General features: G+C 68.9%; 53 protein-coding genes and 1 riboswitch (1 of these 54 cut by a window edge). Of the genes, 27 read left to right on the top strand and 26 right to left on the bottom strand.

Annotated elements, in window-relative coordinates; translation table 11 throughout:
* The first annotated feature begins 122 nt into the window (after positions 1-122).
* From ACFVVM_RS06150 to ACFVVM_RS06140, 3 genes are all read left to right on the top strand, one after another.
* Positions 123-1,004 carry a sigma-70 family RNA polymerase sigma factor gene (locus ACFVVM_RS06150; RefSeq protein WP_387613533.1) on the top strand — a complete coding sequence of 294 codons (882 nt, stop codon included), beginning with the start codon at positions 123-125 and terminating at the stop codon, positions 1,002-1,004.
* Between the two features lie 60 nt (positions 1,005-1,064).
* The gene (locus ACFVVM_RS06145) at positions 1,065-2,021 is read left to right on the top strand and encodes a phosphotransferase family protein (protein ID WP_387613530.1); all 957 of its coding nucleotides are present in this window, start codon (positions 1,065-1,067) and stop codon (positions 2,019-2,021) included.
* 63 nt (positions 2,022-2,084) lie between these two features.
* Positions 2,085-5,222: a carboxyl transferase domain-containing protein gene (locus ACFVVM_RS06140; protein ID WP_387613528.1), complete on the top strand. Its 3,138-nt coding sequence runs from the start codon at positions 2,085-2,087 to the stop codon at positions 5,220-5,222.
* A gap of 8 nt (positions 5,223-5,230) precedes the next feature.
* Here ACFVVM_RS06140 and ACFVVM_RS06135 read toward each other — a convergent pair whose 3' ends face one another.
* The gene (locus tag ACFVVM_RS06135; RefSeq protein ID WP_387616765.1) at positions 5,231-5,821 is read right to left on the bottom strand and encodes a class I SAM-dependent methyltransferase; all 591 of its coding nucleotides are present in this window, start codon (positions 5,819-5,821) and stop codon (positions 5,231-5,233) included.
* Positions 5,822-5,860: 39 nt separating this feature from the next.
* A complete protein-coding gene (locus ACFVVM_RS06130) occupies positions 5,861-6,370 on the bottom strand; it encodes a GNAT family N-acetyltransferase (RefSeq protein ID WP_387613526.1) in 510 nt (169 codons plus the stop codon).
* A 299-nt stretch (positions 6,371-6,669) separates the two neighbouring features.
* Here ACFVVM_RS06130 and ACFVVM_RS06125 point away from each other — a divergent pair, with 299 nt between their 5' ends.
* Positions 6,670-7,335: a helix-turn-helix domain-containing protein gene (locus ACFVVM_RS06125; protein WP_387613524.1), complete on the top strand. Its 666-nt coding sequence runs from the start codon at positions 6,670-6,672 to the stop codon at positions 7,333-7,335.
* A 60-nt stretch (positions 7,336-7,395) separates the two neighbouring features.
* On the opposite strand, the gene ACFVVM_RS06120 is transcribed toward ACFVVM_RS06125, so the two are convergent.
* Positions 7,396-8,748 carry an ammonium transporter gene (locus tag ACFVVM_RS06120; RefSeq protein WP_387613522.1) on the bottom strand — a complete coding sequence of 451 codons (1,353 nt, stop codon included), beginning with the start codon at positions 8,746-8,748 and terminating at the stop codon, positions 7,396-7,398.
* A 270-nt stretch (positions 8,749-9,018) separates the two neighbouring features.
* On the opposite strand from ACFVVM_RS06120, the gene ACFVVM_RS06115 reads away from it, so the two are divergent.
* Genes ACFVVM_RS06115 through ACFVVM_RS06090 form a run of 6 tightly spaced genes read left to right on the top strand, consistent with a single transcriptional unit; the run spans position 9,019 to position 15,737 of the window.
* Positions 9,019-10,209: an NAD(P)/FAD-dependent oxidoreductase gene (locus ACFVVM_RS06115; protein ID WP_387613520.1), complete on the top strand. Its 1,191-nt coding sequence runs from the start codon at positions 9,019-9,021 to the stop codon at positions 10,207-10,209.
* An 18-nt stretch (positions 10,210-10,227) separates the two neighbouring features.
* Positions 10,228-11,562, top strand: a complete 1,335-nt coding sequence (glnT, locus tag ACFVVM_RS06110) for a type III glutamate--ammonia ligase (protein ID WP_387613517.1) — start codon at positions 10,228-10,230, stop codon at positions 11,560-11,562.
* A 16-nt stretch (positions 11,563-11,578) separates the two neighbouring features.
* Positions 11,579-12,478 carry a glutamine amidotransferase family protein gene (locus ACFVVM_RS06105; RefSeq protein WP_387613515.1) on the top strand — a complete coding sequence of 300 codons (900 nt, stop codon included), beginning with the start codon at positions 11,579-11,581 and terminating at the stop codon, positions 12,476-12,478.
* Positions 12,463-13,170: a protein glxC gene (locus ACFVVM_RS06100; protein WP_387613512.1), complete on the top strand. Its 708-nt coding sequence runs from the start codon at positions 12,463-12,465 to the stop codon at positions 13,168-13,170. The genes ACFVVM_RS06105 and ACFVVM_RS06100 overlap by 16 nt, the downstream gene beginning before the upstream one ends.
* A gap of 12 nt (positions 13,171-13,182) precedes the next feature.
* Positions 13,183-14,502 carry an FMN-binding glutamate synthase family protein gene (locus ACFVVM_RS06095; protein WP_387613510.1) on the top strand — a complete coding sequence of 440 codons (1,320 nt, stop codon included), beginning with the start codon at positions 13,183-13,185 and terminating at the stop codon, positions 14,500-14,502.
* Complete coding sequence (locus tag ACFVVM_RS06090) at positions 14,499-15,737, top strand: allantoate amidohydrolase (protein ID WP_387613507.1); 1,239 nt, start codon at positions 14,499-14,501, stop codon at positions 15,735-15,737. Before ACFVVM_RS06095 ends, ACFVVM_RS06090 begins: the two co-directional genes overlap by 4 nt.
* On the opposite strand, the gene ACFVVM_RS06085 is transcribed toward ACFVVM_RS06090, so the two are convergent.
* A complete protein-coding gene (locus ACFVVM_RS06085) occupies positions 15,730-16,353 on the bottom strand; it encodes a methyltransferase domain-containing protein (RefSeq protein ID WP_387616764.1) in 624 nt (207 codons plus the stop codon). The two genes, ACFVVM_RS06090 and ACFVVM_RS06085, sit on opposite strands and share 8 nt — an antisense overlap.
* Before the next feature lie 323 nt (positions 16,354-16,676).
* A complete protein-coding gene (locus ACFVVM_RS06080; RefSeq protein ID WP_387613504.1) occupies positions 16,677-17,276 on the bottom strand; it encodes a hypothetical protein in 600 nt (199 codons plus the stop codon).
* Between the two features lie 128 nt (positions 17,277-17,404).
* Here ACFVVM_RS06080 and ACFVVM_RS06075 point away from each other — a divergent pair, with 128 nt between their 5' ends.
* On the top strand, positions 17,405-17,644 hold the full coding sequence (locus ACFVVM_RS06075) for a hypothetical protein (RefSeq protein ID WP_387613501.1): 240 nt from the start codon (positions 17,405-17,407) through the stop codon (positions 17,642-17,644).
* On the opposite strand, the gene ACFVVM_RS06070 is transcribed toward ACFVVM_RS06075, so the two are convergent.
* Positions 17,614-18,000, bottom strand: a complete 387-nt coding sequence (locus ACFVVM_RS06070) for a hypothetical protein (RefSeq protein WP_387613498.1) — start codon at positions 17,998-18,000, stop codon at positions 17,614-17,616. The genes ACFVVM_RS06075 and ACFVVM_RS06070 overlap by 31 nt on opposite strands.
* Positions 18,001-18,091: 91 nt before the next feature.
* On the opposite strand from ACFVVM_RS06070, the gene ACFVVM_RS06065 reads away from it, so the two are divergent.
* Positions 18,092-19,297 carry a site-specific integrase gene (locus ACFVVM_RS06065; RefSeq protein WP_387613495.1) on the top strand — a complete coding sequence of 402 codons (1,206 nt, stop codon included), beginning with the start codon at positions 18,092-18,094 and terminating at the stop codon, positions 19,295-19,297.
* A gap of 9 nt (positions 19,298-19,306) precedes the next feature.
* Here ACFVVM_RS06065 and ACFVVM_RS06060 read toward each other — a convergent pair whose 3' ends face one another.
* Positions 19,307-19,888, bottom strand: coding sequence for a DUF6624 domain-containing protein (locus ACFVVM_RS06060; RefSeq protein ID WP_387613492.1), 582 nt, complete (start codon positions 19,886-19,888; stop codon positions 19,307-19,309).
* A 132-nt stretch (positions 19,889-20,020) separates the two neighbouring features.
* On the opposite strand from ACFVVM_RS06060, the gene ACFVVM_RS06055 reads away from it, so the two are divergent.
* The gene (locus ACFVVM_RS06055) at positions 20,021-20,947 is read left to right on the top strand and encodes an LLM class flavin-dependent oxidoreductase (RefSeq protein WP_387613489.1); all 927 of its coding nucleotides are present in this window, start codon (positions 20,021-20,023) and stop codon (positions 20,945-20,947) included.
* Here the strand turns inward: ACFVVM_RS06055 and ACFVVM_RS06050 are convergent.
* Positions 20,932-21,483, bottom strand: a complete 552-nt coding sequence (locus tag ACFVVM_RS06050; protein WP_387613487.1) for a dihydrofolate reductase family protein — start codon at positions 21,481-21,483, stop codon at positions 20,932-20,934. The genes ACFVVM_RS06055 and ACFVVM_RS06050 overlap by 16 nt on opposite strands.
* Positions 21,484-21,757: 274 nt before the next feature.
* Between ACFVVM_RS06050 and ACFVVM_RS06045 the strand changes: the two genes are divergently transcribed.
* Complete coding sequence (locus ACFVVM_RS06045) at positions 21,758-22,087, top strand: ArsR/SmtB family transcription factor (RefSeq protein ID WP_387613484.1); 330 nt, start codon at positions 21,758-21,760, stop codon at positions 22,085-22,087.
* On the top strand, positions 22,087-22,797 hold the full coding sequence (locus tag ACFVVM_RS06040) for a cation diffusion facilitator family transporter (RefSeq protein ID WP_387613481.1): 711 nt from the start codon (positions 22,087-22,089) through the stop codon (positions 22,795-22,797). Before ACFVVM_RS06045 ends, ACFVVM_RS06040 begins: the two co-directional genes overlap by 1 nt.
* A gap of 75 nt (positions 22,798-22,872) precedes the next feature.
* On the opposite strand, the gene ACFVVM_RS06035 is transcribed toward ACFVVM_RS06040, so the two are convergent.
* Positions 22,873-23,133, bottom strand: coding sequence for a hypothetical protein (locus ACFVVM_RS06035; RefSeq protein WP_387613479.1), 261 nt, complete (start codon positions 23,131-23,133; stop codon positions 22,873-22,875).
* A gap of 115 nt (positions 23,134-23,248) precedes the next feature.
* Between ACFVVM_RS06035 and ACFVVM_RS06030 the strand changes: the two genes are divergently transcribed.
* Entirely contained in the window at positions 23,249-24,220 is a 972-nt protein-coding gene (locus tag ACFVVM_RS06030) for an LLM class flavin-dependent oxidoreductase (RefSeq protein WP_387613477.1), read from the top strand.
* On the opposite strand, the gene ACFVVM_RS06025 is transcribed toward ACFVVM_RS06030, so the two are convergent.
* The 5 genes from ACFVVM_RS06025 to ACFVVM_RS06005 all read right to left on the bottom strand — a co-directional run bounded on the left by ACFVVM_RS06025 (position 24,180) and on the right by ACFVVM_RS06005 (position 29,686).
* Positions 24,180-25,565: an ABC transporter ATP-binding protein gene (locus ACFVVM_RS06025; protein WP_387613474.1), complete on the bottom strand. Its 1,386-nt coding sequence runs from the start codon at positions 25,563-25,565 to the stop codon at positions 24,180-24,182. The genes ACFVVM_RS06030 and ACFVVM_RS06025 overlap by 41 nt on opposite strands.
* Positions 25,562-26,392: an ABC transporter permease gene (locus ACFVVM_RS06020; protein ID WP_387613471.1), complete on the bottom strand. Its 831-nt coding sequence runs from the start codon at positions 26,390-26,392 to the stop codon at positions 25,562-25,564. Before ACFVVM_RS06020 ends, ACFVVM_RS06025 begins: the two co-directional genes overlap by 4 nt.
* Positions 26,389-27,330, bottom strand: coding sequence for an ABC transporter permease (locus ACFVVM_RS06015; protein ID WP_387613468.1), 942 nt, complete (start codon positions 27,328-27,330; stop codon positions 26,389-26,391). The genes ACFVVM_RS06020 and ACFVVM_RS06015 overlap by 4 nt, the downstream gene beginning before the upstream one ends.
* Before the next feature lie 13 nt (positions 27,331-27,343).
* Complete coding sequence (locus ACFVVM_RS06010) at positions 27,344-28,999, bottom strand: ABC transporter substrate-binding protein (protein WP_387613465.1); 1,656 nt, start codon at positions 28,997-28,999, stop codon at positions 27,344-27,346.
* Positions 29,000-29,034: 35 nt separating this feature from the next.
* A riboswitch (cobalamin riboswitch) is annotated at positions 29,035-29,162 on the bottom strand.
* Between the two features lie 38 nt (positions 29,163-29,200).
* Complete coding sequence (locus tag ACFVVM_RS06005) at positions 29,201-29,686, bottom strand: nitroreductase family deazaflavin-dependent oxidoreductase (protein ID WP_387613462.1); 486 nt, start codon at positions 29,684-29,686, stop codon at positions 29,201-29,203.
* Between the two features lie 133 nt (positions 29,687-29,819).
* Between ACFVVM_RS06005 and ACFVVM_RS06000 the strand changes: the two genes are divergently transcribed.
* The 3 genes from ACFVVM_RS06000 to ACFVVM_RS05990 all read left to right on the top strand — a co-directional run bounded on the left by ACFVVM_RS06000 (position 29,820) and on the right by ACFVVM_RS05990 (position 32,696).
* Positions 29,820-30,356 (top strand): nitroreductase/quinone reductase family protein, encoded by a 537-nt coding sequence (locus ACFVVM_RS06000; protein WP_387613459.1) that lies wholly within the window; start codon positions 29,820-29,822, stop codon positions 30,354-30,356.
* A gap of 253 nt (positions 30,357-30,609) precedes the next feature.
* On the top strand, positions 30,610-31,932 hold the full coding sequence (locus ACFVVM_RS05995; protein ID WP_387613457.1) for a family 1 glycosylhydrolase: 1,323 nt from the start codon (positions 30,610-30,612) through the stop codon (positions 31,930-31,932).
* Positions 31,933-31,970: 38 nt separating this feature from the next.
* The gene (locus ACFVVM_RS05990) at positions 31,971-32,696 is read left to right on the top strand and encodes a TetR/AcrR family transcriptional regulator (RefSeq protein ID WP_387613455.1); all 726 of its coding nucleotides are present in this window, start codon (positions 31,971-31,973) and stop codon (positions 32,694-32,696) included.
* 21 nt (positions 32,697-32,717) lie between these two features.
* Here ACFVVM_RS05990 and ACFVVM_RS05985 read toward each other — a convergent pair whose 3' ends face one another.
* The 5 genes from ACFVVM_RS05985 to ACFVVM_RS05965 all read right to left on the bottom strand — a co-directional run bounded on the left by ACFVVM_RS05985 (position 32,718) and on the right by ACFVVM_RS05965 (position 36,708).
* Positions 32,718-33,716 (bottom strand): diiron oxygenase, encoded by a 999-nt coding sequence (locus tag ACFVVM_RS05985; RefSeq protein WP_387613452.1) that lies wholly within the window; start codon positions 33,714-33,716, stop codon positions 32,718-32,720.
* Between the two features lie 136 nt (positions 33,717-33,852).
* Positions 33,853-34,497 (bottom strand): LysE family translocator, encoded by a 645-nt coding sequence (locus ACFVVM_RS05980; RefSeq protein WP_387613449.1) that lies wholly within the window; start codon positions 34,495-34,497, stop codon positions 33,853-33,855.
* Between the two features lie 65 nt (positions 34,498-34,562).
* On the bottom strand, positions 34,563-35,135 hold the full coding sequence (locus ACFVVM_RS05975; RefSeq protein ID WP_387613446.1) for a hypothetical protein: 573 nt from the start codon (positions 35,133-35,135) through the stop codon (positions 34,563-34,565).
* Positions 35,136-35,243: 108 nt separating this feature from the next.
* Positions 35,244-35,984: a TetR/AcrR family transcriptional regulator gene (locus ACFVVM_RS05970; protein WP_387613444.1), complete on the bottom strand. Its 741-nt coding sequence runs from the start codon at positions 35,982-35,984 to the stop codon at positions 35,244-35,246.
* 7 nt (positions 35,985-35,991) lie between these two features.
* Entirely contained in the window at positions 35,992-36,708 is a 717-nt protein-coding gene (locus ACFVVM_RS05965; protein WP_387613441.1) for a MerR family transcriptional regulator, read from the bottom strand.
* A gap of 99 nt (positions 36,709-36,807) precedes the next feature.
* Between ACFVVM_RS05965 and ACFVVM_RS05960 the strand changes: the two genes are divergently transcribed.
* Positions 36,808-38,535, top strand: coding sequence for a GMC oxidoreductase (locus ACFVVM_RS05960; protein WP_387613439.1), 1,728 nt, complete (start codon positions 36,808-36,810; stop codon positions 38,533-38,535).
* 58 nt (positions 38,536-38,593) lie between these two features.
* On the opposite strand, the gene ACFVVM_RS05955 is transcribed toward ACFVVM_RS05960, so the two are convergent.
* Together ACFVVM_RS05955 and ACFVVM_RS05950 are read right to left on the bottom strand one after the other, a co-directional pair.
* The gene (locus tag ACFVVM_RS05955; RefSeq protein WP_387613436.1) at positions 38,594-39,439 is read right to left on the bottom strand and encodes a DUF5995 family protein; all 846 of its coding nucleotides are present in this window, start codon (positions 39,437-39,439) and stop codon (positions 38,594-38,596) included.
* Between the two features lie 105 nt (positions 39,440-39,544).
* Positions 39,545-41,632 (bottom strand): MMPL family transporter, encoded by a 2,088-nt coding sequence (locus ACFVVM_RS05950; RefSeq protein ID WP_387616763.1) that lies wholly within the window; start codon positions 41,630-41,632, stop codon positions 39,545-39,547.
* A 96-nt stretch (positions 41,633-41,728) separates the two neighbouring features.
* Between ACFVVM_RS05950 and ACFVVM_RS05945 the strand changes: the two genes are divergently transcribed.
* Positions 41,729-42,244 carry a MarR family winged helix-turn-helix transcriptional regulator gene (locus ACFVVM_RS05945; RefSeq protein ID WP_387613434.1) on the top strand — a complete coding sequence of 172 codons (516 nt, stop codon included), beginning with the start codon at positions 41,729-41,731 and terminating at the stop codon, positions 42,242-42,244.
* Positions 42,245-42,351: 107 nt separating this feature from the next.
* Here ACFVVM_RS05945 and ACFVVM_RS05940 read toward each other — a convergent pair whose 3' ends face one another.
* Positions 42,352-43,353, bottom strand: coding sequence for a hypothetical protein (locus ACFVVM_RS05940; RefSeq protein WP_387613431.1), 1,002 nt, complete (start codon positions 43,351-43,353; stop codon positions 42,352-42,354).
* Positions 43,354-44,097: 744 nt separating this feature from the next.
* Positions 44,098-45,030, bottom strand: coding sequence for an IclR family transcriptional regulator (locus ACFVVM_RS05935; protein ID WP_387613428.1), 933 nt, complete (start codon positions 45,028-45,030; stop codon positions 44,098-44,100).
* Positions 45,031-45,119: 89 nt separating this feature from the next.
* Here ACFVVM_RS05935 and cysD point away from each other — a divergent pair, with 89 nt between their 5' ends.
* Genes cysD through ACFVVM_RS05910 form a run of 5 tightly spaced genes read left to right on the top strand, consistent with a single transcriptional unit; the run spans position 45,120 to position 51,049 of the window.
* Positions 45,120-46,025 carry a sulfate adenylyltransferase subunit CysD gene (gene cysD, locus ACFVVM_RS05930; protein WP_387613425.1) on the top strand — a complete coding sequence of 302 codons (906 nt, stop codon included), beginning with the start codon at positions 45,120-45,122 and terminating at the stop codon, positions 46,023-46,025.
* Entirely contained in the window at positions 46,025-47,902 is a 1,878-nt protein-coding gene (cysC, locus tag ACFVVM_RS05925; protein WP_387613422.1) for an adenylyl-sulfate kinase, read from the top strand. Before cysD ends, cysC begins: the two co-directional genes overlap by 1 nt.
* Positions 47,899-49,116 (top strand): hypothetical protein, encoded by a 1,218-nt coding sequence (locus tag ACFVVM_RS05920; RefSeq protein WP_387613419.1) that lies wholly within the window; start codon positions 47,899-47,901, stop codon positions 49,114-49,116. The genes cysC and ACFVVM_RS05920 overlap by 4 nt, the downstream gene beginning before the upstream one ends.
* Complete coding sequence (locus tag ACFVVM_RS05915; RefSeq protein WP_387613416.1) at positions 49,113-49,898, top strand: SDR family oxidoreductase; 786 nt, start codon at positions 49,113-49,115, stop codon at positions 49,896-49,898. The genes ACFVVM_RS05920 and ACFVVM_RS05915 overlap by 4 nt, the downstream gene beginning before the upstream one ends.
* Before the next feature lie 17 nt (positions 49,899-49,915).
* The gene (locus ACFVVM_RS05910; RefSeq protein WP_387613414.1) at positions 49,916-51,049 is read left to right on the top strand and encodes a sulfotransferase family protein; all 1,134 of its coding nucleotides are present in this window, start codon (positions 49,916-49,918) and stop codon (positions 51,047-51,049) included.
* Between the two features lie 103 nt (positions 51,050-51,152).
* Here ACFVVM_RS05910 and ACFVVM_RS05905 read toward each other — a convergent pair whose 3' ends face one another.
* Positions 51,153-52,337 carry a cytochrome P450 gene (locus tag ACFVVM_RS05905; RefSeq protein WP_387613411.1) on the bottom strand — a complete coding sequence of 395 codons (1,185 nt, stop codon included), beginning with the start codon at positions 52,335-52,337 and terminating at the stop codon, positions 51,153-51,155.
* Between the two features lie 222 nt (positions 52,338-52,559).
* Between ACFVVM_RS05905 and ACFVVM_RS05900 the strand changes: the two genes are divergently transcribed.
* Entirely contained in the window at positions 52,560-53,240 is a 681-nt protein-coding gene (locus tag ACFVVM_RS05900; RefSeq protein WP_387613408.1) for a helix-turn-helix domain-containing protein, read from the top strand.
* A gap of 100 nt (positions 53,241-53,340) precedes the next feature.
* On the opposite strand, the gene ACFVVM_RS05895 is transcribed toward ACFVVM_RS05900, so the two are convergent.
* Both ACFVVM_RS05895 and ACFVVM_RS05890 read right to left on the bottom strand, forming a co-directional pair.
* On the bottom strand, positions 53,341-55,287 hold the full coding sequence (locus ACFVVM_RS05895) for an acetoacetate--CoA ligase (RefSeq protein WP_387613405.1): 1,947 nt from the start codon (positions 55,285-55,287) through the stop codon (positions 53,341-53,343).
* Positions 55,284-55,546, bottom strand: partial view of a 3-hydroxybutyrate dehydrogenase gene (locus tag ACFVVM_RS05890; protein ID WP_387613403.1) — the 3' portion only. 484 nt of this gene lie beyond the right edge of the window; the window shows 263 of its 747 coding nt (coding positions 485-747); the start codon falls outside the window, past its right edge; it ends in the stop codon at positions 55,284-55,286. The genes ACFVVM_RS05895 and ACFVVM_RS05890 overlap by 4 nt, the downstream gene beginning before the upstream one ends.

Raw genomic sequence — 55,546 nt, 5'->3', positions numbered from 1 at the left:
TGCACTGACGAACGGCGGTGCGCGGACGTGACCGCGGCACGAAAAACTGCAGGTAGGGGCTTCGGGGTCACAATTCGCATCGGCGCTTCGTCATCAGTACGGGACGAGCAGAGGAGGATCCCGTGCACGATGCGCAGTTCCTGGCCGAGGAGTTCGAGGACCACCGCACCCACCTGCGCTCGGTCGCCTACCGGATGCTCGGTTCATCCACCGAGGCCGACGACGCGGTGCAGGAGGCGTGGCTACGCCTGGCCCGCACCGACACCACCGGCGTCGGCAATCTCGGCGGCTGGCTGACCACGGTCGTCGGACGGGTCTGCCTGGACATGCTGCGCACTCGCCAACGCCGCGACGAGCAGTCGCTCGACATCGCACACCTGCCCGACCCGGTGATCGTCAGCGCGACCACCCCCGACCCGGAACACGAAGCGCTGCTCGCCGATTCGGTGGGATTGGCACTGCTGGTGGTGCTGGAATCGCTGAGCCCGGCGCAGCGGCTCGCGTTCGTCCTGCACGACATCTTCGCCATGCCCTACGAGCAGATCGCGCCCATCGTGGACCGCACCCCGCAAACCACCAAGAAACTGGCCAGCCAAGCGCGCCGCCGGGTCCAGGGCGCGACTCCTGGACCCGATCCGGATCTGCCGCGGCAACGTCGCGTCGTGGACGCCTTCCTTCTCGCCGCACGCGGCGGCGACTTCGACGAACTGGTTCGCATGCTCGATCCCGAGGTGGTGTTGCGGGCCGACGCCGGCGCGGCGATGCGGGTGATCCGCGGCGCGGCCGCCGTCGCCGGACAGGCCGAGACGTTCCAGCGCATGGCCACCCGCTGCACCGTGCACCCCGCGGTGGTCAACGGCAGGGCGGGACTGGTCAACACCGTCGACGGCACCCCGTTCTCGGTCATCGGGTTCACCGTGGTCGAGGACCGCATCACCGCGATCGACATCCTCTCCGACCACGACCGACTCGCCGGGCTGGACCTGACCGCGGTCCTCGGGTGAGCGCCTGTACGCCCGCAAACCTGTTCGCGATCGGTGTTCGGGCATGGCACGATCGCCGTCATGTCCGCCCCGATGACCACTGAGCACTTGGCCGCCAGAACCGCTCGCGCCGTCGCGGCCGCGGTGGCCGCCGGACGGGAGCGGGGGCTCACGGTGGACGAACCGGTCGTCCTGCACGACGTGTTCTCCGTCGTCGTGCATCTCGCGCCGGCGCCGGTGGTGGTGCGGGTGCCGACGGTGCTCGCGCCGGGCATGGATCTCGACGGGCTCGCCGAACGGCAGCGCACCGAGCTCGCGGTGGTGGCGTGGCTGGCCGGACAGGGCGCCCCGGTGATCGCACCGAGTCCGCTCGTCGTTGCCGAACCGGTGCGTCACGACGGTTTCTCGATGACGTTCTGGCAGTACGTCGACCGCGATACCGGTGCCGAGCCGGACTATGTGCGCAATGCCGCCCTGGTCGCCGACCTGCACATGGCCCTGCGCGACTATCCCGGTGAGCTGCCGTTCCTCTCGGCGGCCGAACCGCCGACCCTCACCGCGAGCTTCGCGGTGCTGGCCGAGCGCCCCGATCTCATCACCCCCGCCGACCTCGCTCGCGCGCGTCGCGAATGGGAACTGCTCGAACCGCTGGTGTCCTCGCGTGCCGCCTTCGACGCCGCGTTCCCCGGTGCGAACGTGCAGCCGATCCACGGCGACGCCCCGGCCTACAACATCGTGCCCACCGCGAACGGCGCACTGTATGCCGACTTCGAGCTGACCACGCTGGGTCCGGTCGAGTGGGACCTCGCCGCGTTCGGACCCGAGGCCGCCGACGTCTACGACGCCGCCGCGGTCGAGCTCGGCTTGCGTCCCCTGGACCGGCGGGTGCTCCGGTTCGTCGAAGCGGTCGGGATGGCACGGACCATCGCCTGCCTGGCCCTGGTCGACGAGTTGCCGATCCTGCGGGAGGGGATCGCGCCCGCGATCGAGCAGTGGCGCTCGCAGCCGGCTTCCTGGGATGTTCCCGTCGACCGGTAGCGCGGCGAACGATCTTGGCCGATTCAGGGTGACCGGTGAGTGGCTCGTTGCAGACTGGGTTCCGTGAAACTGGTTGTCGCCAACAGGGGTGAGATCGCGGTGCGGATCCTGCGCACCGCACGCGAGCGCGGGTATACGACGTTCGCGTTGTGCACCGACGAGGAGCGCGGCGGCTTGCCTGCCCGGCTCGCCGATGAGGTCGTCGTACTGCCGGGAACCGGCGCGGCCGCCTATCTGGCAGTCGATGCGGTCGTGCAGGCCGTGCGGCAGGCGGGCGACGGTGCGCTGGTGCATCCCGGGTACGGGTTCCTCAGCGAGAACGCCGAGTTCGCGGCCGCGTGTGCGGCGGCGGGCGCGGTGTTCGTCGGTCCGAGCCCGCAGACCCTGCGAGTCCTCGGCGACAAGCTCGCGGCACGCCGCGCCGCACAGGAGGCCGGGCTGACGGTGCTGCCCGCCACCACCGGCGGCCCCACCGAGATCGCCGCCTTGCTCGCCGAACATCCGGCCGGGGTGATGATCAAAGCCGTCCACGGTGGTGGCGGGCGTGGGCAGCGGATCGTGCGCGACCCTGCATCGCTCGTCGACGCCTATGACCGCTGTCGTTCCGAGGCGCTGGCCGGTTTCGGCGACGATGCCGTCTATGCCGAGGTCCTCGCGCCCGAGGCCAGGCACATCGAGGTCCAGGTGATCGGGGACGGTGCTCGCGCGGTCGCGGTGGGCGATCGTGATTGCAGCGTGCAGCGGCGGCGCCAGAAGCTGATCGAGATCGCACCGGCGCCCGAGCTGCCCGACGCGCTGCGGAGTCGGCTGCATCGGGAGGCGGTGCGGATCGCGGAGTCAGTGTCGTGCCGTGGTTTGGCGACCGTCGAGTTTCTCGTCGCGGGCGCGGACGCCTGGTTCCTCGAGGTGAATCCGCGCCTGCAGGTCGAGCACACGGTGACCGAGATGACCACCGGGCTGGATCTGGTCGCCGTGCAGATCGACCTGGCCCACGGCCGCACGCTCGACGACCTCGACCTACCGAGTGGCGGTCCGCGCGGGTTCGCCGTGCAGGCGCGGATCAATGCCGAGCTGGTCACGCCGGGTGGTGAGATCCTGCCCAGCAGTGGTGTGCTGGCGCATTTCGCCGGGCCGACCGGGGTGGGCGTGCGCGTCGATACGGCCGCGCGGCCGGGTACGCGGATCGGTCCGCATTTCGATTCGTTGCTGGCGAAGGTGATCGCGGGCGGCCCGTCCTATCCCGCCGCGCTGCGGCGGTGCGCGGATGCGCTGGCGGAGACGGTGATCGGTGGTGTCGAGACGAATGTGGCGCTGCTGGGCGCGGTCGTCGAGGAACTCGTGGCGACGGGGCCGGTGACCACCGTCTGGTTCGAGAATCAGGTCGACAAGCTCTCGGCCTCGATCGCCACCGAGCATGCGACGGCGGACGATTTCACGTCGGCGACCACGATCCGCGACGGCGAGCAGCTGGTGCGATCGCCGATGGGCGGGACCGTGGTCAGCATCGCCGCGGCGGACACCATCGTCGCGCCGGGCGGCGAAGTCGCGGTGCTCGAGGCCATGAAGATGGAGCACGTGATCCGCGCGGAATCCGCCTTGCGCGTGACCGGCACCTTCGTCGAGCGCGGAACCGTCGTCGACCCACAGGCACCACTGCTGACCTGGACCGACACCGACCATGACGAAACCACCGGCGAGACAACCGAGATCGACCTCGACGCGATCCGCCCCGACCTGGCCGACGCCCGCGAGCGTCACCGCGTCGGACAGGATGCCGCCCGCCCCGAAGCCGTCGCCAAACGCCACCGCCTGCACCGCAGAACCGCCCGCGAGAACATCGCCGATCTGGTCGACGAGGGCAGCTTCCGCGAGTACGGGGCACTCGCGGTCGCCGCGCAACGACGTCACCGCAACGACGAGGACCTGATCGCGAACACCCCCGCCGACGGCCTGATCACCGGCATCGCGACCGTCGACGCGGTCCGCACAGCGGTGCTGTCCTACGACTACACCGTCCTCGCGGGCACCCAGGGTTTCCGCAACCACACCAAAACCGATCGTCTGCTCGCGATCGCGCACGAGCAACGCCTGCCGGTCGTGTTCTTCACCGAGGGCGGGGGCGGTCGGCCCGGCGACACCGACTACACCGGCGTCTCGGGACTCGAGGTCACCACCTTCCGCGCCATGGGCGCCCTGTCGGGTCGCGTTCCGCTGATCGGCATCGTCTCCGGCCGCTGCTTCGCGGGGAACGCCGCACTGCTCGGCATGTGTGACGTGGTGATCGCGACGCCGGACGCCAACATCGGGATGGGCGGCCCGGCGATGATCGAGGGCGGCGGGCTCGGCGTGTACGCGCCCGAGGACATCGGGCCGGTCGAGATCCAGCGCCGCAACGGCGTGGTGCACCTGGTCGCCGACGACGAAGCGCACGCCGTCGCCCTGGCCCGGCGTTGCCTGTCCTACTTCCGTGGAACCGTCACCGACTGGACCGCACCCGATCCGCGCCTGGCCCGACATGTGGTGCCCGAGAACCGGTTACGCGCCTACGACATCCGAGCTGCGATCGCCGCTGTGGTCGATGTCGACTCGATGCTGGAGTTGCGTGCCGACTGGGGTGCCGGGATCGTCACCGCACTGGTTCGCGTCGAGGGCCGCCCGCTCGGGCTCGTCGCGAACAACGGTCACCACCTCGGCGGCGCGATCGACGCTCCCGCCGCCGACAAGTACAGCGCCTTCCTGCGCCTGTGCGACACCCATGGCCTCCCCGTCCTCGCCCTCTGCGACACCCCGGGGTTCATGGTCGGTCCCGAGGTGGAGCGCGACGCGGTGGTCACCAAATTCGCGCGCCTGTTCATCGACGCCGCCGCCCTGTCGGTCCCGTTCGGCACCGTCGTCCTGCGCAAGGGCTACGGTCTGGGCGCCCAGGCGATGGCCGCCGGTTCCTTCCGCAGCCCCCGCTTCGTCGTCGCCTGGCCGACCGGCGAGATCGGCGGCATGGGCCTGGAAGGCGCGGTCCGCCTCGGTTTCCGCAAACAACTCGAAGCGATCACCGACCCGGCCGAACGCCAGTCCACCTTCGACGCCATGGTGCAATTCGCCTACGCCAACAGCAAGGCCCTCAACGCCGCCGCCGTCTTCGAACTCGACGACGTCATCGACCCCGCCGACACCAGACACTGGATCACGACCTTGACGACCTGAGCAGGCGCTCAGTGCGGCGGGCCGGGGACGGCGACGTGGTCGTCGGGACGCAGGATGTAGGCGGCGTAGTTGTAGTCGCCGCCGTGTTCAGTGCGCAGCGAGATCTCCTCTCGCACTGCGCCGAGTGCCTGGGACATGCCGGGGCGGTCGGCATCGACCTGGGTCATTCGCTCGGTGAGTGGGGTGTAGTACTCCTGCCACCAGTCGCTTTCCGGTAGAGGCCAGTGCGCGTGCAGGCGGTATCCCGCCGACCGCGCCGCGTCGATGTTGGCGCGGTGGGTGCGCAGCGGATATGCCGCATCCCAGTAGGCGCGTACCGCGGGGTCGGGATGGTCGGTGGTCCATTCGATTTCGGTGATGGCGAGTGCGCCGCCCGGAGCCAGCAGGCGCCGCCACGCGCGCAGGGCCGGATCGAAGCCGATGGTGTAGATCGAGCCTTCGGCCCAGATCAGGTCGAAGCTCTGATCGGGGAACGGCAGCTGGTCCATCGAGCGATTGAGCACCGACACCTGGGCGCTCGAGCCTCGGCGTGCGGCAGATTCCTTCGATGGGAGACCCTGGTGGTCCCATGGGGAGGTGCCCCGGGACTCGACGCGAATGTGCGAACGAGTCCCGGGACAACTGGAAGTGACCGAAGGTCAGATGTCGCCGAAGGCGGCCGCGTACCGGATGGTGCCGGTGGGCAGCGGTTCATCGGTCAGACTCAGCACCATCAGTGCGTCGTCGGGGACGTCGACCTTCATGGTGACGCCGTGCAGACCGGCACGGGTGAAGCCGAACCGCGGGTAGTACTCGGGGTGCCCGAGGACGGTCACGAAGTGCTCGCCCGCCTGTGCGGCGGCGTCGAGCGCGGAGCGGATCGCGGCCGATCCCGCGCCGGACTTCTGGTACCGCGGCAGAACCGCGCACGGTGCCAGGCACAGTGCGGGGGTGTCGCCGATGTGGGCGCGGGTCAGCAGTGCGTGGCCGACCAGGGCGCCGGTGTCGTCGAGCGTGACGATCGACAGGCCCGCGATCCAGGCGGGGTCCCGGCGAAGCGCGTCGACGAGATCGGCTTCCTCGGCGGTCTCGAAGGCCGCGAGGTTGATCTCGCGGATCGCGGAGATGTCGGTGGTGGTCTCGGCGCGAGTGGTCCACTCGGTGGTCATATCGGTCTACTTTCGTTGTGAAAGCCCCGTCCGAACACAGAAGTACACCGAAGACAGCGCGTCGGGAAGCCGACGCGCGCGTACAGGGGGTGTCGTTCAGACCGGGGCAAGGGACGTGCGGATGGTCCGGGCGCTGCGCAGGGCAGCGGTCATCACCGCAATCATCAACTCCACCTCCCTTTCTCTCCAGGTCGAACACGGACGAGCGAAGCTAACACGGGCCCAACCGACGGCGCCAGTGAATATCCGGCGCATTGTCCACCGTCTACTGACAGTAAACGGCGCGATACCATGCAGCCATGAGTGAGCAGGCGCGATCAGTGCACCGTGACTCCGGCGATCCGGCACCGGTGCAGCGTGAGATCGCGCCGGATGCCCCGACCGGGGTCGATCTGGAGCGGGTGATCGGGCAGCAGGTGCGCAGTCTGCGGCTGGCCAGCAGGCTGTCGGTGGGCGAGATGGCGACGAAGGTCGGGATCTCCAAGGCGATGCTGTCCAAGATCGAGAACGCGCAGACCTCGTGCAGTCTGTCGACGCTGGCACGGCTGGCCGCTGGGCTCGACGTGCCGGTGACCTCGCTGTTCCGCGGCGCCGACACCGCGCGCGAGGCGGTGTATGTGGCGGCCGGCCACGGTGCGGTGATCGTCGGGCGCGGTACGCGGGTCGGGCATCAGTACGAGATGCTCGGCGCGCTGCGGGGCCAGCACAAGCGGCTGGAGCCGGTGCTGGTGACGCTGACCGAGGGCAGCGAGACGTTCCCGCTGTTCCAGCACGCGGGCACCGAGCTGCTCTACATGCTCGAAGGGGTCATGGTCTACGGCCACGGCGACTCCGAATACACACTGCGGCCGGGCGATTCGCTCCTGCTCGACGGCGAGGGCCCGCACGGTCCGCACGAACTGGTGCGGCTGCCGATCCGGTTCCTCGCGGTCACCGCCTATCCGGACAATCACGTGGAGAATTGAGAACGCGCCGGGCGCAACCACGTGTGGTCGCACCCGGCGCGCGGGGTAGAGCGCCGCGAATTACGTGGTCGCAGGCGCCTTTTCGGGTTCGGGGACCGTCTCGGGTTCGGGTTCGGCCTTGCCGTTGGTGGCGGAGCCATTGGTGACCGGGCCGATGATGTCGATCAGGTACGCGGTCTCGCCGTGCACGGTGCTGTCGAGGCCCTCGGCTTCACTGTCGGGCGCCACCCGCAGGCCGCGCACGAGGTGGATCGCCTTGGCGATGAGCCAGGTGACGGCGAAGGTGTAGGCCACCACCGCGAGTACCGCGACCGCCTGGCGCCAGAGGGTGTCGAGGCCACCGCCGTAGAACAGCCCGGTCGCACCGTTGGGGGCGGCGGGATCGGCGATCAGGCCGATGAGCAGGGTACCGATGACGCCGCCGACGAGGTGGATGCCGACCACATCGAGCGAATCGTCGAGCCCGACCCGGTATTTCACCGAAACGGCCAGGCAGCACAGCGCACCGCAGGCCGCGCCGACGATCAGCGCGCCCAGCGGCGAGACCGCGCCACAGGCCGGGGTGATACCGACGAGCGCGGCGATCAGGCCCGAGCTGGCGCCCAGCGAGGTCGCGCGACCCTCACGCCACTTCTCGACCAGCAACCACGCGCTGATGCCGGCGCACGCGGCGGCGACGGTGTTGAGGATGACCACCGCGGCGGTGTTGTCCGCGGCCAGGGCCGAGCCGCCGTTGAAGCCGAACCAGCCGAAGAACAGGATGCCCGCGCCGAGCATGGTCAGTGGCAGGTTGTGCGGGCGCGGCGGGTTCGGGAACGAGCTGCGCTTGCCCAGGACCAGGGCAAGGGCCAGCGCGGCGACACCGGCGTTGATGTGGACCGCGGTGCCGCCGGCGAAGTCGACCGCGCCGAGGGTGTTGGCGATCCAGCCGCCGGTGACCGTGCCGTCCTCGCTGTCGAAGGCGAAGACCCAGTGGGCGACGGGGAAGTAGACCAGCAGCGCCCAGATGCCGGCGAAGGCCATCCACGCGCCGAATTTCATCCGGTCGGCGATGGCGCCGGCGATGAGGGCGACGGTGATGGCAGCGAACAAGAGCTGGAAGGCGGAGAAGACCGCGGGTGGGAGCGCGTCGGTGGGGGCGGTGAGCAGCTTCGAGGAGCCGAAGTACTCGAAGGGGTTGCCCAGCAGGCCGAGCCCGCCCACGGAGTCACCGAAGGCGGCGGAGTAGCCGACGATGACCCAGAGCACGCCGACAACGGCCAGCGCCCCGAAGATCATCATGGCCATGTTCAAGGTATTGCGCACGCTGACCATGCCGCCATAGAACAACGCGAGCCCGGGCACCATGAGTGCCACGAGCGCGAAAGCGGCGAGCACCCATGCGGTGTCGGCTGCAGCCTGATTCATCGACATCACCTGTAATTCGAGAAGGAATTCGATCCCGGCGCCCTGTAGTCAGGAATCACCGTTCACTCATAGTGAACCTCGCCGTTCGTTGCCGCTGAGCGCTCGCGCGTGAACGAATGGTTACAGAGCCGCACAGCCTCTACTGGATCCACGGTTGACGACACGTCGAAGTGACGTCGACGTAATCGCGCCGTCACGCCCGGATGGTTTCTTGTCAATCAACAGTGATTCATGACAGAAGACACTCCCGTTTCGGCACGACCTCGAGGACGCACGATGATCGAAACCACCGAATACCTGATCGTCGGCGGCGGCCTGGAAGGGCTTGCCGTCGCCTGGTCGCTGGCCGATCGCGGCGCCACCGATGTGCTGGTGCTGGAACGGAATTCGCTGTGCTCGGGGATGACCGGCAAGTCCAGCGGTGTCGTGCGCTGCCACTACGGCACCCCGTCCCTGGCCGCCATGTCCTGGTACGGCGTCGGCGTCTTCCAGCGGGCCACCGAGATCTTCGGTGACGACATGGGTTTCCGGCCGTGCGGATACGTCGTCGGGGTCGGCGAGGACAACATCGCCCCGTTGAAGGCCAATGTGGCGATGCAGCAGCAGCTCGGGATCGATGTCGACTTCATCGACCACGACGAGATGGCCGCGCTGTGGCCAGGGCTGGGCCTGCAGGACTTCGCGGCGTTCGCCTACGAACCGCAGGGCGGGCGCGGCGAGGCCTACATGACCGGGATGGCGTTCGGTGCCTCGGCGCGGGCGCTCGGGGTGCGGATTCGGCAGGGCGCCACCGTCACCGGCCTGCTGCAGCATCCCGACGGCACCGTGTTCGGCGCGGTACTGGCCGATGGCACCGAGGTGCACGCCGCGACGGTGATCCTGGCGGCCGGACCGTGGACTCCCGCGCTGGCGGCCACGGCCGGCGTGGACGTCCCGGTGCGGGCCCAGCGTGCCCAGCTGGTGCTGGTCGATCAGGGCGAGCCGACGCCGCCGGTGCCGGTGCTGTCGGATCTGGCCGGATTGCAGTACCTGTGCCGGGAACCGAACGGGGAACTGCTGGTGGGCAACAGCGATCACGCGGCACCGGAGTACCTCGACCCCGACGACTACCGCAACCGCGCCGACGACACCACCGTCGACAAGGTCATCGACCGGCTCGGCCGCCGGCTCCCCCACATGCCCGACCCGCGCGTCACCGGCAGCTATGTCGGCGCCTACGACGTGACACCGGACTACAACCCGATCATCGGCCCCGCACCCGCCGACGGACTGTTCCTGGCGACAGGGTTCTCCGGGCACGGTTTCAAGATCTCGCCCGCGGTCGGGCGCCTGGTCGCCGACCTGCTCCTCGACGGGCACACCGGCCTGCCCCACGTCGACCCCGCCGACTTCCGGTACTCGCGATTCGCCGAGGGCCGACCACTTCTCAGCCCGCATCCGTACGCGGGAGCGGGCGAAATGCGCTGACAACAAAGGAGATCCACCATGGCCCTCGACACCGCCGAAGCCACCGCCACCGCACCGTCCCTGTCCGAGCTCGCCCGCGCCGCGGGCACCGAATTCATCCTCGCCCTGTTCGTCACTCTGTCCGGGAAACCGTGCGCGAAACTCGTTCCGGTCGAGGCCGTCGAGCTGTTGGCCGGGGACGGCGTGGGATTCGCCGGGTACGCGGCGGGGATGATGGGCCAGCAGCCCAGCGATCCCGATCTGGTCGCGATCCCCGACGTGCGCACCTTCACCCCGATCCCGTTCCTGCGCCCCGGGCTGGCCCTGGTGCACTGCACCCCGCACGTGATGGGCAAGCCGTGGCCGTTCGCGCCGCGGGTGATCCTGGAACGCACACTCGAAGCGGCCGCAGCGCGGGGGTTCACCGTCAATGTCGGTGCCGAGATCGAGTATTTCCTGCTCGGGCGCACCGCCGACGGCGAACTCATTACCGCCGACATCGCCGACCGCAGTCATCAACCCTGTTACGACGCGCGCGATGTCACCCGCATGTACGACCATCTCACCGAGGTCTCCACCGCGATGAACTCCCTGGGCTGGGGCAACTACGCCAGCGACCACGAGGACGGCAACGGCCAGTTCGAGCAGAACTTCGACTACGCCGACGCGTTGACCACCGCGGACCGGGTGATCACCGCCCGCTATCTGCTCTCGATGATCGCCGAGAAGCGCGGTATGCAGGCGACGTTCATGCCGAAACCGTTCACCGATCGCACCGGAACCGGGATGCACCTGCATCTGTCGCTGTGGAACGGCGACACCCCGGTGTTCCCCGATGCCGCCGACCCGCGCGGGCTCGGGTTGTCGGCCACCGCGTACGCGTTCATCGCGGGCATCCTCGACCACGCGTGCGCACTGCAAGGGGTGATCGCGCCGACGGTCAACTCCTACAAGCGAATCGGTGCCACCTCGACCACCAGCGGCGCCACCTGGTCACCCCGGCACGCCACCTACGGCGGCAACGACCGCACGCACTTCCTGCGGGTGCCCGACCGCAACCGGGTCGAACTGCGCGGTTCCGACGGTTCGGCGAACCCGTATCTGGCGGCGGCCGCGACCATCTCGGCCGGGCTCGACGGCATCGACCGCGCCCTCGATCCCGGCGAACCCGGCGGCAAGGGTGATCGCCTCCTGCCGATGACCCTCGTGCACGCCATGGACGCCTTCGACGCCGACCCGGTGCTCACCGCCGCCCTCGACATCGCGGGCCCCGGTGTGGCCGAGTACTTCGCCCAGCGCAAACGCGAGGAGTTCTTCGCCTGGCACAACACGGTCTCGCCCTGGGAGATCGACCACTACCTGACCGCCTTCTGACTCACAGGAGTTCTCCATGTGTGGAATCGTCGGATTACACCTGCGCGACCCCGCGCTCTACCCGCACTTGGGCGAGCTGCTCACCGGCATGCTCGCCCAGATGTGTGACCGTGGACCCGATTCGGCCGGGATGGCCGTCTACGGTGACCCGGTCTGGTCCCCGCCCGGGCACGCGACCGTGTCCCTGCTCGACAATCCGTTGCCGGTGCGCGAGCTGGCCGAGGCGCTCACTCGCACCACTGGTGTCACGATCACCGGACACGACCTCGCGCCGACCACCGTCGTGCACGGCCCGCTCGACGCCGAGGCCCTGGTGGACGCCGTGCGCGTGGCGACACCGCAGGCGCGGATCATCGGCTTCGGCGCCGATCTCACCGTGCTCAAGGGCGTCGGCGACCCGGCCGCGCTCGCCCGCGATTTCGGTCTGCCTGCCGCACAGGGCTGGCAGGGCATCGGGCACACCCGCATGGCCACCGAATCCGCGGTGACCGCCGAGGGCTCGCACCCGTTCTCGGTCGGCGCTGGGCAGTGCCTGGTGCACAACGGGTCCTTCGCCAATCACATGAGCATCCGCCACGAGCTGGCACGTCACGGCACCGTGTTCGACAGCGACAACGACACCGAGGTCGGCGCGCGATTCGTCGCGCGGGAACTGGCCGAGGGCGCCGATCTGGAGAAGGCGCTGCTGCGGCTCAACGACGTCTTCGACGGCTTCTACACCCTGCTCGTCGCCACCAGCGATTCCTTCGCCGTGGTCCGCGACCCCATCGCCTGCAAACCGGCGGTGATCGCCGAAACCGACCACTGGGTGGCCATGGCCTCGGAATACCGGGCCCTGGCCGATCTGCCCGGCGTGGCCGACGCCCGCATCTTCGAGCCCGAACCGGAAGAGGTCTACCTATGGCGCCGACAGTGACCACCGAACCCACCACCACGCAGGTCCTCGACCTGGCCGCCGCCGGGCTGCGCACGGTCAACGAAACACTTATGGCGTTGCCCGCGGCGTCCTCGGCGACCGTGCTGCGACCGCGCGGCGCCCACGCACTGGCCTGCGGTTTGAACACCGAGGTCGAGGTGAACGTCGACGGGCACGTCGGCTACTACTGCGCCGGGATGAATCAGCGCGCCACCGTCACCGTGCACGGCAATGCCGGGGTCGGGGTGGCGGAGAACATGATGTCGGGGACTGTGCGGGTGCGTGGCGACGCCTCGCAGTCGGCCGGGGCCACCGCGCACGGCGGGTTGCTCGTCATCGAGGGCAATGCGTCCGCGCGGTGCGGGATCTCGATGAAGGGTGTCGACATCGTGGTGGGCGGCGATATCGGCCACATGAGTGCCTTCATGGGGCAGGCCGGGCGGCTGGTCGTGTGCGGTGACGCCGGTGAGGCGTTGGGCGACTCGCTCTACGAGGCACGCATCTATGTGCGCGGCAGCGTCGCCTCGCTCGGTGCGGACTGCCTCCGCAAACCGATGCGCCCCGAGCATCTCGAGGAACTGCGCGAGCTCCTCGACGCCGCGGGATTCGACGCCGACCCGGCCGAGTTCACCCGCTACGGCTCCGGCCGCACCCTCTACAACTTCCACGTCGACAACGCCGGCGCGTACTAGAAGGCAGGCAGCATGAGCATCGACAACCCGGCCCTGCGCGAATCGGCGACCTTCGACCGTCGCGTCATCGCCGAGATCCAGCGCGCCGCCGACACCGGCATCTACGACATCCGCGGCTGGGGCGCCAAACGCGCACTCCCGCACTTCGACGATCTGCTGTTCCTGGGCGCCTCCATGTCGCGCTACCCGCTCGAGGGGTACCGCGAACGCTGCGACACCGATGTGGTGCTCGGTGACCGGCACGCGAAACATCCACTGCACCTCGACATTCCGATCACCATCGCCGGGATGAGCTTCGGTGCGCTGTCCGGGCAGGCCAAGGAGGCGCTCGGGCGGGGCGCCAGTGCGGTCGGCACGTCGACCACGACCGGGGACGGCGGGATGACGCCCGAGGAGCGCGGGCAGTCCAAACACCTTGTCTACCAATACCTGCCGTCACGGTACGGAATGAATCCCGATGATCTGCGTCAGGCCGACGCGATCGAGATCGTGCTCGGCCAGGGTGCCAAACCCGGTGGTGGCGGCATGCTGCTCGGGCAGAAGATCACCGACCGGGTCGCCGGGATGCGCACGCTGCCCGCGGGAGTCGATCAGCGCAGTGCGTGCCGTCATCCGGACTGGACCGGGCCCGATGACCTGGCGATCAAGATCCTCGAACTGCGCGAGATCACCCGGTGGGAGAAGCCGATCTACATCAAGGTCGGTGCGACCCGCACCTATTACGACGTCAAGCTCGCGGTGAAGGCCGGGGCCGATGTGGTGGTGGTCGACGGGATGCAGGGCGGCACCGCCGCGACCCAGGAGGTGTTCATCGAACACGTCGGGATTCCGACACTGGCTGCCATTCCGCAGGCGGTGCAGGCATTGCAGGAGCTCGATGTGCATCGCAAGGTGCAGTTGATCGTCTCCGGCGGGATCCGGTCCGGCGCCGATGTGGCCAAGGCGATGGCCTTGGGTGCCGACGCGGTCGCCATCGGGACCGCGGCGCTCATCGCCCTCGGTGACAACAGTCCGCGTTTCGCCGCGCAGTACGAGGCGCTCGGGTCCGCGGCGGGCAGCTACGACGACTTCCAAGCCGGGCGGGATCCGGCCGGGATCACCACCCAGGACCCGGAACTGGCCCGCAACCTCGATCCGGTCGAGGGCGGCAGGCGGCTGGCAAACTATCTGCGGGTGCTGACGATGGAGGCCCAGACCTTGGCTCGCGCGTGCGGGAAATCGCATCTGCGCAATCTCGAACGCGAGGATCTGGTGGCGCTCACGATCGAGGCCGCCGCCATGGCCAGGGTGCCGTTGGCGGGCACCGGCTGGATTCCCGGTGATGCGAAGTGAAGGCGTTCGACGAGCTGTGGGCGTCGATTCTCGAGGTGGGGCGTGATCGCCACACCAACGGCTATCGGCGATTCGCCTGGGGCGATGCGGATCTGACGTTGCGGGAGTGGTTCAGCGACAGTGCTGCCCGTCGCGGCATGGATGTCGAGGAGGACCGCAACGGCAACCTGTGGGCGTGGTGGTTGCCGCCGGGGTATCGCGGGGAACCGCGCGAGGCGTTCGTCACCGGGTCGCATCTGGATTCGGTGCCCGATGGTGGGGCGTTCGACGGGCCGCTCGGGGTGGTGTCGGCGTTCGCGGCGATCGATGTCGTGCGGGAACGCGGGATCGTTCCGGATCGGCCGATCGCGGTCACCGCGTTCTCCGACGAGGAAGGTGCCCGGTTCGGGGTGGCCTGCATCGGGTCACAGCTCAGCACGGGTGCGCTGGCGCCGGGGCGGGCGCTGTCGTTGCGTGATCATGACGGGATCACTTTGGCCGAGGCCATGACTCGTGCCGGGCGTGACCCTGTGCATCTCGGTGCTGATCCCGCACTCGCCGCACGGGTGGGGGTGTTCGTGGAGCTGCATGTCGAACAGGGGCGCGCACTCGATCTGATCGACGCTCCGGTCGCGGTGGCCTCGTCTATCTGGCCGCACGGACGCTGGGAGTTCCTGTTCACCGGGGAGGCCAACCACGCCGGGGCGACCCGGTTGGTCGACCGCCGCGACCCGATGCTGTCCTTCGCCTCCGCGGTGCACCTCGCCCGCGCTGCAGCACTCTCGCACGAAGCAGTGGCGACCTTCGGCAAGGTCCAGGTGCTGCCCAACGGCACCAATGCCATCGCCTCGGAGGTTCGCGCCTGGCTCGACGCCCGCGCTGCCGACGAACCGACCCTCACCCGCCTGGTCGCCCAGATCCAGGCCGAGGCAGCCGCCCGAGCCCACGCCGACCGCATCGACCTCACCGTGACGGCCGAATCGGTCGCCCCGATCGTCGAATTCCCCGCCGAGGTCCGCGACCGGCTACTGCGCAGCCTCGCGATGCTCGGTGAGGTGCCGATCCTGCCGACCGCCGCCGGGCACGACGCGGGCATCCTGTCCGAAAAGGTCCCCACCGCCATGCTGTTCGTCCGCAACCCCACCGGGGTCTCCCACTCCCCCGCCGAATTCGCCGAACCCACCGACTGTCATCACGGCGTGCGGGCCCTCGCCCAGGTGATGACCGACTGGGTCACCGCACCCGTGACTACCTGACGCACACCAGCATCTCGTGCGCACCTGCCTGGAACTCGTAGTCCACCGGCACGATTCGGCTCTCGATCCCGTTCTCCCCGAGGTCGTCGAGCAACTCGTCGAGCCGCGCGTACCGCACCGACGACCCCACCGGGACCAGCGGAAACAGCCGGACCTCATTACCCGCGACCCGCACCAGTTCGGTGATCGCGGCACGATGGAAGTCGTAGTCGAGGTCGTCGGCGTAACTGAACAACAGGTGCGAACTCAGGACGAGATCGAAACTGTTGTCGGCGAAGGGAAGTGCAGGCAGGCGGGCGGCGCGATAGCGGTCCGGCGCGGCCATGCTGTGGGCGGCGAAATCGGCGGCCGAGCGGCAGCGCGCGTGGAGGTGGTCGTCGGGGTCGGTGAAGAAGCTCCAGCGGAAGGACTCGACACGCTCACGCACGAACCGGTTACCGCGCTCGGCCTCGGCCACTGCGGAGGCCGCCACCCGCGCGATTCCACCGTCGGCATAGGCGACATCGCACGCCGTGACATCACCGCCGCGCCGACACACTTCCGCGGTGAACCCCGCTGCCCCACCGGGACAGTCCAGTATCCGGCGCCGCAGATCGGCATCGGTGAGCGCGAACATCGCCCGGTACTCGTCGAGGGAGCGAGAACTGACGAGTATCTCGCCGATCCCACCGGTGCCCTTGTTGCCGTTCAAGATGGTCCTTCCGGTCAGGGACGCCCCCGACCGGCCGAAACAGACATAGTCACTGGCCGCTCACGAGGGCGGCCGTGCACAACGAGACAGCCGCTAGGAGAGCGGCCACCACTGCTGCGCGTACATCGTCACGCACCGATTAGACCACAGCCCCTTATGATCCCGCCGTGCCCCAGACCGCCCCCACCAACGTGCACCGCTTCGCTCCGGTCCCCGATCCCCGCCCGATCTAGACGTCCTGCCCGCGCTCAGCTCGGCGGGGAGTGCTGTTCCGGCGACGAGCCGTTGCCGTCGGCGGCCTTGTCACCGGTCCGTTCGGCGATATGCATGGCCCAGGAGTACAGCCGTTCCGGGTCGCCCAGGGTCGCGCACACCGCGGGTGGGACCAGGGAACCGCTCGCGGCGCTCAGCAGGTCGAACAGGCCCAGGTGCACCCACTCCCACAGCATGCTGTCGAAGTTGTAGGCGACCATCGCCGGTTGGACGCGGCGGCGGATCTCGATGACCTCGGCCAGCGACAGGCCCGCCCGCTCCAACCGCTGTTCGGTGGCACGGCTGTGCTCCTGGCCGAACGAGGTGTCGAGGAATGGTTCGAGTAGGTCGGACCAGATATCGGGGCGCCGTTGGACGGGGATGGCGTTGCGGCGGCGGAACTCGTCTAGTTCCGGTTGACACACCGACGGCAGGAACAGTGTTTCCCCGTGCACGGTGCGAACCTCCGGCGGCATGGCACGTGGATCGATGTCTCGGATCTCCGGCACCGGCACCACTCCACCGGGATACACGGTGGCGCCGGGAAACTCATAGTTCGCGAAGCGGATCTCCGTCTCGGCGATGACGACCTCCATCCGTCCATAGTGGACCTCTGGCGGCCTGGTCAAACCCATCATGACCCGCCGGGATCAAAACGTGGCGGTAATCACTGTCGGGCCTATCGTGTTGGCAACGACTGTAACCAAAACGTTAGGGTTCAGGCATGGTACGTACCGGAGCAGCAACCACCGACCCGGACGAACCGAATGTTCCTCTCTCCCAGCAGCATCCGGCACGTCTCGAACTCGTCGGCGATACGCCCGACCCCACCGAAACCCTCTCCGAGCCGATCGACGACCACTTCCCGCGACTCGGCGACACCAGTTACCTCACCGGCGCGGCACGTCATCGGCTCGCCGCCTACATCCACACTCAGCTCGCCGAACTCGAAGAGCTGCCGTGACCTGGTGATCGGTCCACGACCGCGTCGAAGTACGGCCAGCCGTCCAGCTCGACGGGCTCACCGGTCCAGTGGCCGGTGGCAGCGTCCAACAGGCGACGCACCGTCGCGGGCTCGTACAGGTTGAGGTAGTCGCGGTCCGGCAGGCGGATCAGGGCTCCGGAATCGAACGAGGTGTTGGCGATGATTCTGTCCGGCCCGGGACGGAAGACCAGCACCAGACCAGCGCGGACCCCCTCGGGGCGGAGGGTGAGTGTGGTGCTGCACGCCGCGTAGGTGGGCCGCACCCGCTGCCGGACCGTCCAGTACCACTTCGCCTCATCCACGACCAGGCAGCGCAGGCGGCGGTCGTTCCTCACGGTGACACCGTAGGACGGCTGGGAATCGTTCGTCTAGGCTCGATCGCCAGGAGTCGTCGGCGACAGACCGATTCACGCGAGGAGCGGCCAGGTGAGCGGCAGCGAGGCGGTCGTACTGCCCGAACAGGTGCGCACCGAACTGCGCAGAGGCGTGCGCAGCGTCCTCGTCGACACCGCCGCCCTGCGCCTGGTCCGCGAACGCTTCGACGACACCCAGGCGGGCGCGCTGCGCCGCTATCTCGAGGCCTCCCAGTCGGCCAACACCCTGCGCGCCTACCGCACCGACTGGATCGCCTGGGCGGGATGGTGTGCGACCGAGCGGCGCCAGGCCCTGCCCGCCGACCCCCTCGACGTCGCCGTCTATCTGGCCGCAGCCGCCGACGCCCGCCGCGACAGTGGCGCATGGGCGTTCAGCCCCGCGACCCTCGACCGCAAGTCCGCGGCCATCGCCGCCGTGCACGCCGCCAACGGACTGCCCTCACCCACCCGTTCCGACGTCGTCCGCCTCACCCTGCGTGGTATCCGGCGCACCCGGCGCACGCCACCCACCCGCAAACGACCGGTGCTGCTGCACACCCTCGACCAGTTGCTCGCCCAGCTCCCCGAGCCCGGCTGGCCCACCGAACCCGCCCGCCGCCGCGACGCGCTGGCCCTGCTGGTCGGCTTCGCCGGCGCCCTGCGCCGCAGTGAACTGGCCGGTCTGCGCGTCAGCGACGTGCACGTGCGCACCGATCACACCACCGGTGAACCACTGCTCGTCGTGCACCTGCCGACCACCAAGACCGACCAGACCGGCATCGCCGAACAACGCGTCGCCCTGCCGCGCGGACAGCACCCGCACACCTGCCCGGTCTGCGCGTTCGCCGACTGGGTCCAGCTGCTGGAGATCCACGCAGCCACCGGCGACCGGGGCACCCGCGCCTGGACCACCGAACATCCGGCGACCGACCCCGCGATCCACCGCTGCCACGGCTTCACCGGCACACCACTCGGCAACGACCCCGATCGACCGCTGTTCCCCACGATCACCCGCCACGGCGGCATCGCCCCCACCGCCCTGTCCGGCCGCGCCGTCGCCGAACTGGTCAAGCGCTACGCCGCGCGCGCCGGCCTCGACCCCACCCTCTTCTCCGGCCACTCCCTGCGCGCGGGCTTCGCCACCCAGGCCGCTCTCGGCGGTGCCAGTGACCGCGAGATCATGCGCCAGGGCCGCTGGTCCAACCCCCGCACGGTGCACAACTACATCCGCACCGCCAACCCCCTCGAGGACAACGCCGTCACCAAACTCGGCCTCTGAGCCCTCGCCCTAGACGCGCCATCCGACCCGGCGCGCCCAGGCGTCCTGCTCGGCCCGGTGCCGTGCGAGATCGGAAGGTGCCGAGTCGCCGGGGCGGGACTCTCGCATCGTGGTGATGGCTTCGGCCATCGAGGGCAGACCCAGCTCGGCACGCCGCTGGTCGACCTCGTCAGGGGTTTCGATCGGGAGTGGGCTGAGGTCGCCGTTGTCGTCCCAGTCGAATTGCGTTCCGTACTGCTGAGACCGCCCCTCGAAGCACCGGATCCGGTCCTCCAGCATGGCCACACGGGCCGGGTCCTGATCCGGCACCGTCCTGAGCATTTCCAGACCGCGGCGCATGAGGCCGGGATGGCTGATCGCGTGCTGGACGACGAGCCACGCCGATTCGGTGCCGTCCTCGCCGACCAGCTCCCGACCCGGCCACCCGTGGGTGTCCAGGATCTGTTCGAGCCGGACGGCATTGCCGATGTGCACCCGCTCCATCTCGGGGTGATATCCGTCGAACAGGCTGCCGTCGGCGGCCAGACGGTCCCGGACGGACTCATCCTCCCTTGCCATGGCCAGCAATTCGTCTCGCAAGGACTCATCCATGAGTGCATTCTCGCCCGGTCCTCCGGACCGTGGGGTGCCGCTGTGCGCGGTGCGAAGTCACCTTGACCTCAACCCGGCTTCTGGTTGGAGGATGCGGTGGATGGAGCGAACGCCGACCGCGGAGGATGCATGATGAGCGAGCTGGAGATCGGGGTCGCACTGCCGACCATGGAGGAGATCACCGCACTCGGACGGGACGGCATCGTGGCCGTGGCCCGGCACGCGGAGGCGGTCGGGCTCGATTCCGTCGGCGCGGCCGATGTGCTGATCGGTGACGGCACCCTCGCGCTGGAGAGCATGGTGGTGCTGTCCACCGCCGCTGCGGTCACCGAGCGGATCGCGCTGAGTTTCGGCGTCCTGTCGGTACCGACGCGACCGCTGGCGATGCTCGCGGCTCAGGTGCAGACCCTGCAATATCTGTCCGGGGGCAGGGTTCGGCTCGGTCTGGGGATCGGTGGATTCCCCGGCTCACCGTTCTGGCACGCGCTCGACGCGCCCGAACGGCGGCGCGGCAACCTCCTGGATCTCGCGCTCGACAAACTACCCGGACTGATCGCGGGTGAGCCGACATCCCTGCCCGGATCGGCCGAGACGGTTTCGCTGCGGCTCGCTCCGGCGGCCACCGTGCCACCGCTGTATGTCGGCGGTGGGACCAGTGAGGTGGTTTTGCGGCGGATCGCCACCAGGGCCGACGGTTGGCTGCCGTCCTTTCTGACACCGGCCGAGCTGTCCAGCGCCGTCACCCGGCTGCGTGAGCTGGCCGCCGAGGCGGGAAGACCGGCTCCGCGCGTCGAACTCGGCATGCACGGGGTGCTCGGTGACCGCCCGGAGGATCGCGCCGACCGGGAGCAGATGCTCGCGAAACTCGGCGACTTCGCGGGCATGAGCCGGGATCGGATCGCCGCCGTCACCCTCACCGGCGGGCCCGAGGAAGCCGCCGATCGCCTCGCCGAGTTCGCCGAAGCCGGCGCCGACGAAATCGGGATCGGCTTCGACAGCCGAGATCACCTGCGCCAGCTCGACCTCCTCGGCGAGGCCCGCGTTCAGGCAGCGAGGTAGCGCAGCATCACCGCGGTGTCGAAGTGCCTGGTCTCGGCCAATCGAAGCCCGATACGGTCCGTCACGGCGGGGAACACCGGTGTGCCGCCGCCGAGTATCACCGGTGAGATGAACAGCTGGTACTCGTCGATCAGTCCGTGCGGGATCAGCGAGGCCGCCAGATTCGCACCGCCGACCTCTATGACACCGTCACCTCCGGCTTTGAGCCTGCGGACTTCCTCGACCGCGTTCTCGCTGACCAGGGTGCTGTTCCAGTGAACTTCGGTGAGCGTCCGCGAGAACACGACCTTGGGTTTGTTCGTCCAGAGTTCGCCGAACTCCCGCTGGATGGGCGGCGCGTCCTCGGCCACGTGCGGCCAATAGTCGGCCATCAGCTCGTACAGTCGGCGGCCGTGCAGCGACATCTCGAGCTCGCGGTAGCGGTCGTTGTGGAATTGGTGCAGTTCATCGTCCGGATCGGTCCAGTCGATCTTGCCGTCGCGGTCGTTGATGTATCCGTCCAGGGACACACCGATCCCATAGATCAGTTTCCTCATGACTGAGTAGACCTCCTCCACACCCGAAACTCATCGGTGCCCGCCGACCCTCACCCTAGAACGCCCCAGCCCCCTCACCTGCCATACGGAGTTCGTCACCGCCACCGCGCCGCCTCAACGGCAGCAGCCGCATCTCCTTCGAGGACACCGCCGTCGCATTGCTCGCCGAGATCGAGACCCCGCGTTTCGTCCAGCGGCGTCTCACCATCGGCTACTGAACTTCGCCTACGATCCAGTATTTCCTGAATACAGATTTGGATGTATTGTCATCGGCATGGAGACCGTCCTGCACACCGATGCGCTGGCTCGATTCGGGCATGCGCTGTCCGATACCACCCGGACGCGGGTCCTGCTCGAACTGCGGGGTGGGCCCGCGTATCCGGCCGAGTTGGCGGACAAGATCGGGGTGTCTCGGCAGATTCTGTCCAATCATCTGGCCTGTTTGCGGGGGTGTGGGCTGGTGGTGGCGGTGCCGGAGGGGCGGCGGTCGCGGTATGAGCTGGCCGATGCCCGGATCGGGGCGGCGCTGGGGGATCTGCTCGGGCTGGTGCTCGCGGTGGACCCGGCGTGCTGCGCCGACTCCGAGACCGAGGGGTGCTGCTGATGGCATCGCTCGGGTTGCCCGCGCTGGTTCCGATCGGGCCGGATCCGGCGCGGAAAGCGTTGCTGGTGCGGCGGATTCAGTGGTTCGTTGCCGCGACCATCACCTACAACGTGATCGAGGCGGTCATCGCGCTCACCGAAGGCGCGCGGGTGTCGTCGACCGCGCTGATCGGGTTCGGGCTGGACTCGGTGATCGAGGTGTCCTCCGCGGCCGCGGTCGCCTGGCAGTTCGCCGGGCGCGATCCGGCGAAGCGGGAGAAGATCGCGCTGCGGGTCATCGCGTTTTCCTTCTTCGCCCTCGCCGCCTATGTCACCGTCGACTCCATACGGGCACTGCTCGGGATCGGCGAAGCCGAACATTCCACGATCGGCATCGCCTTGGCCGCGGTCAGTCTCGCCATCATGCCGGTGCTCTCGGCCGCTCAGCGCCGGGCCGGTCGTGAGCTGGGGTCTGCGTCGGCGGTGGCCGATTCCAAGCAGACACTGCTGTGCACGTATCTCTCGGCGGTGCTGCTGGTGGGACTGCTGCTCAACAGCGTGTTCGGCTGGTCGTGGGCCGATCCGGTCGCCGCGCTGGTGATCGCGGTGATCGCTGTCAAGGAAGGCCGCAATGCTTGGAAGGGCGAAACATGCTGCCCGACAACACCATTCGGTAGCACCACCACTGACGCCTGCGAAGACAGCTGCTGCGACACAGGGAAGGACCACTGACGCCTCACCTTCCGCTACCGCCAGGCACCATCCCACTACCGCCGCCGGATCCGGATTCCCGAAGGCCTCGACATCTCACTCCACCAGACCGTCGAGACCCCCTGCAACAGCCAGTACTTCACCGCCTCTGCGCGGAGTATCGGTGGAACGCCAGTTGTGATGCGCGGGAAACCGTGCCGAGTCATCCGGTCGCCGATGGACGAGAATCCGGCCCTCGACATCCCAGCACACGACCGTCGCCACCCGATGCAACCATCGCGCCCCGATCGCCTCGTCCCGGTCGACCACACCCAGCACCCGGTCATGCTCGTCGGCACGTTCCACGCGCTCACTCACCTCTCCACGATGCCCGCAGCGACCCTGCGCGCACAGAGTCCGCGACCCGACCCAGCACGACAGGAGTTCGCGAACTACGGTGGAACACCGACGACGGTGACGGGACGGGTGGGTAATGCGGTTCGGGTTCATCTCCCATGTTGTCGGCGACGAAGACTCCGCGGCAGCTTTGCGGGACGCCGTGGAACTGGCGGTCCACGCCGAGGAATGCGGATTCGATTCGTTCTGGGTCGCCCAGCACCACTTCGGGGCACAGCGGGCACACTGTCCCTCGCCGCTGGTGCTGCTCGCGGCGATCGCGCAGCGCACCAGCCGGATCCGGTTGGGGACCGCGGTGGTGGTCGGGTCACTGGAGGATCCGATCCGGCTGGCCGAGGACGCCGCCACCGTGGACGCGCTCAGCGGCGGCCGGCTCGAACTCGGCCTCGGCGCCGGGGCCGACGCGCGGACCGCCGAACGATTCGGCCGGGCGCACGAACAACGCCACGAACGATTCATCGAGACCCTCCACCAGCTGCGCGAACTGCTCGGGCCGGGCAGCGACCTGGTGCCGAATGCCGCGGGACTGCGCGACCGGCTCTGGATCGGCACCGCATCCGAATCGGGATTCGAACTCGCCGCCGAACTCGACCTCGGCGTACTCACCGGACGCAACTCCTCACCCCAGGGCCCACGCGACGAGCTCGCCGCCGAGCGCGTCGCGAAATACCGTGCCGCGCAAGACGCCGCCGGACGCACACCGCGCGTCGGCGTCTCCCGATCGGTGCTGTGCGCCGACACCGCCGCGACCGCGTTCGAGCACATGAAGCCGGGCATCGAACGCTGGGTGACGACCTCGATCATCGCGGGCCGTTTTCCGCCCGGATTCACCGCCCGCGACTACATCGACACCGGTCACGGCTACCTCGGCACCGCCACCGAGGTCGACACCGCCATCCGCCGCGACCTCGTCCTGCCCGACGCCACCGACTTCCTGTGCAACGTCCAACCGGCCGGACCCGCACCGGAGGCCATCCGCACCAGCATGCGGCTGTTCGCCGACACCGTCATCGCCCAGTGGGACGTTCCTGCGTCGCATCGACCCTGACCACCGTGTCGGCGAGCTCGCGCAGGGTGCGCTCGGCATGCGAGACGATCACGATGGCCAGTCCCCCGTCGGCGAGCTCACGCAGGATCTCGAAGATCCGCGCGGAGGACGCCTCGTCCAGGGACGCGGTCGGCTCGTCCGCCAGCAGCAATCGCACATCACCGACCAGCGCCCGCGCGATCGCCACCCGCTGGGCCTGACCACCGGAGAGCTCCCGCGGGAAACGACCAGGGTCGATATCGGCCAGACCGACCCGCGCCAATGCCGTCGACGTGACGGCCAGGGCGTCGGCCCGGCTCAGACGGCTGCGTAGTCGGGGCTTCAACGGCTCGGTGATGCTGCGGTAGATCGGCCTGCGCGGATCGAGACTGCCCACCGCGTTCTGGAACACCACCCCGACCTCGCCCGGCGACGGCGGACCATCACGCCCGTCCCAGACCAGCCGACCCGCACTGGGCGCCTCGACTCCGGAGAGGACCCGCAGCAACGTGCTCTTACCCGCCCCTGACGGCCCGGCGAGCCCGACGATCTCGCCACGACGAACCTCGAGGTCGGTCGCCGCCAGCCCACCGCCGGTCGAATACCGTTTCGCGACACCGTGTGCCCGCAGAATCGGCGGCGCGGCCGGCACCGCCTTGCGCGTCGAAACAGCTTCCGCGACAACCGGAGCCGATGAGGACGACTCGACGACCGTGCCGTCCTCGACCACATACACCCGGTCGGCGTACTTCTCGACCAGCCGCCGATCATGGCTGACGATCAGCAACGCCGAATCCCCGGCCGTCAACGCCGCCATCACCCGATGCGCGTTCGCCTCGTCCAGCGCCGAGGTCGGCTCGTCGGCCAGCACCAGCGCCGGATCCAGTGCCCGCGCGGTCGTCACCGAACCGCGTTGCAGCATTCCGCCCGACCAAGTGAACGGCCGCTCGCGGATCCGTGACGCCGCGTCGACGATGTCGACCGCCGTCAGATCGGCGACGATCCGGCCCTCGGGAACGGGCTTCCGCTTGATCCGCCATGCCTGCGCGATGTTCGCGCCCACCGACATGATCGGATCCATCGCACCGAACGGGTCCTGGCTCACATAGCCGAGCACAGTGCCCCGCAATGCCGCGAAATCCCGACCCGCCACCTCGACACCATCGACGAGAATCGTGCCGGAGACCCGGGCAGCCGAGAGCGTCCCGAGCAACGCGCGGATGATGCTGGTCTTGCCGCTCCCGCTCGGCCCGACCACCGCCACCGTCTCCCCACGACCCACGGACAGGCAGACATCGCGCAGCACCGGAGCGCCCCCGGCATAGGCCACCGTCAACCCACGAATCTCCACGATCGGCGCACTCATTCGCGTCCCCCGCTGTCCCGACGATCCCGCATACCCTCGGCGATGAGATTCGCCGCGGCCGCCATCGCCAGAATCACCACCGACGGCGCGATGAGCAACCACGGTGCGGCAGTGAGGAATCGGCGCGCGTCACCGAGCATCGCACCGAGCTCGGCCTCCGGCATCTGCACACCCAGTCCCAGGAACGACAACCCCGCGAGCGCGACCACGATGCCACCGAGCCGCAAGGTGGCCACGATCAGGAACGGACCGAGCACCGCGGGCAGCAGATGCCGCACGCCGATCGCCGGTCTGCTCACCCCGGCCACCCGCGCCGCGACCACATACGGCCGCGTCCGCGCCTCCAAGGTCAGTGCCCGCGCGACTCTCGCATCCGCCGCCCAGCTCGCGGTCACCAGCGCCAGCAGCAGATTCAGATACCCGGGGCCGAGCAGGCCGACCACGGCCAGCGCCAACACCAAGCCCGGGATGGCGAGCACGACATCGATCACCCGCGAGACCGCCCGGTCGAGCCTGCCACCGTAAAGCCCGGCACCCAACCCGACCAGCAGGCTGATCGTCGCCGACCCCGCCAGCACGATGAACGCCGACAGCAGCGACAACCGCAGCCCGTTCAGCACGCGGGAGAACTGATCCCGGCCGTACTGGTCGGTCCCCAACCAGAACTCGGCATTCGGCGCGACCAGCTTGTCGCCGTAGTGCGGCTCGTTCGGCGGGAACTGCGCCACCCACGGGCCCACGATCGCCAACAACACCAGCACGCCCAGCAGGACCCCGCCGACGCGCACCGACGACGGCAACCCGGTCCGCAACACTCGAACTGTCACGCGTCCACCGCGATTCTGCGGTCGATCATCGCGGACAGCAGATCCGCGACCACGCTGGTGACCACATAGCTCAGAGTCGCGAAGATCGTGAACGCCTGGATCACCGGCAGATCCCGCGTCTTCACCGACTCCACCACATACGAGCCCAGACCCGGCCAGGTGAACACGGTCTCGACCACCGTCGCCCCACCGATCAACACCGCGGTGCCGACAGCGAGGGCGTGCAGCGACGGCACCGCGCTGTTGGGCACACCGTGCCGCCACAGGATCCGCCACCGCGACGCACCCCTCGCCCGCAACACCGCCGCGGTCGGCGAATCCAGGAACCCGAGCAGATTCGCCCGCAACAACCGGGACCAGGTATCGGACAGGCCGATCGCCAGACACACCGCGGGCAGCCACACCTGCCGCCAGGTCCCGTCGAGCGCGGCCTTACCGAAACCCAACCCGACGACGAACACCTGGATCAGCAACAACGCCACGATGAACCCCGGCACCGACGCGAACACCAGCGCCAGCCACCGGGTCCCGTGATCCGGCCACCGGCGCGGATACCGCGCCGCCACCACACCCAGCGCCACCGACAACACCAGCGCGAGCACCAGCGACGCCGAGGCCAGGGTCAGCGTGGCGGGCAGTCGTTCGGAGAACTCGCCCGAGACCGGGCGACCCGACACGAACGACAACCCGAAATCACCGCGCACCACACCCCACACCCAGTGCGCGTACTGCGCGAGGATCGGCTGATCCACATGCAACGTGCGGTCGAGCGCGCTGATCTGCTCCGGCGTCGGCTCCGGGACACCCTGCGCGACCAGGATCATTCGCGCGGGATCGCCCGGGGCCAACGGCATCAAGGCCCAGATCAGCACGCTCGCACCCAGCAGCGTGAGTACCGCCTCCACCACCCGGCGACGGGCGAGGACGAGAAAACGCATCGCCGAAGCTGCGCTACTTGCCGGTCTGGCTGGTGATGTGCCTGCGCACGCTCGACACCTGGTAATCGGCCCACTCCGGACCGGCCACCACGGTGAAGTACTTGAACGTCCCGGCCACCACATAGGCCTCGTCGCGCACCAGAATCGCCTGCGCCCGCTCGAGCAGCGCGTCACGGCGCGCGGTGTCGAACTCGCCGCGCAGCTCCTCGCCGATCGCATCGATCTCCGGATTCGCCACACCCTGCGCGTTCGCCGAACCACCGGTGGTCCAGCGCACCAGATACGGCTGGATCGGATCAGCGGTGCCCGACAGCGATCCACTCAGCGCCACCGACGACTCCCACGCGGCCGGGTCCTTCTTCACCGCGGCGGAATCCTCGGCATTGTCGATCCGCAGATCGAAACCGGCGCGCGCGACCTGGTCCTTCATCGCGATGGCGACATCGTTGGTCTCCGGGCCCTGCGCCTGGGTCACGAACCGCACCACCAGCTTCCGGCCGTCCTTGGCCCGGATCCCGTCACCACCGGGCACCCAGCCCGCGGCGTCGAGCAGGCGCTTGGCCTCGTCCAGATCGTGGACCTGGTTGTCCACCGCGAACGACAGCGAGTCCGGGTAGAGGCTCTTCGCGGCAGCGAACTGGCCGTTGCCGACATCGGCGGCGATGCCCTCGTAATCGATCGCCGCGGTGAATGCCTTGCGCACAGCGGTATCGGTGAAGATGCCCGCCTTCAGATTCATCTCCACCAGCAGCGACTGCAGCGCCAGCTCCGAGGACAGCACGTGGACGTCCTTGTCGCCCTGCAACTCCAGCTTGGCGGAGGTGGACGGGTAGAACGCCATGTCGGCTTCACCGCTGCGCACCCCGGCCAGGCGCGCCTGCTCGTCGGGCACCACGCGCACCGTGACCCCCTTCAGCGGCGGCGTGCCCTCCCAGTGGTTCGCGTACGGGGCGAGGACCAGGTTGTCCGGGGTCCACGCGGTGATCGCGTACGGGCCCGAATAGGCACCGGCGCCGACGATCTTCGCCGAGTCGCCGCCGGCCGCTTCCATCGCGGCGACGTCGTAGATCTGCAGCGAATTGTCGCGCGCGGCCAGCGCGGCGGGCACCATCGCGTTCGGCTTCGGCGTCGTGAGGACCACCTTGTCGCCGTCGACGGTCGCCGTGGTCGCGGGATCCAGATACACCTGGGCCGCCGTGGACTTGGCGATCTGCCTGGTCAACGCCGCCGCGACCGCCGCCGCGTCGACGGGCTTGCCGTTCTGGAAGGTGACGCCGTCGCGCAGCGTCACGATCCAGCGGGTGTCACCGTCGCGGGTCACCGATTCGGCGAGCCACGGTTCGACCTCGCCCTCGTCGGTGATCTGCAGCAGGTTCTCCGCGATACCCCAGTCGAACAGCCAGTTCGTGCCGGTGCCGATCGGGTCGAGGCCGGCGATCTTGTAGGAGTTGTAGATCGTCAGCTCGCCGTCACCGGACTCGCGCAGCGACTTGGCCGAGGCCGCCGCGCCACCCTCGGTCTCGCTCGACGCGCAACCGGTGAAGACCATCGCCACCGCGAGCAGCCCGGCCATGGTGACCGCTGCCTTCGACCGGCGACGTCGCGTCGTACCGGGAGCATGGTCGGGTAGCCGCGCGGCAGTGTGCCCGCGGCGAGTGAACACTCGCATCTTCATCCTCGTGAAACTCGGTCCTGAAAGGGCGCAGGTATCCTGGCTCCCGGATCAACGCTCGCCTTCGGCCTTCCAACCCAGGGAGGTCGTGGCCATCGGATGAAGGTCTGCTACTCGGTGACAGTTGCGGGACAGCCCCGGAATCGCACCGGTGTTCCCTGCGGAAGTGAACCTAGCATCACGAGGGTTGTGCGCGGTTCAGTCGGTGATCCGATCCAGCCGGAAGATCCGGAATTCGCGGCCACCCGAACGCTGGAACTCCATCTCGTAGCCGGGCCAGAACTCGACCACCTGGTCCCAGACGCGCTTGCGATCGACGCCGGCGATCTCGGTGACCGTCACCGGGAACGCGGAGCTGCCGTCGAAGCGCACCGACGCCGTACGGGCCGCGCGTAGATTCGCCGACCATGCCGGATGCTCGGGCTTGCCCCAGTTCGAACCGACGAGATAGAAGCCGTCCCCGTCGGGCACACACAGCAGCGAGGTCGTCCGCGGCTGCCCCGACTTCCGGCCCACCACCGTCACCTCGATCGACGGCAGGCCGGCCAGATCGAGCACACCCCATCGGCCACCGCTGAGCCTGCGCAACAGCCGCTCGGCCGGAAGTACGACAACGCCCCCACGCATCACCCAGGGTTGTTCCGCGAACACGCGCGCGACGCGCGGCAAGGGATTCCACACCATCCACGAATCCTGGCTCGAGCGAACTCGATCCACCCACTCACAACGGCCCGCTGAGAGACAACTCACTCGCACCGCCGGAGCGCCGCCGCGACATGCTGGACGACGCACCCTCGCGCGGCGCACCATGGACGTCATGGACGACGCAGCACGTCGCGCCGCCGCCGAAGCCGTCCTCGGTGAGCACGGACGACTGATCCGCAGCGCCCGCGACGGTAAGCGGCTCAGCGCCGCCATGCTGCCCTTCTTCCGGCTCCGCGCCCCACGCGGCTACGGCGTCCTCACCACCACCGGCCGCAAGACGGGTCTGCCCCGGCCGAAGTGCGTGCGGGTCCTGCGCGAGGGCGATCGCGCGTATCTCGTGCAGCTGATGCCACCCAACATCACCATCGAACAGCCGGACGCGGTCAATGCCTGGCTGCTCAACGTCCGCGCCGATCCGCGCGTGACGCTGGAACTGCGCGGCGGTACCCATGGCGGGACGGCCAGGGAGATCACCGATCCGGCGGAACTCGACACCGCGCGCGACCTGCTGTGCGACACCGTCGTCCCGCTCGACTTCGGCGAATGCGCCATCCACCTGCGGGGTCTCCCGACCCGGTCGAAGATCCGCGAGCTGCACTCCTATTGGTTCCGCACCGGGCGAGCCGTCGCGATCGACCTCGACACCTGAGCCGGACCTACGTCCCCAATCCACCCCTCCCCTTCCTTGCGAATTGCGCCGGTTAGGTGTGGACATGTGTCGAAGTGTTGGCTGGTAGGTTCAGGAGGGCTATTCATTAGTAGATGCGCATATCTACGTAAGAACATGAGTATTTCTCTTTGTTGGGCCGGCGATATGGCACACCGGAAGATTTCCCCCGCTGACCGGGCCCGATGTCGCACACTGAGCGCACTCCCCTCTCCTCCCTAGCTCCAGGAGCGCCATGCACTCCCCCAGCGGACGCCGACTCCTCGCCACCCTCGCCCTCACCGTCGCGGCACTGCTCACGGCCAGCACCTCCCCCGCACTCGCCCGGCCACCCGCACCGGACCGGATAGCACCGGTCGGGCCCGAATTCCTCTGGGGCGTGGCGGCATCCGGATTCCAGGCCGAAGGCGATGCGCCCGACAGCAATTGGCGCCGCTACGCCGAATCCGGCGCCACCGACGACCCGTATCTCGACTCCGTCGACTTCCGGAACCGCTACCGCTCCGACATCGCGCTGGCCGCGGATCTCGGTGTGCGCGTGTACCGCATCGGCATCGAGTGGGCGCGGCTGCAACCGCAGCCGGGTGCCTGGGACGAGGCGGGTTTCGCCTTCTACGACGACGTGGTCGAGGCGATCGTCGAGGCGGGAATGCGGCCGATGCTCACCCTGGACCACTGGGTGTTCCCGGGCTGGGCCGTGGACCGCGGCGGTTGGCGCGATCCCGAGATCGTGGCGAACTGGCTGGCCAATGCCCGCCGGGTGGTCGATCGTTACGGCGCGGCGGATCCACTCTGGGTGACCTTCAACGAACCGACGATCTATCTGGTCAACGAACTGCGCCACGGCGGCATCGGCGCCGCCGATGTCCTGACCATGGGCGAGCGGATCACCCAGGCGCACAACAGCATCTACGACTACATCCATCAGGTGCGCCCGGGCGCGCAGGTCACCAGCAATGTCGCCTACATCCCCGCGGTCGACGACGCGGTGAGCGGTCCGATCCTCGACCGGATCGCGGATCGTCTCGACTACATCGGCATCGACTACTACTACGGCTACTCCCCCACCAACCTGCAGGTGCCCGACCTCGAACGGCTCTGGACGATGCCGCTACAGGCCGAGGGCATCTACTACGCGCTCGACCACTACGCGCGGCGCTTCCCCGGCCGCCCGCTCTACATCGTCGAGAACGGCATCCCCACCGAGAACGGCCTGCCGCGCCCGGACGGCTACACCCGCGCCGATTCGCTGCGCGACACCGTCTACTGGGTGCAACGTGCGGTGGCCGACGGCATCCCGGTGCTGGGCTACAACTACTGGAGTCTCACCGACAACTACGAATGGGGTTCCTACACACCACGTTTCGGCCTCTACACGGTCGACGTGCTGACCGACCCGACCCTCACCCGCCGACCGACCGACGCGGTGGCCGCCTACCGCGAGATCGCCACGACGGGCGGTGTCGCCGCCGACTATCGGCCGACGCGGCCGCCCGCCGCGTGTTCGCTGGTCGACCTGCCCGCGAGCTGCACCGACCCGGTGTCGGTCCCTCGGTAGCGGATTCGGACAAGCCCGGGTGCTCTACACTCGGGCGGGTGTCGAGCGCAACGTCACGCCCCTCCAGCGCCGTGAGCGGCAGACAAGCCCGATGGCAACCGCACAACGACAGCCGCCGGGAGCGGATCGTGCTGTCGGCGATCGAGTTGCTCGAGCAGTCGGAGACCGGTGTCGAGGTGCCGATCGTGCAGATCGCCGAGCACGCCGGGCTCGCGAAATCGGTGGTGTATCGCCAGTTCGCAGGGCGCGACGAGCTGGATCGCCGGATCAGGAGCGAGATCGCCGACCGGTTCGTCGCCGACATCGAGGACTCACTCGACATCGGCGAGGGCTCCATCCACGAGATCCTCGTGCGCACCGTGGGCGGTGTGGTGACGTGGATCCAGGAGCACCCCCGATTACACGATTTCCTGCGTACCGGGCCCTCCGAGGCCGATTCCGACGTCGACGCGATGAGCGCGCTCATCGCCACGATCGCGGCCTCGACCAGGGCGCTGGTCACCGGCCTCGCGGGCGTGGTCGGTGTCGCCGACGACGGCTCGGCCGACGCGATGACCTTCGCCATCGTCTCGATGACCGAGGCCACCGTCACCCGCTGGGCCAATGATCCGAATCCGGTGCTGACCAGGGATCAGCTGATCGAAGAGGTCGCCTCCTACGCCTGGCACGTGGTCGACGGCGTCGCCCGCCGCCACGGCCTCACCCTCGATCCCGAGCAGCAACTCACGGCGGTCATCACCCAGCTGGCCGCCGGTGGCGGCTGAACCACCGCCACCGGGGCACCCTCAGGCGCTGTGGCGCGCGCTGCGTTCGGGCTCGCTGCGATAGCGCGACTTGGGCCCGTCGACGCCGAGCCGCTTCCACAGCTGCTTGGCGGCCGGGTTCATCAGGCCGAGGTCGTCGGCCAGGCGGCGCATGTCGCCGAAGTAGCCCGACAGAATCTTCTTGGAGTGCTCGGACTTCCAGAACGCCTGCTCGATCACTTCCGGCGGAATACCGAACTCGGGACCGAACGAGCGCGGCGGCGCCATGATCTCGTTCGCGAGCCAGCGCATGGCGATCGGGAAGGCCACCGAACACACGCCACGGTTGAACTTGCCCATCCGGCCGACGTGCGCGGTGAGGAAATCACCGGCGAAGGAGATGTGGCGCGCCTCCTCGGCGATGTGGATCTCCATGGTGCGCAACACCATCGGCGGCATGCTCTCGCCCTCGCGGATCACGGCCTTCTGGTAGTGATCGATCGGCTCCTCGCCGCCGAGGATGCCGATGAACAGGATCGCGTAGGCGTACCCGCCCGCGACGCCGATCAGCGGCGAGAGCGCCCGGAACATCGGGCGCATGCCGGGCACGTCGACGCCGATGCGGTTCACCAGCTCCTGGAACATCTGGATGTGGTTGCACTCTTCGGTCATCTCGTGCAAGCAGTACCGGAACTCGGGCGAGCCGTTGGGCAGCTTCATGATGTACTGCATCATTCCGCGGATCAGGATGCTCTCGAAGGCAGCGCCGACCTTGATCACATTGGCGGTGCGCCACTTGCCGATCGCGATCTGCTTGTCGAGCGGCTGGTCGCGATACCACTGGGTCGCGCCGAGCGGATCGACGTTCGGTGAGAGCACCCACCGCACATCGTTCGGGTCAAGGGCGAGCTCGGGCGAATCCCAGTCGATGTCGAGGTAGGGATCGAAATGCCGGTCGACAGAACCCTGCGACAGGGTTGCCAACGCATCTCGGTACTCCTCGCTGATGAGTCCGCCACGGCTCGATTCGGTCAGCGTCATCGGTGCCTCCTCGGTTCGCATCCGGCCGCCCAGCGCTGTAAGCGCCGTCACACCGGTTGATCCGAGAATAACTGAGACTCACGGTCCCAGACAACCCCCGCGGCCCCGCGAGTCCGAAATCGAGACCTTGCCCGATTCAGTCCTTTCGGCCGGTGAACGCGAGGGAGGCACCGAGACCGATCATGGCCAGGCCACCGGTCCCACCGAGTGCGGCCAGGCGGCGTGGAGTTCGCGCGAACCAGGTGCGGGTGGTGTCGGCGGCGAACGCCCAGATCGAGTCACAGATCAGGCCGAAGGCGGGAATGCACAGACCGAGCAGCAACATCTGCTGCGGAACGGCACCCCGGGCGGTGTCGACGAACTGCGGAAGCAGCGCGGCGAGGAACACGATCGTCTTCGGGTTGGCGAAACCGACGACGAATCCGTCGCGCAGGGCGGCCGCGGTGGAGAAGGTCCGCGTCACCGCGCCCGGCTCGATCGCCCTGGCCAAGTCCGCGCGATGTCGGATCGCCTGCACACCCAGATAGACCAGATAGATCGCCCCGGCGAGTTTCACCGCGGTGAAGACCGTCGCCGAGGTGGCGACCAGCGCGCCGAGACCGAACGCGACCGCCACGACCTGCGCGTACACGCCCGCGGCATTGCCGACCACCGTCAACAGGGCCACGCGCCGTCCGACCGTGAGCGCTCGGCTGATGGTGAACAGCACGCTCGGACCGGGAATCAGCACCAACAGGAACGACAGCCCCGCGAAAGACAGCAGGTGAGCCCAGGAGACCATGCAGCCGGACGCTAGCGGCGAACGACTGCGCTCGCAACGGGTTTCCACCGCCGGGTGGCACCCCGCTATTCGACAAGCAGAACCACCAGTTGGCGGGACAGGCCGGTGTCGCCGGGGCCGCCGAGCCAGACGAGGGGACGGCGGGGGTCGAGGCGGTCGAGGGCGTCGGGGAGGGAACCGTAGACGCGGTCGGCGCGGACGACGCACACCTGCGGGACGGATTCGGAGACGCCGGGGGCGCCGTCGACGTCGAGGGCGAGCGAGCCGGTGGAGGCATCGCCGGCCACGGCGTCACGCACGACCGCGTCGCCCGCGTCCACCGAGGCGGTGCCGCCGTGCAGGACGCGGTGGCCGGGTGCGCTGGCCCAGTGGTCGAGCCAGGCGGGGCCGGGCTCGACCGCGGCCAGGACCGACTGCACGCTCATCCCGTAGAGGACGTCGGCGACCGCGGCGGGCAGGCCGGCCAGGTCGACATTGCGAACCAGCGAGCCGTGCTCGCGCAACCGCTCGGCGAATCGAGCGAGGACGGCGGCGTGCTCGGCCGGATCGGCGGTCTCGCCGGTGCCCGTGGAGCGGCGCATCGGCACCCGACGCTCGTCGTCGGGGAGGTCGAGCAGCCCGTCACGGACTCGGCGCAAGATTTCCTCGCGAGAATTCAATCGGGTACTCCCGTTCGTTGGCGAGGCCCTCGGGCATCGCCGTTCACACAGTTCTCACCCCACATACCGCGGGAACCACCTAGATCGCTACCGTACCGATCGGTCCGTGGAAACCGGACGCGGCACGGCGAAGCCGAGCGAGCCGAGTAGCTGCTCGATCTGGAGGTCGAAGATCTCGGCCCGGTCGGTGAAGGTGTCGCGGCCGTACATGTCGAACACGTCGAAGTTCACGGCGCCGAACAGGGTGGTCCAGGCGCCGAGCGCGGCGGCGAACAGCCAGTCCGGGGTGGCCAGGTCGAACTCCTCGCGAATCGCCGTGAAATCGGCGGCGGTGCGGGCGGAGATCGCGGGTTCGGCACCGGGCGGGGTGAGCAGTCCGGCACGGTACGCACCGTCGATGACGCGGAGCATGGTCGAGATCACACGCTCCCCCGGCGCGCTGGTGTCCTCGGCGGGGGCGTCGTAGCCGGGCACCGGGGTGCCGTACAGCAACCCGTACCAGGCCGGTTCGGCCAGTGCCCATTCCCGCACGGTCCGCGCGAGGATCCGGAACCGGGTCGCGGGGTCGTCGGGTGCGTCGGTCAGGGCCGTGTCGACCGCGTCGCCGAGTGCGTTGTAGCCGTCGACCACCAGCATGGTCAGCAATTCGTCGCGGCTGCTCACGTACCGGTACACCGCCGAGGACACCATGCCCAGGTCACGGGCCACGGCCCGCAGGGACAGCGCGGCGGCGCCCTGGGAGGTCAGGTGCTCGCGGCCGATGCGTTTGATCTCGGCGATCGTCTGCGCGCGGGCGCGGGCCCGCGGACCGAGCTGATCGGAACTCATCCTCCGATCATCGCCCACCGGCGGCGTCGTGCAGATCGGGGTGTCCGACCGTGTCCTCGACCGGGCGGTCCGCCGCGGCGGCGCGTTCGATCTCGGCGGCGAAGGTGGCGCCGCCGACCTCCCAGGCCACCGCCAGCATCCGGTCACGGAACCGGCTCAGGTCGACGGCGACGTCCTCCCCGCCATAGGCGGTGCCCGCCGCGTCGCGCACGGTGCGGACCACCTCGTCGGCCAACTCGGCGAGGCGCGAGCTGATCAGGGTGCGCAGCACACCGCTCAGCGTCACGTCGAAGCCGACGTCGTAGAGCACCAGCGCGGCCTTGAACATGGCCCGGTCCGGAACCGCCCACCGGTCGCCGTCGCGTTCGAGATAGCCCGCGGCGATCAGCTCGGCGAGCACATCGGCGTCGCGCTCGCCGAGCAGCTCGGCGAGTTCGGCGTCGTCGACGGCGTCGGCGCGCTCCCCCGCCCTCGGGTCGAACAGCGTGCGCCAGTCACCGGCCTGCGGTTCGGCGTCGAACACCTCGCGGATGGCCTCGAGGCGCAGCCCGCGCGCCTGCATGGCGACGATGTCGCGTAGCCGGTCCAGATGCTGGTCGGAGTACACCACCTCCTTGCCGGCGCGGCCGGGTTTCGGCAGGACGCCGAGGGAGTGGTAGTAGCGGATGGTGCGCGCCGCGACACCACTGACGTCGGCGAGTTCGGCGCGGGTGTATCGGGGCACGCGACCAGCATAGGGCCAGCCATGCCTAACTTTGACAGCTCTGGCTGTCGACGTTAGCGTTACCCACGTCACTGTTGACACCGATCGAGGAGCTCCCGCATGCCCGAGCGCACCACCGACTTCGACGTCCTGATCGTCGGTTCCGGCTTCGGCGGCAGCGTCACCGCCCTGCGCCTGGTCGAGAAGGGCTACACGGTCGGTGTCATCGAGGCCGGTCGCCGTTTCGCCGACGACGAGTTGCCCAGGACCAGCTGGGACCTGCGCAAGTTCATCTGGGCGCCCAAGCTCGGCTGCTTCGGCATCCAGCGCATCCACCCGCTGCGCGACGTCCTGATCCTGGGCGGCGCCGGCGTCGGCGGTGGCTCGCTGAACTACGCCAACACCCTCTACGTGCCGCCGGAGCCGTTCTTCCAGGACCCGCAGTGGCGCGAGATCACCGACTGGCGCTCCGAGCTGACCCCGTACTACGAGCGGGCCAAGAAGATGCTCGGCGTGGTGCAGAACCCGCACATGACGCCCGCCGACGAGATCTTCAAGGCCGTCGCCGAGGACATGGGCGTCGGTGACACCTTCGTGCAGACCCCCGTCGGTGTGTTCTTCGGCGAGCCGGGCGAGACCGTGGCCGACCCCTACTTCGGTGGTGTCGGTCCGCAGCGCACCGGCTGTGTCGAGTGCGGTGACTGCATGGTCGGCTGCAAGTTCGGTGCCAAGAACACCCTCGTCAAGAACTACCTGTACCTCGCGGAACAGGCTGGCGCGCAGGTCATTCCGATGACGACGGTGTCGGCGCTGCGGCCGCTGCCCGACGGCAGCTGGGATGTCGCCACCGAGCGCACCGGCGCCTGGGTGCGCAAGGCCCCCAAGACCTACACCGCCAAGCACGTGGTGCTGGCCGCGGGCACGCTCGGCACGCAGAAGCTGCTGCACGCCATGCGCGATCAGGGTGCGCTGCCGAAACTCTCGGACAAGCTGGGCCTGCTGACCCGCACCAATTCCGAGTCGATCGTCGGCGCGGCGACCAAGACGCTGGCGCCGGGCCAGGACTTCACCAAGGGTGTCGCGATCACGTCCTCGATCCACCCCACCCCCGACACCCACGTCGAGCCGGTGCGTTACGGCAAGGGTTCCAACTCGATGGGCTTGATGCAGACGCTGATGGTCGACGGTGGCGGCAAGATCCCGCGCTGGCTGCGGTTCCTCGGGGTCGTGATCCTGCATCCGCTGCTGATGCTGCGCTTCCTCAGCGTGAAGAACTGGAGCGAGCGCACCATCATCTCGCTGGTCATGCAGCACCTGGACAATTCGATCACCACCTACACCAAGCGCGGCCTGTTCGGTCGTCGCAAGCTGACCTCCAAACAGGGCCACGGCCAACCGAATCCGACGTGGATCCCGGCGGGCAACGATGTCACCCGGCGGGTGGCGGAGAAGATCGGCGGTGTCGCGGGCGGCACCTGGGGCGAGGTGTTCAACGTTCCGCTGACCGCGCACTTCCTCGGCGGGGCGGCCATCGGCGCCGATCCCGAGCACGGCGTGATCGACGCCTATCACCGGGTTTTCGGTTACCCGACGCTCAGTGTGGTCGACGGTGCGGCGGTCTCGGCGAATCTCGGTGTGAACCCCTCGCTCACCATCACCGCCCAGGCCGAGCGCGCGGCCGCCTACTGGCCGAACAAGGGTGAGGTGGACACCCGGCCCGAGCAGAGTGCCGGGTACTCGCGGATCGCGCCGGTCGCGCCCGTCCAGCCGGTGGTGCCCGAGGGCGCGCCCGCCGCGCTGGTGCTGCCGATCGTGGAGATCCGCGGCAAGGAGAAGACCGCGGGCTGAGTCTCGAAAGACGGCCCCGGACTTGTGGTTTCGCCGCGAGTCCGGGGCCGTTCTCGCGTCAGAGTGCGTTGACGCGAGCCAGCGCTTCGAAGGCCAGGTCGGCCGCCTGCCACAGTGCCGTCACCTCGGCGCGAACCGCAGGTGCGAGCGCGGGGTCCTGGAGGGCGAGACCGTTGGCGAAGATGACCGTGTTCGCACCGAGGTCGGCGGCGATGAGCAGTTGCTCGGTGGCGACACCTTCGCCGAAGAGCTGATCCAAACCCTCGCCCACGAAGTAGAACCGCCACAGCGGCCCGAGGTCGGCGTCGTAGACGGCCTTGGTGCGCTCGATGATGACGTCACCCGCCGCGGCGATCGCGGCGACGATCTTGAAGTAGTCCGGCGCGTTCTCCGGTCTGGTGCCGATCGCGGCCACCGAATAGGTCAGGTCCACGGTCAGGTGCGCGTTGTATCCGGCCATGGCCGTTCTGGCGCGGGACACCTCACAGTCCTTGGTCAGCGCGAAGTAGTGCGCCCACTGCGGTTCGGCGATGCCGCCGGTGAATTCGGCGTGCAGGTTGTCGAGGAACCGGCTCAGCAGCTCGAGGCTGATCGCGTGCGCGTAGGCGCGGTTCTGGAAGGCGCCTGGGTCACGCTGTAGCGGCATGACGGCGGCGTATTCGACGCCGTCGAGCCCGATCGCGAACAGCCCGCGCAGGTCTCGGTGCTCGACGAGGATCGCGGTGATGCGGTGGTGCCGCGCGACCGCGTCCTCGAGCCGGGCCAGATCGTCGGTGCCGCTGAGGGCCGAGGTGTCGGACAGGCGTGCGACCTCGGCGATGTCGGTCGCCGACAGGGTCGAGCCGCAGGCCGTGTCGGAGACCGCGCCGGTCGCCGGTCCGGCGCCGACCAGTGGCAGGGACATGATCAGTGTCGCGGCGACGGCAGCCGCCCCGCTCGAAACCCGCATCCGCAGATCTCACCATGTTCGTGCCGATCCGGCTCATCGACGCGCCAGCGCGGTGGTACCTCAGGTGGCGTGGACCGGCTCGGCCTGTGCGGCTTCGGTTCTCGCGGGCACGGTCGGCCACCAGACCCGGTCGCCGAGCAGGGCGAACAGCGCGGGAACGACCAGGGTCCGCACGACGAAGGTGTCGAGCAGGATGCCGATTCCGACGACGATGCCGAGCTGGGTGAGCGTGATCAGCGGCAGGACACCGAGCACACAGAACACCGCGGCGAGAACCACACCGGCGCTGGTGATGACCGCTCCGGTCGAGGCGACGGCCCGCACCATTCCTCTGGTCGTGCCGTAGGTATCGGCCTCCTCGCGCGCCCTGGTCACCAGGAAGATCGTGTAGTCCACTCCCAGGGCGACCAGGAACAGGAAGCCGAACAGTGGCACGTTGGTGTCCAGTGCCGGGAACCCGAACACCGTGCCGCTGATCCAGCTGCCCGCGCCGAGCGCGGCGAGCGCGCTGAGCACCGTCACACTGACGAGCAGCACCGCGGCCGGAACCGCCCGCAACAGCGCAAGTAGGACCAGGAGTACGACCACCAGGATCAGCGGGATGACCAGGGCCTGGTCCCGGCGGGCGGCATCGCGGATGTCGAGCGCCTCGGCGTCGGATCCGCCGATGAGTGCCTCCGCGCCAGGCACCGCGCCGACCGCCGCTCGCATCGCTTCGATGGTGGTGAACGCCTCGGCCGAGCCCGGTTCCGCGTCCAGCACGACCGACCAGCGGGTGGCGCCGTCGAAGGCTCCGTTCACGGTCGCGCGCGAAACCCCCTGCACGCCATCCAGTTCCCGCTGCACGGCGGCCTCGGCGTCGGTTCGCGCGATTACCACGGCCGGGTCGGAGGAGCCGGACGGGAAGTGCTTGGCCATGGTCGCGAGCCCGTCGACCGATTCGGCCTGGACCCGGAACTGCTCGGTGCGTGAGAGTCCGATATCGGTGGTCGCGAGCCCGGTTGCCAGCAGCACCAGGATCACCGACGCGATACCGGCGACCACTCCGGGGCGTCGGACCACGCGCGTGGCCACGGCGGACCAGACGCCGTGTTCGGCGGTGTCGCGGCCGTCGGCCTGCGGCACGAACGGCCAGAAGACCCGTCGTCCACACAGCGCCAGGGCGGGCGGCAGGGCCGCGAGCACGAAGATCAGCGCCACGACCAGTCCGGCCGCGGCGAAGGCGCCGAGACTGCGGGTGTTGGGGAGCAGGGCGAGCAGCAGGGTCAGCAGCGCGAGGACGACGGTGACATTGCTGGCGACGATCGCGGGCGCCGCGTGGCGCACCGCGGCGCGCAGGGCCACGCGATGGTCGGGGTGCCGGTGCAGTTCGTCGCGGTAGCGCGATACCAGCAGCAGGGCGTAGTTGGTGCCCGCGCCGAACACCAGGACGCTGGTGATGCCGGAGGTGGAACCGTCGAAGGTGAGGCCGGTGAGCTGGGCCAGCGCGGTGTCCACGCTGATCGCGACGCGGTCGGCCAGGCCGACGATCGTGAGCGGGACCAGCCACAGGATCGGTGATCGGTAGGTGACGATCAGCAGCAGCATCACCACGAGCGCGGTGACGATCAGCAGCAAGGCGTTCGCCCCGGAGAACGAGTCGGCGATGTCGGCGCCGAAGGCCGGGCCGCCGGTCACCTGCACCCGCAGCGGTTCGGGCAGGTCGGTGGCGAGGGCGCCGCGCAGCTCCGCGATCCGGTCGGTGAGCGCGAAGCCGTTCAGTTCCGCGGGCACCGGGATCTGGGCGATGACGGCGAGTCCGTCGGGCGCGGGCGCGAGGCGAGGTCCCTCGGGTGTGGGCACGCCTGCCCGGGTGAGCGCGGCATCGAGCGCGGTGAGGTCCGGCGGGGTCAATGCGGCGCCGTCGGTGCGGGTGGCCACCATGATCGCGGTGGCGGTCCCCGCATCCGGGAATCGCGCGGCAGCCTCGGCGGCCAGCGCGGATTCGGCCGACGAGGGCAGCGATACCGGGGCCTCCCCCGCGCTGTCGTTGCCGCCTGCCAACCCCATCACGGCCACCGCGGCCACGAGAACGGCCAGCAGCACCGCCCACGATCGCCGTCCGGTGACCAGCCCGGCGAACCGGTCCCATCCATTTCCGTCGCTCACTCGCACGCCGAAACTATTTCAGAAACTTAACTACTGAGCAACACCCACCCGGACCAGACGCTAAGCTCGCAGCCGAACAGCGAGAGGAGACAGCGCGTGGGCGAGGACACCGCGAACACCGATCCGGCCGTCGACCGGTCAGCGCTGCAAACCGAGATCGCTCGGGACCTGCGCGCACTGACCGCGATCTCCGAACAGATCGGCCATGTCTTCGCCAGGTCGAACAACTTGCGCCCGAACGACTTCCGCGCGCTGATGCACGTAGCGACCGCGGATGCCGAGGGCGCGCCGGTGACGGCCGGCCAGCTGAGCAAACTCATGGGTGTCTCCGCGCCCGCGGTGACCTACCTGGTCGAGCGGATGATCGAATCCGGCCATCTCGAGCGAGTACCCGACGCCACAGATCGGCGCCGCGTCCACCTCGGCTACACCGACCACGGCATGTCCGTGGCGGCAGGATTCTTCGGCCCACTCAGCGCCCGCACCAAGGCAGCACTGAGCGAGCTCCCCGACAGCGACCTGGCCGCCGCCCATCGCGTACTCGTCGGCGTCACAGCCGCGCTGCGGGAGTTCTACGCCGAACTGCCCGAGCCCGGACAGGTCGCCGACTAGGACTGGCCGGAGTTCGACTCGACCACGTCGAGGCTCGGCAGTGCCAGACCGAACCTCCTTGTGCACCGCCACACCTGCCGCCAGCACCTCGGCGGCCCGTCGGTCGTTTACACCAGGCGCAGGCTGGTGATCATCTTCTTGGCCTCGGCGGCGGTCAGTTCGCCGGTGGCGTTGCGGTCGGCCAGGATCGTCAGCGCCAGCACCTGGCCCGCGGCATTCTGGAAGGCGAAGGTGTAGACCGAGTACGCGTTGACGGTGCAGCCTGCGACCCTGGGCGTCCACGGGCCGGAGGTCTCGACGAACTGGCCGGTCAGGCCGCTCTGGGTGGTCAGGGAGGTGGGTGTGGTGAGCTTGCCGCCGGTGGAGTCGGAGTAGCCGGATTCCGCGGAGATCTTGGCCACGGCGGTCGCGGCGGCGGCCGGGTCGGATTCGGTGCTGGTGCCGACGCCCGCCAGCGCGCGGTAGGCGGAGCCGGGGCAGAAGCTGGCGCCCTCGAAGGTCTTGCCGCGTCCGGCGAAGGTTCCGGTGCGACCGGTCAGCGAGACGCTCGCGTACTCGGAGTCGATCGTCCACGCCGTCGGAACGTCATAGGCGACGCGATACTCGGGAATGAGCACACCCTGCGCACCCGGCGAGACCGGCGCCGTCGACGTGCCGGTCAGTGGGCCGGTCGGGGTCACCGAAGTGGTCGCGGACGCCGCGGTCGAACTGTCGTCGAACGCGCCTGCCGCGTAGGCGAGGGCCACCGCCCCGCCGATGACGACCACCGCGATCAGCGCCACCACCGCGACGATCGTCCCCGAACCACCGTTGCGGCGCGGTGGGCCCGGATACGCCTGGGGCGCATACCCATACGGTTGCTGGGCGTACCCGGGCTGCTGCTGGTACGGCTGCTGCCCGGCGTACTGCGGCGGGTACTGCTGTTGCGGATAGGCATACGGCTGCGAGATCGCGGGCTGCGAGTACTGGCCCGAACCAGGCGGCGGGGTGGTTCCCGGGGGCGCGGCGAACTGTCCCCCGGCGAGGATCGTCGGATCCGCGACAGGCTGCTGAGCTCCGCCATAGCCGCCCGCCAGGATCGTCGGGTCCGCCACGGGTGGTTGCGCCATGGTCGGCTGCGAGATCGCGGGCTGGGAGTAGGGCCCTGTGCCCGGTGGGGTCGCACCGGGATAGCCCGGCGGAGCGGCAGGCGGTGGAGTTCCCCCGGAGCCGCTGGCGAGGATCGTCGGATCCGCTACCGGCGCAGTGCCATACGGCTGGCCGACGGCGGGTTGGGAGTAGGGCCCCGTACCCGGTGGGGTCACACCAGGCTGTCCTGGAGCGGCAGGCTGCGGGCTTCCGCCCGAGCCGCCTGCCAGGAGTGTCGGGTCCGCTACGGGTGGTTGTTGGCCCGCGTTCGGATCCGACATTCCTGGCGCCTCCCACCACCGATCGCTGTCGTTCGCCACGTCCCCGTCCCTCCTCGCCACCTGTCACCGCGACCGTCCGTCGGGTCGTACCGCGTCAGGCTTCCCTGACAGGGTAATGGCGAACGGCACGCGGCGACACGCGAGTCCCGGCCGGGCCGACCCCGTTCCGGGAGCTCAACACGCGCGCGGCGCCGCACCACCGAACACCGCGGCGAAAGCGAGCTCATCGCTGCGGGCCTCGACGCCACCGATGTCGCCTACGCTCGCCGGTGCGCACCCGATCGCGCGCAGCAATACGGTGGCCTACAGCAGGTGCAGCAACGTGGCCATCTGCAGCGGATTGCGGCCAGCGGCACGTTCGACCGCGCTACCGGACTCGATGTCGTCCCGCACCCGTCACGATGGTCGGGTCGAGGCCGGGTTGCCCGGCGGCAGATCGCAGCGTCAGCCTTCGTCCGCACCGCCGTTCGTGATCCGGTCGGCGGCCGCCACGGTGGCCGCGCCGAGGTCGTTCAGCTCCTGAGCCGACAAACGCGTGTCCGGGCAGCTGACGACCGCGGCCACCACCGCGCCGCCGCGATCCCGGATGGGGGCTGCGAGGGTGACCACCGCGTTCTCGGCACCCAGTTCGTCGGGCAGGTAGTCGATGGTGATCAGTTCGGTGATGACGGACCCGAGTTGGGCGCGCAAGGCGGCGGTGATCGGCGAATCACGCAAGCCCGCAAGGGCTTCCAGCATCGGGGTCGAGTCGTCGACGAGGCGTTCCACGGAGTAGCCGCGGGTGCGGATCTCGGCGAGGACGCGGGTGAGCCGGTCGCGATGGGCGGGATCGGCGGTGGCGAGCCAGGCGGTGCGCGCGGATTCCGGGGCCCAGGCGATGAATTCGCGGCAGACCGGCGGCGCGAGCGGCAGCCGACGTCCCGGCCGGATCCAGCTGGCCGACGGGTTCCCGACGACCTCGGTGACCACGATGTTCTCGCCGTCACGCTCGGCGAGGAACACCGGCACACCGGCCTGCTCGGACAGCGCGCGCAGGTGCGGTATCGCGGTGCGACGCAAGGGGAAAGCCGCCTCGGCGCGGCGCGCGACCGTCAGCAGGCGCAGGCCGATGCCGTAGCAGCCGTCGTCGTCGCGCACGGTCCAGCCGTCGGCGGTGAGCTGGGCGAGCACGGCGTGCGCGGTGGCACGCGAGAGGCCCGCTTCGCGGACGATACGGGCCAGGGAGAGGCGTTCGGTCGCGTGCCGGGACAGCAGTTCGAGCACCCGCACCACCCGGTGCGTCGGCGGCGAGGGGGCACCGGAAACTTCGGCATCGCGGGCCGGATCCGGAATCGCCTCTTGACCGGCGTCCACGGCCCGGCTTATCGTCGGTGTCACAATATCGAACAATAGCGTCGAATATTCGACACCGCAACTCGTCGGCGGATTTCCGCCCGACGACAGCGCAGGAACGAAGTGGGTGAACAGTGCAGGCGGGGTACGAATTGACGCACCTGGCGGCTCTCGAGGCCGAGTCGGTGCACATCTTCCGGGAGGTGGCCGCCACCTTCGAACGGCCGGTGCTGCTGTTCTCCGGCGGCAAGGATTCGGCGGTGCTGCTGCACCTGGCTCGACGGGCCTTCTGGCCCGCGCCCCTGCCGTTTCCGCTGCTGCACGTGGACACCGGCCACAATTTCGACGAGGTGATCGAGTTCCGCGATCGCACCGCCGATCGCACCGGGGCCAGGCTGCTCGTCGCGCGGGTGCAGGACGACATCGACGCCGGTCGCGCGGTCGAACGCGCCGGTGGCACACGCAATCCGCTGCAGACCACCACATTGCTACGCGCGATCGGTGAGCACCGCTTCGACGCGGTGTTCGGCGGCGCGCGCCGCGACGAGGAGAAGGCGCGGGCCAAGGAGCGGGTGTTCAGCTTCCGCAACCGATTCGGTGAGTGGGATCCGCGGGCGCAGCGGCCCGAGGTGTGGAACCTCTACAACGGACGGCATCAGGCGGGTGAGCACATCCGGGTGTTCCCGCTGTCGAACTGGACCGAACTCGACATCTGGGAGTACATCGACCGGGAGGCCGTCGAACTGCCGACGCTGTACTACGCGCATCGGCGCACCGTCGTCGAACGCGATGGCATGCTGCTGTCCGCGACCCGGTTCATCACCCCCTCCGCCGAGGAGCGGACCTTCGAGGCGACCGTGCGGTTCCGCACGGTCGGCGACGCGACCTGCACCGGGTGCGTGGAAAGCGCCGCCGACACCCCGGCGAAGGTGATCGCCGAGACCGCGGCCACCCGCCTCACCGAGCGCGGCGCCACCCGCGCCGACGACCGGATCTCCGAGACCGGGATGGAAGATCGCAAGCGAGAGGGCTACTTCTGATGCGCCGCAATCTGTTGCGCCTGGCGACCGCGGGCAGCGTCGACGACGGCAAGTCGACGCTCATCGGCCGGCTGCTCTACGACTCCAAGTCGCTGTTCGACGATCAGCTGGCCGCCATCGAACGGCTGAGCACCGAACGCGGCGGTGCCGGTGCGGATCTCGCGCTGGTGACCGACGGGCTGCGCGCCGAACGCGAGCAGGGCATCACCATCGATGTCGCCTACCGCTACGTGACGACCCCGCGCCGCAAGTTCGTCATCGCCGATACGCCAGGGCATGTGCAGTACACCCGCAACATGGTCACCGGGGCGTCCACCGCCGATCTGGCGCTGATCCTGGTCGACGCCCGCACCGGCGTCTCCGAGCAGACCCGCCGCCACGCCTTCCTGGCGACGCTGCTGGGTGTGCCGCACCTGGTGGTGTGTGTGAACAAGATGGACCTGGTGGACTGGTCGCAGGAGCGGTTCGAGGAGATCCGCACCGAATTCGCCACGTTCGCCGCCAAATTGACGGTCGGTGACCTGAGTTTCGTGCCGGTCTCGGCGCTGCTCGGCGACAATGTGGTCGACGGGTCCGAGCACATGGACTGGTATCCGGGGCCGCCGCTGCTGCGCCAGCTCGAGGACGTCCACATCGCCTCGGACCGCAATCTCATCGACGCCCGGCTGCCCGTCCAGTACGTCATCCGGGCGCAGGAGGGGCTCGATCATCGCAGCTACGCGGGCACCGTCGCGGGTGGCATCTTCAAACCCGGTGACGAAGTGGTCGTCCTGCCCGCCGGGCGCACCTCGCACGTGCGTGAGATCTGGGGGCCGGGCGGCAGCAAGGTCGACGAGGCGTTCACCGGGATGGCGATCTCGCTGACGCTCGACGACGACATCGATGTCGGCCGCGGTGACCTGCTGGCCCGGCCGGGCAATCGTCCCCAGCTCGGGACCGATCTGGACGCGATGGTGTGCTGGTTCGCCGAGGACGCGCAGTTGCGCGAGGGCGCCCAGTATCTGGTGCGCACCGCCGCGCAGACCGCGCCCGCGGAGGTCACCGCCATCGACTACCGGCTCGATGTGAACACCCTGCACCGCGTCGAGGACGTGGAGACGTTGGCGCTCAACGACATCGCCCGCATCCATCTGCGCAGCCGACGACCGCTGCTCTCGGATCCGTACCGGGAGAATCGGCGCACGGGCAGCTTCATCCTCATCGATCCGGTGACCGATCAGACGGTCGCCGCGGGAATGATCACCGGCCGTGACACCGGCGCCGGGCACATCGAGCATGCCGAGGAATCACTCTCGCCACGGCCCGTTGTCTGGCACCGTTCGGCGGTGGAACGCACCGACCGCACCCACCAGGGCACCACGCTCTGGCTGACCGGCCTGTCCGGGTCGGGCAAGTCCACGATCGCGGTCGAGCTGGAACGTCGACTCGTCGCCGCGGGCCGTCCCGCCTACCTGCTCGACGGTGACAATCTGCGTCACGGCCTCAACGCGGGCCTGGGCTTCTCCGCCGCCGACCGCGACGAGAACGTGCGCCGCGTCGCCGAGGTCGCCGCCCTGTTCGCCGATTCCGGTGCGATCGCGATCGTCTCGGTGATCAGCCCGTACGCCGCTCAGCGCACGCGCGCCCGCACCACGCACGCCGATCGGGAGCTGCCGTTCCACGAGATCTTCGTCGACACCCCGCTGGCCGAATGCGAGCGCCGCGATTCCAAGGGCCTCTACGCCAAGGCCCGTGCGGGTGAGCTGCCCGGTTTCACCGGCATCGGATCGCCCTACGAGCGCCCCGAGCACGCCGACCTCGTCATCACCCCTGACCTCGGCTCCCCCGCCGAGATCGCCGCCCATATCCTCCGAGAGCTAGGGATCGCAGACCGTTGACCCACTCCAGTACCGCCACCGAAGCCGGTAGCACCGCCCCACCGGGACCGCTCACCGCGCCGTTCCTCGCCGCCGTCGCCGAAGCCGAGAAGCTCATCGCCGGTGCGGAATTCGTCCGCGACGAGCAGGATCTCGCCGAGGGCTACGACTATCTCGCCGCGAGTGCCGCCGCCTGCCTGCGGCTCTCGGGCGCTCACGGCACCAGTCACCCGTATTTCGTGTCCTCGACCGGGCCCTACGCCAAGATGGGCCTGGACAATCCGGACACGCTCTACTACCACGCGAACATCGAGCCCGGGGCCGAGTACGTGGTCAGCGGGGTGCGTGGCAGCACCGTCGACCTGAGTTTCCAGGTGCTCAAAGGCGATTACACCGCCACCGACGTGCCCGGTGGTGAAGACGCCTTCGACGACCGCCGGATTCCGATCGCGCCCGACGGCAGCTTCTCGATCCGGTTCGGACCGGCGAAACCCGATGCCGGGCCCGGCTACTTCGCACTCGGCGAGGGGGCGTCGATGCTGGCGGTGCGCGAGGTCTACAGCGACTGGACCGAGCGCAAGGGCTCGATCCGGATCGAACGAGTCGACACCATCGGCACCGCGCCCGTGGAACCCGATCTGGCGCGGCTGCGCAAGCGGTACGGTGCCGCCGCGAAGATGCTGCTCACGCGAGTGCACACCTGGTTCAACTTCCCGAAGTGGTTCTATCTGGATCTGCCGGTGAACACCCTCACCGCGCCCCGGCTGACCCCGGGCGGGTTGAGCACCCAGTACTCCTCGGTCGGGCATTTCGATCTCGCCGACGATCAGGCGCTGGTGATCACCGTGCCGAAATCGGATGCGCCGTATCAGGGGTTCCAGCTGGGCAGTCTCTGGTACATCTCGCTGGACTACGTCAACCATCAGACCAGCCTCAATCACGCGCAGGCGCAGGTGGATCCGGACGGGTTGATCCGGCTGGTGGTGAGCGAGCGCGATCCGGGGATCACGAACTGGATCGAGACCACCGGCCGCACCCGCGGCATTCTGCAATTCCGGTGGCAGCGCACCGATCGGCCGATGACCGAGGCCGACGGGCCCACCGCCGCGGTGGTGGCGATCGACGAAGTCGCGCAACACCTTCCGTACTTCGAGGACAACCGGATCGACGCCGCGGGCTGGCGTGATCGGATCGCGGCCCGGCAGCGGGCCTTCGCAGAGAGGATGCTCGGATGAGCGGGGCACTGTTGGACGGGAAGGTCGTCGTCGTATCCGGGGTCGGGCCCGGGCTCGGCCGGTCGATCTGTCTGGAGGCCGCCGCGGCGGGCGCGACGGTCGTGCTGGCGGCGCGGACCGAATCGCGGCTGCTGGAGGTGGCCGCCGAGATCGAGGCCGCCGGTGGCGCGACGCTGAGCGTGCCGACCGACATCACCGACGACGCGGCGGTGGCGAATCTGGTCACGCGGACCGTCGACACGTTCGGGCGGGTCGACGCGCTGGTCAACAACGCGTTCTCGACACCATCGATGAAGCCGCTCGAGCGCACCGATTTCGACCACATCCGGTCGAGCCTTGACATGACGGTGCTGGGCGGGCTGCGGATGACGCAGGCGTTCACCCCCGCGCTCGCCGAGGCCAAGGGTGCGGTGGTGATGATCAATTCGATGGTCGTGCGGCATTCCGAACCGCGCTACGGCAGTTACAAACTCACCAAGGCGGCCCTGCTGGCCATGTCGCAGACCCTGGCCACCGAGCTGGGCGGCAAGGGCGTGCGGGTCAACAGTGTGCTGCCCGGCTACATCTGGACCGACCAGCTGAAGTGGTATTTCGGCGAGATCGCCGGCAAGTACGGCATCACCGCCGAACAGGTCTACGACCAGACCGCCGCGAAGTCCGATCTCGCGCGCCTGCCCGAACCCGCCGAAGTGGCCCGCGCCGTGGTGTTCCTGGCCTCGGACTGGGCCAGCGCGATCACCGGTCAGACCCTCGACGTCAACTGCGGCGAATACCACAACTGAGCTAGGAGATCCCCCGCATGACCGTGCGCACCGATGTCGGCACCGTCGCCGACCTGCACGCCTCGGCCACCAAACTCACCGGCCTCACCGATTTCGGCACCGACGACTACACCGAGGCGCTGCAGGTGCTGCTCGACTCCTATCGCGAGGAGGCCGGGCTCACCGAACTCGGCAGCAAGATGTCGCGATTCTTCCTGCGCGGCAGCCTGATCGCGCGCGCCTTGAGCGAAGCGGCGTGGAAGGCCAATCCCGGGTACGCCGACACACCGGTCACCCGACCGATTTTCGTCACCGGACTCCCCCGCACCGGCACCACCGCCCTGCACCGGCTGCTGGCCGCTGATCCCGCCAACCAGGGGCTCGAGATGTGGTTGACGGATTTCCCGCAGCCACGTCCACCGCGTGACACCTGGTCGGAGAATCCCGCCTATCAGCAGATCGACGCGGGACTGCGTCAGCACCAGGTACAGAATCCGGAATTCATGGGCCTGCACTACATGAGCGCCTCCGATGTCGAGGAGTGCTGGCAGCTGCTGCGTCAGTCGCTCACCTCGCACTCCTACGAGTGCCTGGCCTACGTGCCCAGTTACGCGCGGTGGCTCTCGACGCAGGACTGGACGCCCGCCTACGCGCGTCACCGCAGGAACCTGCAGCTCATCGGCATGAACGACACCCGCCGCTGGGTGTTGAAGAACCCCAGCCACCTGCTGTGCCTCGACGCGCTGCTCGCGGTGTACCCGGACGCGATCGTCATCCAGACCCACCGCGACCCCGCCACCATCATCCCGTCGGTCTGCAGCCTCAACGAACACGCCACCCGTGGCTGGTCGACGGTCTTCACCGGCGAGACCATCGGCCGCACCCAGCTCGAGCTGTGGTCCCGCGGCTTGCGCGAGTTCACCGCGGCCCGCGCCCGCCACCCCGAGGCCACCTTCCTCGACATCGACTTCGACGACCTGCGCACCGACCCGTTCGCCGTCGTCGAAGGCATCTACCGCACGATCGGCATCGACCTGAGTGAGGAAGCCCGCACCGCCATCACCGCTCTCGACAACGAAAGCCGCACCGGCGCACGCAAACCCACCCACCACTACTCCCTCGCCGACTACGGCCTCACCGAGGAGCTGGTCGCCGAACATTTCGCGCACTGACACAACACCGGCCACGGTGGGCGCCATCCGCGCTCGCCGTGGCCGTCTGCTCGCACCGATCGCTTCCCTTGCCAGGTGCTGGTCGTCCTGGGTGTCTCGTCGGCTACCAGGTCACCGGTAGCCGACCTACGCCGGAGATACCCAAACTGTCTGGGCGCATGGTGATTTCGCGTGCCGGAACGGCGAGGCGGAGGGTGGGGAATCGGGACAGCAGGGCGGGTAGGGCTGTTCGTAGTTCGAGTCGGGCGAGGTGGTGGCCGAGGCAGTGGTGGATGCCGTGGCCGAAGCTCAGGTGCCCGTGGGTGTTTCGGTCCGGGTCGAAGGTGTCGGGGTTGGTGAAGGCAGCGGGGTCGTGGTTGGCGGCCTGCAGTGAGAGCGCCACCGATTCGCCGGCTTCGATTGTGTGACCGGCCAGTTCGACGTCTTCGAGGGCGGAGCGGGTGAGGGTGTGGACGGGGGTCAGGTAGCGGATCAGCTCCTCGACGGTCCGGTCGGGATGGGCGTGTAGGGCGGGCACGAGTTCGGGATGGCGCAGGAGTGTGTGGGTGCCGAGGGCGAGGGTGTTGGCGGTGGTTTCGTAGCCGCCGATCAGCAGGAGGACGCCGATTCCGGTGAGTTCACTGCTCGCGAGGTCGGTGGTGGTCAGGTCGCCGAGGAGGTCGTCGGTCGGTGCGGATCGTTTGGCGGCGACCAGGTCGCGCATGTATTCCTGGGTTTCCTCGAGCGCGGCGATGCCCTGGTCGAGGGGCGTGTCCGGGTCGTTCAGCACGGCGACGAGGGTGGTCACCAGGTGCTGGAAACGATCGCGGTCAGTTTCGGGGACGCCGAGCAGTTCGCAGATCGTCAGGGCTGGGATCGGTTGGGCGAAAGAGGTAACCAGGTCGAGCGGGCCGCCGTGTCGTTCCATGGCGTCGAGGCATTCGGTGCTGAGCTGTGCCACGCGCTCGGTGAGCAGCTGTATCCGGCGGGCGGTGAATCTGCCGGACAACAGCTTTCGGTAGCGGGTGTGTTCGGGCGCGTCGAGGTGGAGGAAGCTGCCGGGCGATGCCGGGGGCAGTGGGCCGAGATCTGCCAGCGGGGAGTGCAGGAGCTCGGTGCGCGCGCTGAAGCGTGAATCGGCCAGGATCGCGCGGACGGTGGCATGGCCGGTCGCCAGCCAACCGTGATGACCATCGGGAAACACTCTGCGCGACAGTTCATTTCGTGGGTGCGCGGGGTCGGGCGCCGGATCGATGACTCCGGGACGTGGGGTCGGCATCGAGAAGGCGGTTGTCAGCGGTTCGGTCATGGGATCCCTTTGACGCTGGGGTTCAGGATTTGCCGAACGCTAGGTTGCCTTCAGGGATCACTCAACGCACTGACAGCCGCTACTCACAATAATGGCAGGTGACAGCGATTTCACCATTGCAATGGCCCTGCCGCCGAACGCAACAGCAGACATCCGTCATGCAATGAGGTGCCGCTGAACGAATACTGGATCCGCCCGATGACCCGAAGGAGAACCGCACCGATGCCCGGAGGCAGACTCACCCTGCACGAGCGGGAATGCATCGCAGCGGGACTGGCCGACGGGCTCGGCTACACCGACATCGGGCGTCAGCTCGACCGGCCCGCTTCGACGGTCAGCCGGGAAGTGACCCGCAACGGCGGCCCCGGTCGCTACCGTGCCGACCGCGCCCATCGAGCCACTGCGGCGCGAGCCCGGCGGAGCAGCGCGACCGCACTCCCACCTCCGCCAGATCCGATCGAGGACGAGGCGATTCGTGATTTCGCGGCACATTTCACCGAACTGTTCGTCTACGACGGCATGCCCCGGATGCAGGCGCGCGTCCTGACCTGCCTGCACCTCACCGATTCCGGCAGCCTCACCGCCGCCGAACTGGCCCGCCGCCTCGACGTGAGCCCCGCGTCGATCTCCACCGCCGTCAACGCCTTGGAAACCCGGGATCTCCTGCGCCGCAAACGTGATTCGCGCCGCCGCGACCACTACTACATCGACGGTGACACCTGGTACCGCACCACACTCAACCTGGCCCGCGCTGCCGAAGAACGAGTCAAGGCCGCCCGCCACGGCGCCGAACTCCTCGGCGTCAGCACTCCCGCCGGCGCCCGCCTGGCCGAAATCGGCAGCTACCTCGACTACCTCGGCAAGCAGATGGTCCAAGTCGTCGAACGCTGGCATCGCCCCTGACCAAGAGCGCGAGCGGCCAGCGCTTCCGGACCTTTCGATGTCGACGCGGGTGACGACCCGATTGCGCGGAAACTCCCGATTGCCCAGCGCATCACGTTGCTCATACCCCTCGGCGTCGAGACTCGGCCAATTCGGTGAACCAGGTGAGCAGCGTCGGGTCGTCGACGGTGTTGGGGTCGATGGCTCGGGCGGAGGTGGCACCTTGGAGGAGTCGTTTGATGGGCACTTCGAGCTTCTTGCCTGTGCGGGTTCTGGGGATGCCCGGGGCGGGAATGATCTCGTCGGGAACGTGGCGCGGGGAGGTGTGGGTGCGGACGGTGGATCGGATGTGGGTGGCGAGGTCTTCGGTCAGGGTGGTGCCGGGCGTGAGGACGACGAACAGGGGCATCCAGTAGCCACCGTCGGGTTGGTCCGCACCGATCACCAGGGAATCGGTGATCTCGGGGAGTTGTTCCACCGCCTGGTAGATCTCGGCGCTGCCCATGCGGATGCCGTGGCGATTGAGGGTGGCGTCGGAGCGGCCGTGGACGATCACACTGTCGTGGTCGGTGCGGGTGATCCAGTCACCGTGCCGCCAGACACCCGGACAGTCGCGGAAATAGGCGTCGCGGTAGCGGGTTCGGTCCGGGTCGTTCCAGAAGCCCACCGGCATGGACGGCATCGGCCGCGTGACGACGAGTTCACCGACCGTGCCCCGGACCGGTTCACCGTGTTCGTCCCACGCCTCGAGCGCGACGCCCAGGTAGGGCGCGGACAGTTCACCGGGCCGGACCGGCACCGTCGGCACGCCACCGGCGAAGGCCGACACGACATCGGTCCCGCCGCTGATCGAGGACACCGGCGCACCGACATTGTCGGCCAACCAGATCGACGACGACGCGGGCAGCGCCGACCCGGTGACGCCGACCAGCCGGAGCGCACCCAGATCGTGATCCCGTTTCGGCACCGACCCGGCCTTCACACAGGCCAGAACATAGCCGGGGCTGGTACCGAGGACGGTCGCCCGTACTCGGGACGCGATGTCCCACAGCGCATCCGGGTGCGGATGAGCGGGGCTGCCCGCGTAGCAGACGATGGTCGCGCCCACCAGCAACCCCGCGACCTGGAAGTTCCACATCATCCAGCTGGGGCTGGTGTACCAGAAGAAGGTGTCGTCGGGACCGAGATCGGACTGCAGCGCCAGCGCTTTCAGATGCTCGAGCAGCACCCCGCCGTGACCGTGGACGATGCCCTTGGGCGGACCGGTGGTGCCCGAGGAGTACAGGACCCACAGCGGGTGCTCGAAGTCGACCGGCTCCGTCGGCAGGCCGGGTTCGTCGTCGATGCTCACCGCAGCCCAGTCGAGCGTGCCGGGGATGTCGAGGCCGAGCCGAGACACCAGCACGGTCGCCGCGAGCCCGGGCAGCTCGGCACGGAGCGCGGCGATGTCGTCGATCTTGCGATGTTCGCGTCCGCCGTACCGGTAGCCGTCCGCGGTCACCAGGACGACGGGATCGAGCTGGCCGAGGCGGGCCCGCGCGGCCTCGGCGGAGTAGTCCTGTCCGCAGGCGCTCCACACCGCACCGAGGCTCGCGGTCGCGAGGAAGGCGATGACCGCTTCGGGAATGTTGGGCAGGTACCCGACGACGCGATCGCCGGGGCGGACTCCCAACCCACGCAACGTGCGAGCGAAAGCGCCCACCCTGGCGAGCATCTCCGCCCACGACATCTCGACGCGGCTGCCGTCCTCGTCCACCGTCACGATCGCGGGACGATCGGGACGAGCCTGCCGAACCACCTGGTCGACGTAGTTCAGCCGCACGCCCGGAAACCATTGCGCTCCTGGCATTTCCGTCCCGGCCAGCACCTCCGCGGGCGCCGGGCCGAGGTCGAAGTACTCCCACACCGCACCCCAGAACCCCGACAGGTCATCGACCGACCACTGCCACAGCGCGTGATAGTCGGCCACCGAGACCCCGTGCCGCGCTTCCACGAACCGCGCGAACGCCGTCACCCGCGCCTGCGCGATGTGCTGTTCGCTCGGCACCCACTGCGCCGCCACCGTCATCGCGCGCTCCACCCGCCGTCCATCACGTAGGAGGTGCCCGTGACCATGCCCGCGGCGTCGGAGGCCAGCCACCCGACCAAGGCCGCGACCTCCTCGGGTTCGATCAGTCGTTTGATCGCGCTCTCGGTCAGCAGGACCTGCTCGAGCACCTCCTGCTCGGCGATGCCGTGCGCGGCGGCCTGCTCGGCGATCTGCTTGTCCACCAGCGGTGTTCGCACATAGCCGGGGTTCACGCAGTTGCTGGTGACGCCGTGGGCTC

Origin of the sequence: Nocardia sp. NPDC058176 (assembly GCF_042883805.1) — a bacterium.
Lineage (GTDB): Bacteria > Actinomycetota > Actinomycetes > Mycobacteriales > Mycobacteriaceae > Nocardia.
Note: the sequence above shows the minus strand (reverse complement) of the source record. Positions and strands in the feature narration are given on the sequence as shown.

Excerpts from the sequence above, each read along its gene's own strand:
- ACFVVM_RS06145 (WP_387613530.1), top strand. The coding sequence starts at position 1,065 with ATGTCCGCCCCGATGACCACTGAGCACTTGGCCGCCAGAACCGCTCGC.
- ACFVVM_RS06130 (WP_387613526.1), bottom strand. The coding sequence starts at position 6,370 with ATGACCACCGAGTGGACCACTCGCGCCGAGACCACCACCGACATCTCC.
- ACFVVM_RS06125 (WP_387613524.1), top strand. The coding sequence starts at position 6,670 with ATGAGTGAGCAGGCGCGATCAGTGCACCGTGACTCCGGCGATCCGGCA.
- ACFVVM_RS06120 (WP_387613522.1), bottom strand. The coding sequence starts at position 8,748 with ATGTCGATGAATCAGGCTGCAGCCGACACCGCATGGGTGCTCGCCGCT.
- ACFVVM_RS06115 (WP_387613520.1), top strand. The coding sequence starts at position 9,019 with ATGATCGAAACCACCGAATACCTGATCGTCGGCGGCGGCCTGGAAGGG.
- glnT (WP_387613517.1), top strand. The coding sequence starts at position 10,228 with ATGGCCCTCGACACCGCCGAAGCCACCGCCACCGCACCGTCCCTGTCC.
- ACFVVM_RS06105 (WP_387613515.1), top strand. The coding sequence starts at position 11,579 with ATGTGTGGAATCGTCGGATTACACCTGCGCGACCCCGCGCTCTACCCG.
- ACFVVM_RS06100 (WP_387613512.1), top strand. The coding sequence starts at position 12,463 with ATGGCGCCGACAGTGACCACCGAACCCACCACCACGCAGGTCCTCGAC.
- ACFVVM_RS06095 (WP_387613510.1), top strand. The coding sequence starts at position 13,183 with ATGAGCATCGACAACCCGGCCCTGCGCGAATCGGCGACCTTCGACCGT.
- ACFVVM_RS06085 (WP_387616764.1), bottom strand. The coding sequence starts at position 16,353 with ATGTTCGCGCTCACCGATGCCGATCTGCGGCGCCGGATACTGGACTGT.
- ACFVVM_RS06080 (WP_387613504.1), bottom strand. The coding sequence starts at position 17,276 with ATGGAGGTCGTCATCGCCGAGACGGAGATCCGCTTCGCGAACTATGAG.
- ACFVVM_RS06075 (WP_387613501.1), top strand. The coding sequence starts at position 17,405 with ATGGTACGTACCGGAGCAGCAACCACCGACCCGGACGAACCGAATGTT.
- ACFVVM_RS06060 (WP_387613492.1), bottom strand. The coding sequence starts at position 19,888 with ATGGATGAGTCCTTGCGAGACGAATTGCTGGCCATGGCAAGGGAGGAT.
- ACFVVM_RS06055 (WP_387613489.1), top strand. The coding sequence starts at position 20,021 with ATGAGCGAGCTGGAGATCGGGGTCGCACTGCCGACCATGGAGGAGATC.
- ACFVVM_RS06050 (WP_387613487.1), bottom strand. The coding sequence starts at position 21,483 with ATGAGGAAACTGATCTATGGGATCGGTGTGTCCCTGGACGGATACATC.
- ACFVVM_RS06045 (WP_387613484.1), top strand. The coding sequence starts at position 21,758 with ATGGAGACCGTCCTGCACACCGATGCGCTGGCTCGATTCGGGCATGCG.
- ACFVVM_RS06040 (WP_387613481.1), top strand. The coding sequence starts at position 22,087 with ATGGCATCGCTCGGGTTGCCCGCGCTGGTTCCGATCGGGCCGGATCCG.
- ACFVVM_RS06030 (WP_387613477.1), top strand. The coding sequence starts at position 23,249 with ATGCGGTTCGGGTTCATCTCCCATGTTGTCGGCGACGAAGACTCCGCG.
- ACFVVM_RS06025 (WP_387613474.1), bottom strand. The coding sequence starts at position 25,565 with ATGAGTGCGCCGATCGTGGAGATTCGTGGGTTGACGGTGGCCTATGCC.
- ACFVVM_RS06015 (WP_387613468.1), bottom strand. The coding sequence starts at position 27,330 with ATGCGTTTTCTCGTCCTCGCCCGTCGCCGGGTGGTGGAGGCGGTACTC.
- ACFVVM_RS06010 (WP_387613465.1), bottom strand. The coding sequence starts at position 28,999 with ATGCGAGTGTTCACTCGCCGCGGGCACACTGCCGCGCGGCTACCCGAC.
- ACFVVM_RS06005 (WP_387613462.1), bottom strand. The coding sequence starts at position 29,686 with ATGGTGTGGAATCCCTTGCCGCGCGTCGCGCGCGTGTTCGCGGAACAA.
- ACFVVM_RS06000 (WP_387613459.1), top strand. The coding sequence starts at position 29,820 with ATGGACGACGCAGCACGTCGCGCCGCCGCCGAAGCCGTCCTCGGTGAG.
- ACFVVM_RS05995 (WP_387613457.1), top strand. The coding sequence starts at position 30,610 with ATGCACTCCCCCAGCGGACGCCGACTCCTCGCCACCCTCGCCCTCACC.
- ACFVVM_RS05985 (WP_387613452.1), bottom strand. The coding sequence starts at position 33,716 with ATGACGCTGACCGAATCGAGCCGTGGCGGACTCATCAGCGAGGAGTAC.
- ACFVVM_RS05980 (WP_387613449.1), bottom strand. The coding sequence starts at position 34,497 with ATGGTCTCCTGGGCTCACCTGCTGTCTTTCGCGGGGCTGTCGTTCCTG.
- ACFVVM_RS05970 (WP_387613444.1), bottom strand. The coding sequence starts at position 35,984 with ATGAGTTCCGATCAGCTCGGTCCGCGGGCCCGCGCCCGCGCGCAGACG.
- ACFVVM_RS05960 (WP_387613439.1), top strand. The coding sequence starts at position 36,808 with ATGCCCGAGCGCACCACCGACTTCGACGTCCTGATCGTCGGTTCCGGC.
- ACFVVM_RS05955 (WP_387613436.1), bottom strand. The coding sequence starts at position 39,439 with ATGTCCCTGCCACTGGTCGGCGCCGGACCGGCGACCGGCGCGGTCTCC.
- ACFVVM_RS05940 (WP_387613431.1), bottom strand. The coding sequence starts at position 43,353 with ATGGCGCAACCACCCGTGGCGGACCCGACGATCCTGGCGGGCGGCTAT.
- cysC (WP_387613422.1), top strand. The coding sequence starts at position 46,025 with ATGCGCCGCAATCTGTTGCGCCTGGCGACCGCGGGCAGCGTCGACGAC.
- ACFVVM_RS05915 (WP_387613416.1), top strand. The coding sequence starts at position 49,113 with ATGAGCGGGGCACTGTTGGACGGGAAGGTCGTCGTCGTATCCGGGGTC.
- ACFVVM_RS05910 (WP_387613414.1), top strand. The coding sequence starts at position 49,916 with ATGACCGTGCGCACCGATGTCGGCACCGTCGCCGACCTGCACGCCTCG.
- ACFVVM_RS05905 (WP_387613411.1), bottom strand. The coding sequence starts at position 52,337 with ATGACCGAACCGCTGACAACCGCCTTCTCGATGCCGACCCCACGTCCC.
- ACFVVM_RS05900 (WP_387613408.1), top strand. The coding sequence starts at position 52,560 with ATGCCCGGAGGCAGACTCACCCTGCACGAGCGGGAATGCATCGCAGCG.
- ACFVVM_RS05895 (WP_387613405.1), bottom strand. The coding sequence starts at position 55,287 with ATGACGGTGGCGGCGCAGTGGGTGCCGAGCGAACAGCACATCGCGCAG.